Below are 50,668 nucleotides of genomic sequence, written 5' to 3' on the forward strand. Positions count from 1 at the left end.
GACCGTGAGGCCGTGAACGCCGCACTCACATTGCCGTACAGCAACGGCCTCACCGAGGGCGTCAACACCCAGACCAAGTGGATCGCGCGTCAGATGCACGAAGGAGCAGGCTTCCTCCTGTTCCGCCCCCGCAGCCTCTTCGGATAACAGCACTCTCCGGCACCACCGAAAGTGGGCCAGGCCCGCTCGTTTGACAGACCACGGGGAGCGGGTGCAGGGCCTTCCCAGTCTTTGACGGGCGTTTCCGAAGCAGACGGCCTCACGTCTCTTACCGCGGCCGGTGCGCATGCCACCCCGTTCGGCCCCCTTGGTCGTCCTCCCTCGGGGGGAGCCTTGCTGTGCGCCAGTTGCCGGTAGCCCAGAGAGGAAGCGCGGAAGGATCAGGATGAGCGAGTCGGACGACGGACGAGCAGAGGGTGTGACGATCGGGGTCGTGTTCGCCCGCTCGGGGCGGCTGGCGAACCTGGGGGGGGGTAACCCCCTGGACTCCGCCACGACTCTGCTGCGGCCCGCACTGGTCTCGAACCCGGCCGTCCGGCCCGGTATCCGGCTGGCGAGCAGGGTCAGCCGCTCGTGTGCCGAAGACGGCCAGCGCTCGCAGGCGGGCTGGCCAAGAGTCCCGCCGCGGCGTGGGTGAGGATGGTGCGGGGCAGTGCCTGGACATGCTGCCACGGTGTCACGCCGGTCGCCGCGTTGGCCGGCGGTCTCGCGGTGGGTGTGGTCAAGCACGGCGGCATGGCCGGCACGGTTGTCGTCGCCCTGGTGACGCTGGTTCTCGCCCTTGGTGTCGTCGTCATCTCCCGCCGCACCCCGGCAACGTCAACGACCACCATGAGGTCACCGTCCGCTTCCCCCCGGCTGGCGTAGGCCCGACCCCCGGGAGCTCGCCATGCACCCCGACTGGTCCGCTCTCGCCCGGGCGCCGCGGTCAGTCTCGGCGTCACCGTCGCCGTGGTCGTCGTCTTCACCCTCGGCGTCTGCGGCCTTACGGGCCCCGGCGCCATCCCGGCCGGCGCCTGGGCGGGGTTGTGCTTCCTGGCCTGCGCGGTGGTGGTGGGCTACGGCATTCGTCTGATCGTGCCGCAGCTGCACTGACCGCACGGATACGTCGACGATCAAGACTCACTGCTGACGTGTCAGTGCTTGCCGTGTACTTCGAACGCGGAGAGGGCCGCCCCGCTCCAGGCCGTGTTGTGCGTGATCACCAGACGTACGAACCGTGCTGTGCGGTCGATCCGGAGAACGACCTCGTTGGAGAGGTCGGGGGTGAAGTGGCAGGACGCGGGGGGAAGGACGGGCGTGAGGCCGGCTTGTGTGCGGCCGGCCTCGACCGCCACGGTCTCGGTACGCGGGTGCCAGGTCTCGGGTGTCCGCAGCACGATGTGCGTCAGGGGCACCAGCTCCTCCAGGTCCACTTGTAGCCACTGCGGGAACCCCAGACCGTCGCTCTGCCACCAGGTCGTGGGGGTGCCGTCGACGGCGGCTTCGGGCGGGAAGCCACCCATGGCCGTGCTTGCCCGCACAGGCCGCCCCAGTGCCCTGTCTCCGGCAGGGTCGAACCCGACGCCGGACAGATCGACGTGGACCGGGCCAGGGGAAGCGTCCGTGTGCACGGTCAGCACGCCGATGCGGCGGCCGGTGACGGTCGGGGAGAACACCGCACCGAAGGAGGCGGTCGCTCCGGGCGGGATGACCCGCGGCTGTGCCGGCTGGGGGGTGAAGTCACCGGTGGCCTCGATCTCATGCACCCGGACCGGCCGGGGCCCGGGGTTCTCGATCTGGATGCTCCTGGGCCCGGCGGTGGCCTGGGGCAGCGTGGCAGGGAAGTTCAGGCGCGTAGCCGAGACGCGCAGGGAACCGTCGGGGGGAAGGTCACGGCGCTCGTCGGCCCAGCCTTCGTTGCCCGGGCCGAGCCGGAGTTCGAACTCTTCCGCCGGACGGTGCACCCCGGTGATGCCCAGACGCGAGGCACTGACCCCAGCGCAGTGCGCAGAGCCGCTCGACTGCAGTTGGAGCGCGCAGGTGCCCGCGCCGTCGATATCCATGCCGTCGAGGCGCACGCCGTCGATCCGTGAGCCGCTCAACTGCACGGCCGCGTGGGCACTGTCCTGGAGAACGTTGGACCGGACCGTGATCTCCGCGGTCATGGGCGCATCGTCGGCGAGCAGCCACAGGGCACCGACGCCGGTCCGGTACTGCGGGTGGCGGGAGCCGGTCCGGGTCAGGCGATTGCCCTCGATCAGGATCTCTCCGGCCAGGTGCGCCGCACCGTAGCGGTTGGCCACGTGGATGCCGCCGCCTTCGGCGACCGAGTCGGTCAGGTGGTTCCGCGTGACGCGTTGGTCGTGCCCGCCGTACACCGCGATGTGATTGCCCAGCAGCGGCAACAGGACGGTGTTGGAATCGACGGTGATGTCGTGGTTCGGCAGTTCGTCGGACCACAGGGCGATGCCGTCGTCGCCGGTGTTGTGGACACGGCAGCCGGCCACGGTGACGTGCGAGACGCCGCGGTGCAGGTTGATGCCGTCGGCCGCGGTGTTCATGATGCGTACGGCACGGATGGTCAGGCCCTCGAAGGGACCGTCGAGCCAGATGCCGCATTTGGTGTGGGCGATCCACAGATCCTCGAGCACCGAACCACCACCCAGCGCGCCTCCGATCCCGTTGTGCTGGGCCGAGTCGTCCCGCCCTGTGACGTCACCGAAGATCGCGAGCCCGGAGACGTGCACCCGGCTGCTCGGGTGGGGCGCACGGCGGCCGTAGAGGCCGACGCCCGCGCCGCGCAGCGCGGTGTACCAGGGACCGGCGCCGCGCACGGCGACCCGGTCGAGGATGACCTGACCGGTCACCGTGTAATCGCCCGGTGGCAGCCAGACGGTGCGCCCCGCGGTGCTGCCGGCGTCGACGGCGGACTGCAGAGACGAGGTCGAGTCGTGCACGCCGGTGGGGTCGGCACCGAAGTCCAGGGCGGACAGGGCGTTCTCGGGCGGCGTCGCGGGACCGCCGGTCTCCTCGAAGCACACGACGTCGACGACGACGGGAACGTCCGTTCCTGCGGCGGGCCGCAGGCGCACGCGTGTCCCGGGCGCACAGGTGCGACCGAGAAGGAGGTGTGCGTCGTCGTAGAAGTGGTGTGCCCGGCCGGCCGCCGGGTCGTTCGTGAACGGATAGGCCCCGTAGTACCAGGAGTAGCGAGACGTCAGCGTCAGCCGATGGCGTCGCGTCCGGTCGACCTCGGCCAGGAGGACCGCGGTGCGGCCACCGCCGTCCGCGGCGTCCGGCAGCGAGTAGCGCACGGTCAGCGCGTCCGCGGGCTCCGTGAGCACGAACTCCACGTACTCGCCGTGACCGGACAGTTCCACCACCGTGCGGGCCATCGACTCCGCGACCAGCCGGCTGCGCTTTCCGCCGGCGTGGACGAGGGTCCCGTTGGTACGGGCGTCCGCGGCGCGGTGCACGGCTGGCCCAGCCGCGGCGGGCAAGGGCTTTCGATCGGTCATGCGTGCAAGCTCCTCTCCATCTGTCGGCCGGCCAGCAGCAAGCCCGCCGCGGACAGGACGAGCAGATAGGCACAGGGAACGGCCGTGGCCCAGAGGCCCGTCCCGAGAGAGAGACGGCGGACCAGCTCGACGGCCTGGGCCAGGGGCGTGCACTCGGCGAGCACTTCGAGCCCCGCGGGGTAGTCCTCGGTCGGCACGAACGTGCCGGAGAACACGAACATCGTGAACGTCACCAGGTTCACGCGGTCGAACTGGTGGGTGCCCCGCAGGAAGACCGCCAAGGCGAGACCGAGGGCCGAGAAGGCCGCGCTCACCAGGAGCGAGGCCATGAACAACCAGGGGGCGCGCCCGGGTTCGACCAGGCCCAGAGCGCACAGGAAGGCGAGGAAGGACAGAGCGTGCACGGCACCCTTGGCCACCGACCACAGCGCCTCGCCGCACACGGTCTCGGTGGAGGTCACCGGTGTGCAGGCGGTGGCGTCGTGCACCTTCGTCATCCGCAGCCGGGTGAAGAACGTGAACGTCGACTCCGACACCGCGCCGTTCATCAGCGAGGCGGCGAGCATGGCCGGAGCGACGAACGCGGCGTAGTCGACGGTCCGTCCGCCGACGGTCAGATCGCCGATCAGGGTGCCGACTCCCAGGCCGACCGCGCCCAGGTAGAGGACGGGCTCGAACAGGCCCGACAACAGCACCCAGATCGAGGAGGCATGGCGGGCCGCCTCGACGTTGCGTAGGAACACGGCGTTGACGTGGGCGGGGCGGATCGTCCTCCCCGGCCGTCGAGTCGGGCCGGTGAGTGCGGGGGATGCGGTCACGGTTCCTCCTAGTCCGCCAGGCGTCGGTCGAAGGCCCGGCGGGCGAGGGCGATGCCGGCGACCGTCCAGGTGGCGAGGCACAGCAGATGCACGACCGCTTCTCTGGCCGTCCCCGTGCCGAGCAGCAGCATCCGGGACAGGCCGGCGGCGTGCACCAGAGGCAGCGTCTGGGCCAGGGCGCGGGGCAGCGCCGGGAGCACGCCGAGCGGGAAGTAGATGCCGCTGAACATCGCCATGGGCACGATGCCGAGACGGAACAGCACGTCGAACATGCCGGCGTGGCGAATGGTGGCGCTGAACGTCATCACCGGGGCGGCGATCGAGACGGCGAACAACGGCAGCAGGGGGAGGATCCCGAGAGCGGTCCATCTGTGCCCGACGCCGAACGCCTCGATGACCAGAAGGAAGCCGACTCCGCCGAGCGTCGCACGGGCGACGACGGCTGCCAGATGACCGGTCAGGATGTCGGCCGGGCGGGCCGGGGTGAGCCGCATGGCGTGGTAGACGCGGCTCCATTCGAATCCGCCGAACACCGCCCAGGCCGACTCGGCCGCTCCGATCTGAACGACCGACGCGGCCAGCAGTCCGGCACCGACGTAGGAGAAGTAGGGCACCCCCGGATCGCGGCCGGGGTCCACATGCCTGCCGACCGACCAGCCGATGCCGACCAGCAGACACAGCGGCAGAAGGAAGGAGTTGAACACCGAGTCGCGCCAGGTGTGCCGGTAGCTGGTGAGCAGGTGCGCGCCGACGGCCACCGCCCGGGACTCCTTCAGGGACGTCACGAGTCCACCAGCGTCCGGCCGGTCAGGTGCAGGAAGACGTCCTCGAGGCCGCTTCGGCGCACCAGGACGCTGCGCACGTCGATGCCCCGGCGGTGCACCGCCGCCGCCGCCGCGTCCCCGTCGTCGGCGTAGAGCAGCGCCCGGTCGGCGAGCAGCTCCAGCCGCAGACCGAGGCCGGACAGCTCGGCCTCGGGGAACTCGTCCTGGCGCACGCGCAGTTCGACGACCTCTTTGGTGCAGTGCTGGGCGATCAGCCCGCCCGGTGTGCCGGTGGCGACGACACGGCCGCCGTCCACGACGACCAGCCAGTCGCACAGCTGCTCCGCCTCGTCCATGTAGTGCGTGGTGAGGATCTGTGTCACGCCCCGCCGGCGCAGCTGGTCGAGCCTCTCCCACAGCAGATGGCGTGCCTGGGGGTCGAGCCCGGTGGTGGGCTCGTCAAGGAGCATCAGTTCCGGTTCGTTGATCATGGCGCGAGCGATGCTCAGACGCCGCTTCATCCCACCGGAGAGGGAGTCGACGCGGTCGTCGGCCCGGTCCGCGAGCCGGACGAAGTCGAGGAGTTCGCCGGCGCGAGCGGCGGCGGTGGCTCGCGGGATGCGGAAATAGCGCGCGAACACCGTGAGGTTCTGGCGGAGCGTCAGTTCGTGGTCGAGTGTGTCCTGCTGGGGACAGACCCCGATCCGCGCACGGATCGCCGGACCGTGGGTGGCTGTGTCCAGGCCGAACAGGCGCAGCGAACCCGCCGTCGGCTTGGACACACAGCTGATCATCCGCATCGTGGAGGACTTGCCGGCCCCGTTGGGCCCGAGCAGTCCGAAGACCTGGCCCGGCCGGACCTCGAATGCGACACCGTCCACCGCCGTGTGGTCGCCGTAGCGTTTCACCAGCGCTTCGGCCCTCACGAGCGGTTCTTGCTCCGGCATGTCTCGGGTTCCTCTCCGCGTTCGGTCGCTGTGCGCAGTCCTGGATGCCGACCCGGTCGGTACGGGGCACCGTAAGGCTCAGGTGTGGTAGTGCTGCAGCAGGCTGGTGCCGGGCGGGACGATCCGGTCGATCTCCTCCTCGCATCCCGGCGGCAGGGGAGTGCCGATGCCCTCAACGTAGGTGGCGAGCTGGTCGCTGGTCCGCGCGCCGATCAGGACGGTGCTCACCAGCGGTCGCGACGCCAGCCAGCCGAGGGCGAGCTGCGGCAGTGTCAGGCCATGGGCGTCCGCCACCGCGCCGAGCCGGGACGCGGCGCCGATCCCGGAGTGCAGCCGCTGACGGTGCTCGTCTCCCCAACGCAACAGTCGTCCCTCGGCCCGCGGGTGTGCGTACTTGCCCGTGAGCAGCCCTTCGCCGAGCGGACTCCACGCGGTCAGCCGCATGTCCCAGGAGCGCAGCGAGTCCGCTGCCACCCGTTCCACCGTGCGTTCCAGCAGGGAATAGGGCGCCTGGTCCAGCACTGCGGGAGGCAAGGACCGGGCCCGCAAGGCGCGTTGCATTCGATCGATCTGAGGGCCGCGGAAGGTGCTGGTCGCCACCTGGCAGATCTTGCCGGCGCTGATGAGGTCGCCGAGCGCGGCGGCGGTCTCCTCCTCGGCCACCGACGGATCGGGACGGTGCAGGTGGAGCAGGTCGATACAGTCGGTGCCGAGCCTGCGCAGGCAGCCGTCGACCGCGCGGTGCACGGCTCGGGCGGACAGTCCGCGGTCCTTTTCGTCCGGCCCGAAGGGCGCGAACACCTTGGTGCCGACCAGGACTTCCTCGCGGATTCCCTTCACGAACGCTCCGACGATCCGCTCGGATTCGCCGGACCCGTAGTTGTTGGCGGTGTCGAAATAGGTGATGCCGTGGTCCAGTGCCCGCTTCATCAGGGTCCGTGCCTCGTCGGCGGGGGTCTCCCACCCGAAGAGCCAGGTCCCCAGCCCGAGGCGGCCCAGGTCCGGGGCCGGCGGGTGCGCCTGCGCCGTGTCCGGTGCGGCCCGGCCGTTCACGGGCCCACCGCCGGGACCACGGGGCCGATGTCGACGGGGGTGCCGCGGCCGCGTCCGGACCGCTCGGCGGCGACACCCGCGAGGGAGATGTTGAGGGACAGTTCGAGGCCGACGTCCGGTTGTCCGTACGCCACCTCGCGGGCGAAGCGGCGCAGCATGAGCCGCTCCGGTTCGAATCCCATGCCCCACAGGTCGTCGTAGACGGTGGCGGGGTCCACCGGCTCGCTGCGCCATCCGGCCCGGGCGTGCTCGCCGCCGGCACCGTCGAAGACACGCAGCGGCCCTTCCCAGGTGCCCTCCGGATCGCTCTCCACGGCCCAGTCCTCGGCCACGATCGTCCAGCGCGTCAGCGGACGCGGCGCCAAGCCGCTGTTGGCGGTGAAGAACACCGCACCGCGGTCGGTCTCGACCAGGGCGCTGGGCATCAGCGCACCCTGCGCCCTGCTCGCCCGGCCCAGTGGGTCGAGGGCGATCACGCGCCTGGCGCGCTGGCCGGTCGCGTACAGCAACGGTCCGAGGCCGTGCGTGATGTACCGCGCCATGGCGTAGTCGTCGCGCCAGCCGCCCGGGGCGAGCCCGGTGTCCCACTCCAGGTAGTGCCCCTCACCGCCGAGGACGAGGGGCGAACCCCCCTCCGGCCCGGGCTTCAGGCCGATGAGTCGCTTCATCGACTGCACGGCCGGCAGATAGCAGAACGACTCAGCCATCGCCGCGGGCCGCCCGGAACGGGCAGCGGCCTCGGCGACCGCCTCCGCCTGGTCCCGGCTCTCGACCATCGGGCACTCCACCAGCACCGCGAAACCGTGATCCAGTACGGCCACCGCGTCCCGTGCGTGGCGCTGCGGCGGCGTCGCGACCACGGCGAAGTCCGCCGTCACGGTGCTGAGCGCCTCTGCCATTTCGGTGTGCACGGGAACCTGCGGGAACTCCGTGCGGAAGGCGGCGGCCGCGACGGGCGACGGCTCCACCACACCCACCAGGGACACATCGGGGTGGCCGGCCACGGCACGCGCCAGCATGGTGCCGCGTGGGCCCGCGCCGATGACGAGGCAGGTCTGTTTCCTGGTACTCATAGCGTGTCCCCCTTCCGGGACGGTGCGTCGGTCACTGCGAGATGCCGTTCGAGCATGTCCTTGAACGAACGCCGCCAGTTGGTCCGGAAGTCGTGCTCGTCGCGGGCCCGGGTCCAGGCTGCGCGGCTCATCACTTCCCTGTCGCCACACGGCAGTTCCAGGACGGCCGCCAGCAGCGCGGCGGCGTCGGCCGTGTCGCGGCCGCCCGCCACGAGACCGTTCACGCCGTGCTCGACGAGTTCCGGGTAGACCCCGGTGGGCAGCACCGCCAGCACGAGGCCGCGACCGTTGTTCATCAGCGCGGCCTCGACGGGCGTGACCGACGCGGCTTCGCGTTCCGAAAGGAACGCGGCGCACAGCGTCCTGGGCCACTGGCACAGCGCGGTGAGGACCTCGTCGTCCTGACCGTGGAGCAGGACGGCCGGGGACCCCGAGCGGCGCACGTGATCCTCCAGATCCGGATACGGGCGCGGGTTCAGGATCACCGGAACCAGGCGGTCCCCGGTCAGGCGCGCCGCGTCGACCAGCTTGTGGAACCCCTTCTCCGCCACTCCGCGCCCCCAGCTGACCACCAGATCCCGGTCGGTGGGGATGCCCAGCCGCTCCAGAAGCGCGCCGCGCGGCGGTCCGGGCCGGAATTTGGCCGCGTCGGTGGGCACTCCGGCGCGCGCGTACAGGGTCTTGTCGTCCGGTATGCCGTAGACCCGCTGGTACTGGCGGCGCATCCAGTGCGACTCCCAGCCGATGGAGACACGCGGATCGGAACGGGCCAGGTTGCCCATGACGGAGTCGGCGTACGTCTCGGGGAGTTCGGCGTCTCCGTCGGGCCGCAGCACGGGGTTGTGCGTCATGTGGACGTAGCTGGCGGCGAGCCCGAACTGGTCGGCCGCCCGTACGACGAAGCGCGCGGCCATGGCGAACATGCTCATTCCGGAGACGACCAGAAGGGAGTCGGCCCCGCCCGCCACGGTGAGCGCCGCCTGACCCGCGGCCGCACCGAGCGCGACGCAGTGTTCGAAGTGGTCCACCTCCCAGCTGTGGGCGCGGGGGTCGGCCAGGGGGTGGTAGCGGACAGCGCCCTGGTGGACGTAGCGCTCGAGCGCCTGCGCGAAACGCTGTTCGTCCAGACCCGCGCAGTTCGCGCGTTCGGCGACATGCCACTCCACCTGGACCCCGTGCTCGCCCGCGAGCGCGGTGGCATCGTCACGGGCGTCGAGGATGTTGTGGACGTACCGGGCGACTCCACCGTCCACCTGGCGGAAGCCCTCGTTGGTGAGGAGCAGGACGGCCAGGCGGTGCTCAGGCATCGAGCTCCTTGGAGGCCGCGTCGAAGCCGTGCCGGTACAGGAAGGCCACCACGAGCCGGTTCATGCCGATGCCGCAGCAGCCGCTCCACAGCTCGTGGCCGTCGGCCGTGATGCGGAAGCTCTCGGTCTGGTGGGTGCCCTCGGCCGAACAGCCGGAGATCTCCCGGAGGTCGAACCGCTCGTCGAAGTGGTCGGCCCAGCCCGGCCGGGCACGGTCGGGCCGGTGGCTGCTGAGCGGCACTTCTATGTCCTGCACAGGCACTTCGTCGGCGGTCCGCGCATCGTCCTGGGCCTGGACGAGGGAGGGAATCTCCATGCAGCCCTCGGCGGCCACCACCTGCCAGCTAAGCCCCCAGCCCGTGAGCAGATCGGTGAGCGTGCGGCGCACTTCACCGCGGGTGGCACGGACCTGCTCCCGGGTGCCGAAGAAGACGTGCTCGACCCGCAGGAACTCCCGGGCCTTGATGGGGCCGTCCAGTTCGGCGCTGAACTCGTTGCGCCACGTCCAGCCGCCGAGGGTCTCCACGATGCGCAAGGGCAGCTGGTCCGGGAACAGCCGGCGCCCGCGCATCAGGTGGTAGAGGCTGATGCACTGGACCGGGTCGAGGACCTGGTCACCGGACGAGCCCGCAGGCACCAGGAGTTCGGGCGCGTACTGGCTCAGCCGGAAGTTGTCCAGGGCCTCGCGCGGGATCAGGCGGGGGAAGAGCCACTCCTCGAAGCCGTTGGCGTAGGCACGGTCGAGTATCTCGCTCTGCAGGCGCCGCAACACGCGCACCCAGGGGGCGCGGTAGACGTACTGGCCCTCTGCGAACTCCTCGATCCACTTGCGGTCCAGCGCCTCCGCCACGACGTCACCGCCGTGGAGGCCACCGAATTCGGACTGGTCGAGAATGGTGCCGAGCTTCATCGTGGGGTCTCCTTGGCCGTAGGTGGACAGTGCCCGTGCCGATCCGCGGTGCGGTGATGTCTCAGCACGGTGCCGGCGGCGTCGACGAGGTCCGTGGCGTAGTGCAGTCCGGGGATGAGACTGGGGCGTGGCGGGACACGAGGGGTGAGCAGTACCGCCGTGCAGCCGGCGCCGATGCCGGCCTGGGCGTCCGTGGGGCGATCGCCGACCATGTAGCTGTCGGAGAGGTCGACGGACAGCTCTTCGGCCGCCTGGCGCAGGAGCCCGCCGGCGGGTTTGCGGCAGGCGCAGCGCCGGCAGGCCGTGTGCGGGCACACGAAGACGCCGTCCAGCGGCCCGAGCCGGTGATGCATCCGGTCCAGTGCGGTGCGGTCGGACAGTCCGCGGGACAGGTCGGGCTGGTTGGTGACGAGGCCGATCAGCGCACCGGCCGCGCGCAGCCGCCCGAAGCATTCCTGTATGCCGGGCAGGGCCGTCCACTCCTGTTCGTGGCGCGCGGAGGTACGCCGGCCGGCCCGCCATACGTGCGCGTTCAGGGTGCCGTCCCGGTCGAAGAACACGCACCAGCGTCGTCGCGGCTCGGGCGGGCTCAGTCGCTCCACGGGTCCACCGACCTCCAGCCCGGGGGAGTCGGTACGCGACTGCGCCGCTCGGTGCCGGTCAGCCGCATGAGCAGCGGGCGTCGCGGCCGGACCCCCTCGAAAAGGGCCGGCTCGGTGAACGCCGGGTGCTCCACCATCAGCACGGTGCAGTGCGCTGCGGCCACGGCTTCGGCGAGTGTCGTGACCCGGTGGATCTCGCCGAGGTCCGCCGGCTCGGCGATCGGGTCGTACGCGGTCACCGACGCGCCCTGAGCGGTCAGCTCCCGGCCCAGCCGCAGCGCCGGGGAGTCGCGCAGGGTGGACACACCGGGCTTGTAGGTCAGTCCCAGCAGGCAGACGGTCCGGCCGCCCACACCCTCGAGTTCCCGGTCCAGCCGGGCCAGGGGCGCCAGGGCATGGACCGCGTTGGAGCGCGCGATCGCCCGGAACAGACCGTCGCGGCCGATCGGCCGGCCCTGCTCCATGAGTGCCCGGACATCGCGGTGCAGGGTCGCGCCGGCATAGGCCTCCCCGGGCCGCAGCGGGGCCGTGTCGGCGACCCGGTCGTCCGCGCGCAGGCCGTCGAGGACGGTGACCGGGTCGGCACCGAGACTTGCGGCGATGGTCCCCAGATCGTTGGCGAGCGTGATGCAGAGGGCGAGATAGGCGTTGGTGCCGTGTTTGACCAGTTCGGCTTCGGCCAGGGTCATGCTCAGCTCGTTGACGGGCGCGATCAGGTCGAGCAAGTCACGCACCGCCCTGGGTGGTTCGGGGGCGTTGCAGCCCACGACGGTTCGGGCGGGCCGCAGGAAATCGCCCAGGGCGCGACCCAGGCGGAGGTTCTCCGGCAGGTGGACGAGGTCGGCGCTCTCGGCCGGCAGGCCCGTGTCGCGCAGAGCGGTGTCGCAGGTGCCCGCGCGCAGCTGGCTCAGGGCGACCACCGGCCCGCCGCGGTCGGGGTGGGCGAGCAGCTCGCGCAGCGCGGCCGGCGGCCGGGGATCGGTCAGGGTCCCGTCGGCGGCGGTCGCGGTGTCGTGAGCGACGAGACTCAACACCGCCCTGCGCAGGATCTCGGCCATCCCCTCCTCGTCCAGGACGGGGCGCAGGGCACCCGCACCGCGTGCGGCGGTGAGGCACTGGGCGACCCCGGGCTCACCGGCGCAGCGCTCCCCGCGAGCGAAGGCGTCGAAGGCCTCGTCGGCCGCTGCGTCCAAGGCGTCGGGCCGTACATGGACGGTGTGGCCGAGCCGGAGGAGACCGGCGGCGGTGACGGACGCCAGATGCCAGTCGCCGACGAGCAGGACGTCAGGCACGCTCGGCTTCTCCGATCTGGCGTCGTACCGCCTCACGGATCGCGTCCTCGGATGCGCAGGAACTGTGCCAGCCCAGTGCGTGCGCCTTGGACAGGTCGAACTCCACGACGGGTACATCGCCCGGCCAGCCTCTTTCGCCGCCGCCGTACACGATCTCCGCGTCGAGACCCAGTTCCTCGAGGACGATCTCGGCGATCCGGGTGACGGTGACGGTCTCGGCCGAGCCGAGGTTGGCGACAAGGACGTCGGTCTTGGCGGCGGCGGGCAGTTCGACGATCCCGCGGGCGCAGTCCTCGGCGAGGAAGTAGTTCTTGCGCTGTCGGCCGTCGCCCAGAACGTGCAGGCGGCGCGGATTCTCGCGCAGCTTGCCGAGGAAGTCGTAGATGACGCCATGGTTCATCCGGCCGCCAACCACGTTGCCGAAGCGGAAGATGCCGGCGCGGAAGCCGTAGAGGTGGCAGTACGAGGAGATGAGTGCCTCGGCGCCGAGCTTCGCCGCGCCGTACACCGAGATCGGCAGCATCGGGCCGTGGTGCTCGGCGGTCGGACGTCGGGTGACCTCGCCGTAGACCGTCGAGGAGGAGGAGAAGACGATCTCCCGCACCCCGGTCCTGCGCATGGCCTCCAGCACGGAGCGGGTGGCGAGGACCGACTGCTCGACGTCGACCCAGTTGTCCTCCAGGCCGACGCGCATGTCGACGCTGGCCGCCAGGTGGATGACCCGCTCCACCCCGTCCGACAGGACCTCCGCCAGGCGATCGGTGTCCAGGACGTCGAGTTCGTGCACGAGCGCGGCGCCGCTGCGCTCGTGGTCCTGAACCCAGCGGCGCGTGGTGTTGGAGAAGTTGTCGACCACGGTAACGGGAGCGTCGCTCGTCGTGATCAGATGGTCGACCACGTGGCTGCCGATGAAGCCGGCGCCGCCGGTCACCAGGGTGCGGGACGCGGTCATCGGCTTCCTCCGTCGGTCAGGGCCAGGCACAGAGCGTGCGCCACCAGCAGATGGACCGATTCGATGCCGGGAGTGGCGAGCGGTTCGCGGCGCAGCGGGACGTTGATGTGGACATCCGCCAGGTCGGACGTGGCCCCGCCGTCGAAGCCGGTCACGGCGATCACCATGGCGCCTTGCTTGTGGGCGTACGCGGCCAGTTCGACCAGGCCGCGCGAGACGGAGCCGTCGCGGGCGCCGCCGTGCACGGAGAACAGGACGACGGCGTCCTGCGCGTCGGGGTGGCTGGGCAGCCAGGGCTCGGCCAGGTGGGCGAGGGCCAGCCCCGGGTCGTCGTCGTTGGTCCAGGCGGTGTGGCAGGCGATGTTGTCCAGGAGGGCGACGGACCGCAGGTGCGGCTGTCGGGGGGAGCGGGTGAACTTGGTCAGGTCTGCCGCGAAGTGGGATGCGGTCGAACTGGACCCGCCGAGCCCGGCGGACAGCACCACGCCACCGGTGGCGCGGCATGCGGCGAGCACCCGGACGGCGGCGTCCAGGGCGGCCGTGTCGAGGTCCGCCGTGACGGCTGCGACCGCGTCGCGCAGCGCCGTAATGCTGGCCATACTCATCGGTTCTCCTTGCTGACGGGGGTCCAGCGACCCGTTTCGACGGAGCGGTAGGCGGCCTCCACGACGCTGAGAGCACGCCGGCCGGACGGATCGGGGTCAGGCACGGGGTGCTGCGCGACCAGTTCGCGGAAACGGGCCCACTCGGCGGCCCAGGACCGGTCGGGGCCGCGGAAACGCGTGATCTGCGCACCGAAGGGCCCGTCGCCGCGCTTCTCGACCGTCAGGGTCTGCTCGCCGTACGACCCGGTGAGTCCGTCGATGCGAACGGTCGCGTGCTCGAAGGTGACTTCGAACAGGAAGCGGTTGTGCCACTGGCTCAGGCTGCTGCGCAGCATCGCCACCTGACCCGCGGCCGAGCGGAGCATCACATGGGCGTCGTCCTCGATGCCCGGCGGCAGCCCGAACGAGTGCTGCGTGTGGGCGATCACGTCATGGACCGGCCACAGCAGAGCGTCCACCAGGTCCACCAGATGAATGCCCTGCTCCATCAGCTGCCCGCCCGAGACGACGGCCGGGTCGGCGCGCCATTCGTCGCCGTATCCCGGGCGGAAGCCGTATCCGTACACGCCCAGGGCGGACAGCGGCCTACCGTGTTCGCCGTCCGAGACGCTGCGTGCAAGAGCGCGGACAGCGGGATGGAAGCGGTGGTTGAACCCGCAGTGCAGGACCCTGCCGCAGGTCCGTGCCGCGGCCTCCATGCGTGCGGCCTCGTCACTGGTGCGGGCCAGCGGCTTCTCGCACAGCACATGCTTGCCGGCGGTCACTGCGGCGACCGTCGCGGCCAGGTGGGTGTCGGGAGGTGTGGCGACGATGACCGCGTCCAGTTCGGTGTGGGCGAGCAGTTCCTCCCAGTGGGTGAAGACCTCGGCCCCCACCCGCTGCGCGTGGGCCCGGGCCCGGTCGAGGTCGGGTGCGGCGATGGCGACCAGGACGTCGTCCGGGCCCAGCGCCGGGATGCGCCGGCCGCACTGCAGGCCTGCTCCGATCATGCCGACGCGCATGGCTTGTCCTCCCGCCGGCTGCGCTCACCGGCGTCTGTCGTGGAGGAGAGGCCCTCCTGGGACAGGCGCAAGGTGACGCGGACGAGCCCGAGGCGATGCAGAAAGGCCTCGGTCCGGTCGAGGGCCGTGGGGTCGGCGGCGATCAGCAGGTGCCCGCCGCCGCCGGCGCCGATGAGCTTGAAGCCGGAAATGCCGGCGGCTGCGGAGCCCTCCTGGAGACGGCGGCACACGGGATGGTCCGCTGCCGGATTGGCGGCGGTCTTCCTGGCCCAGTGCGCGCGCAGGACCGCACCCACCGTGTGGATGTCGCCGCTGAGGAAGGCCTGTTCGGTGCGAGCGGCGGCATCCAGGGCCTGGCGGTGCTGCTCGGGGGTGACGCTCGGTGCTTCGGCCAGGACGCGGGACGCGTCGCGGGCGCCGGGAACCCGGTACAGCAGCAGCCCGCCGTCGATGAGCTGCGTCAATGCGGTGGACAGGCCGGGGCTGGGGGACGCGGTGGCTGATCCGTCTGCCGCGAAACGCATGCGCTGCACGCCGCCCAGGGCAGCCGCCCAGGCGTCCTGCTGGCCGATGGTGCGGCCGAGGACCTCGCGCTCGAGCCGGAACGCGAGAACCGCGATCTCCCGTGGGTGCAGACGACGACCGCTCCACTGCAGGAGTGCGTCGATGAGCGCCACGCAGTAGGCCCCGGAGCCGCCGAGCCCTGAACCGGGCGGCACGGGCGAGCCCACGGCGATGGAGGGGAGACGACTCAGACGGAGGGTGGTCGCTGCGGCGGCGTGGTACGGGTGGTGCGCGGACCCGGCCGGGGGGAGCCGGTAACTCCAGTCGGTGCCCTGCGCCTCGAGCACGGCCACCGCGTCATCCGGCTCGTCGGCCACACAGACGTGCACCCGATGGGTGAGCGCCGCAGCCACCACGACGGTGGGTCCCAGGCGGTAGAACTCGGGCAGGTCGCTGCCCCCGCCGGCGATGCTGATGCGCATCGGCGCGGAGCTGTGCACCGTGGTCATCAAGAGGGCCTCTCGACTCGGCCGGGCAGGGGAGCCTGCGGCACCGGTGGGCCGGCGAGTGCGGCGCAGGCGGCTCGCCAGCGCTCAGGCGTGCCGATCTCGACGATGGGCTCGTCACAGCTCCACTGCGCGAGCTCTCCCCGCTCGGCGAGGGATCCGAAGAAGGGGCCGTCGAGATCACCGGGGTGACGGGCGAGGGCGTCACGCCGCAGGAACCGGATCCCGCGGTCGATGTAGGGAGCGGCGGCCGTCTTGTCGTAGCGGGTGACCCAGGGGCCCCGGACGGTGACGTTGCCCTGGTCGCGGGAGCGTGCCTCGGTGGCGACACCCATCACGGCCGCGGCGCCCGTCTCGTGCAGCGCACGGGACAAGTGAAGCCACAACCCCGCCCGGTCGGGCGGCAGTACGTCGCCCAGGACGAGGAGGAACTCGTCGTCCAAGTGATCGGCGGCCTGACGCAGCGCCCCGATGGGGCCCGCCGGTGCGGATTCGACGAAGACCGTGGTGCGGGGTGCGGCCCACGAGGCGCGCGTCCCGTTGCGCGACGGGGGCCGGGGCCGGCACCAGGTCCCGGCGAACTCCTGCACCGCTGCGGCCGCGTGGCCGGCGAGGAGGAGGATGTCGTCGACCGGCGGGTCGGCCACCCGGTCCAGGACATGGCCCAGGAAGGGACGGCCCGCGACGGGGACCATGCACTTCTGCCCGGGTCCGCTGACCGACGTCATACGGGTGCCGAGTCCTCCACAGAGGACGACCACCTGACTCATCGCCGGACCTCCAACCGTGAGAGTTCTGCCGTCAGGGCCGCGATGACGGCCTTCACGTCCTCGTCGGACATCGCGGGGAAGACCGGCAGGGACAGCAGCCGCGGGTACGCGGCGTCGGCGACGGGGAACGCCGCACGGGCGGAGGGGAGCTCGTCGCGGTAGTAGCTGAATCGGTGCAGCGGTCTGAAGTGGACGCTGGTACCGATGCCGCGTGCGCGCAGCCGGGCCGCCAGCGCGTCGCGGTCGGTGCCTTCGGGCAACTGGACCACGAACAGGTACCAGGAAGAGGAGTCCTGCGGGGTGTCCACCGGGGGCAGGACCAGCCCGGGCAGGCCGGCCAGCTCCGCGACGTACCGTGCGGCGATCGTCCTTCGGCGCTCCCACAGGGCATCGGAGCGTTCGAGCTGACAGCGGAGCATGGCCGCGGCGATGTCCGGCATGTTGTACTTCAGGCCGGGTGCGACCACGTCGTAGTGGGGTGAGCGTTCTCCGCGATGCCGGGCGAAGGCGTCGCGGTCGATGCCGTGCGCACTGAGAATCCGGGCCCGGTCGGCCAGGTCCGCGCGATGACACACCAGGAGGCCGCCCTCGGCGCTGGTGAGCGGCTTGGTGACGAAGAACGAGAACGCGGCGGCGTCGGCGAGCCCACCGGGCGTCACTCCGTCACGCCGGGCGGGCAGTGCGTGGGCGGAGTCCTCGATCAGCGCCAGGCCGTGCTCGTCGCAGAGCCGGCGCAGCGTTCCGACGTCTGCCATACGACCGGCGAAGTGCACGGCCATCACCGCTCGGGTGCGGGGCGTGAGATGCCGTCGTACCTGTTCAACATCGATGGTGAGCCGGTGCGGCTCGACATCGACCAGGACGGGTGTGGCGTGCGCGTGCACGACGGCAGCCGCGGAGGCCGTGAAGGTGTTCGTGGGCACGATCACCTCGTCGCCGTGGCCCACCCCGAGAACGAGGAGCGCCAGGTGCAGTGCGGCTGTACCGGAGTTGAGCAGCAGGGCGTGCTCCACGCCGAGGTACCGGGCTAAGCGGCTCTCGGTCTCTCGCGCCACCGCGCCGGTACCGATCCAGCCGCTGCGCAGCACCTCGGTGACCGCGGCGATCTCCTCGCCGTTCAGGAACGGGGCGGCGAAGGGCACCTGAACCGGCTGCTCGCTCACGCGTCCAGCCCGGCGGCGTCCATGGCGAACTGACGGGCCATTTCTACGCTCCGTGGACTGACGAGCCACTTGTCGAGGACGGCCGGGGGCACGGTCACGATGTCACAGGGGGAGTCGAGTGCCGCGGTGACGTCGGCGGGCTCCCGGATGCTCCCGATGACCAGCTTCGTCGCGGAGCCGGTCAGACTCCTGCGGGTCGCGATGGCCCGCACCACCGCGGCCGGTTCCTCCCCGGCGTCACGGGTGCGGCACCAGAGGATGCTGAGGTACTCGGGTGCGAGCGACAAGGCCGCGTAGAGTTCCGCGCGCGAGGTGCAGACCGTGACGTTGACCCGCACCCCGGCTTCCCGCACACGCCGGATGAGTGCTGCCCGGCTCCGTCCCTGCGAGGTGACGAAGGGGATCTTGACCCGGATCCGTGGGTCGAGGGCGGCCAGCGCGGTGGCCTGGAGGAAGGCCTGCTCATCGGCTTCGGAGAGGATCTGGGCGTGCACCTCGTCCGGCCCGCAGGCCAGGATCTGCCGAAGCGCGGCGGTCAGCGAGGTGGCTCCGGACCTGGCCAGGATGGTCGAGTTGGTGGTGACGCCGGAGACGATCCCTGTTCCCCGCCAGTCGGCGCAGTCCGTGGCTGTAGCTGAGTCCAAGTAGAGCAAATTCCCCACCCTGTCAGATCGAATATGCTGACTGGACGAGCAAAATAGCGACAGAAAATTGAAAGAACAAGACCTTCTGCGCTGAGGGTCCGATGACCGGGGCTCTCCGTATACGTTTGAATATGTATCGACCGTATTGGCATGGTGAGCCGCAACTCGCCCGTTTCAAAGGGATGTGAAGACGGGCGCCTGTAGGTCTCCCTGTCCGGTCGGGGCGGTGCGCCCGGCGCGCCGAGAGACCTGGGGCATCCAGTCAAGATCTTGCGCATATAGGTAAGTTATTTGCGAAAGACTCGGAACTTCAGTGGGGTGGCTTCGATGGACATCGCGGATCTCTTCGACGTGCTGGACGCTCTGCACTCCGCCGAGACGCCGTGCTGGGTCGCTGGAGGGTGGGGGGTCGATGTGCTGGTGGGACGGCACACGCGTGAACACCGGGACGTCGACCTGGCCCTGGACGCGACCCGTGAGGAAGCGGCCCTCCAGGCCCTGGCCTCGCTCGGCTACCGGATGGAGACGGACCAGCGGCCGGCGCGCGCCGAACTCGCCGCCGACGGAAGCCGCTGGGTGGACCTGCATCCGGTCGTCTTCGACGCGGAGGGAGCAGGGCGGCAGGCCGACCTCCAGGGCGGGTACTACCTCTATCCGCGAGGCGCGTTCACTGTCGGCCGCTTGGGGGGACGCGCCATCCCGTGCCTGTCGGCTTCCCAGCAACTCGCCTTCCGCGAGGGTTACGTCCTGCGGGATGTGGATCACCACGACATCGCGCTGCTCCAGGGCCTGGACGAGCCCCGATGACTCGCTGAAGGCCGAGCCGCCAGCCGTGCTCCCACGGGTGAGGCTCGTTCCACGAGCCCCTGCTCCAGGCGGAAGCTGGCCGAAACGCCGAGCCCCGAGCAGAACCGCATCTGGAGGCCCCAGTGCCCCGGGCCTGGGACCTACGGGGCGAGTCGTGCGCTGTCGACTCCGGGGGCAGGCTGGTGATCAGTTGGAGCCGCTCGCTGGTGAGCCTGTTGATGCGCTTCTCTCCTGAGCAGGCGCAGACGGATCGTATCCACGTGGGGCGGGCCGGGCCTTTACCCAGCGGGTGCTGCTTCGGCCGGTGCCGCTGACCGCGGGACCGCTGCAGGCCGCTGCCTCCTGTCCCGCCGCCGTCGCGGAGGCACGCGTCGGCGGGGAGCTGTACACACCGGCGTACTCCCTGCCGTTGTGGCTCGGCGTGCATGAAGGTGAGGCACCGAAGCCTTACCGTGTCCCCTCCACCCGTCCGAAAGACGGAGATGAACAACACGCAGCACTCTCCTCGACGGGCACCGCCCACCGGGTTGCGGCGCTTCACCGCCCGACCGCCCCTCCTCGTTTTCCGCATGGGCCTGGGAGGACTCTTCCGTGAGCGGCTGCACCTGCTGCGGGACACCGGCCGTGTCAGCGGACGCGACCGTCGAGTGGTCCTGGAAGTGGTGGGACAGTCCCGCACCAGACGGCTCTGCATCCATGCGGGTGCCACGGCCGGGCAGGACGGGCTTCTCGGTACCGGCCAAAGTGGCCCTGTCTTCCGGCCACTGAGGTTCGAGGGGCGCGCGGTGGATTCGAGCGGGCGCCGGGGCCGCAAGGAGATCCCGGCCGTAACGTAAGCCCGCGTCGGCGAGGCGGTGGCCGGCCGTCTCCCGGTGGAAGCTCTCCCAGCGGCACCCGCCGCACGGTCTCCCCGCCCGCGCAGGCTCACACCGCCGGCTCATGCGTCGCCCGGCCATCCCCTCGACGCAGTAGTCACAGCTCTTGCCGACCGGGGCGAAGGGTATGGGCTCCGCGCGGCGCCCGTGGAGGGCGCAGGGGTGCAGAAGAGCGCTTCGAACAGTGTGTCGGGCCTCTGCGTCGTGCACACGAGTACGGCGGCCGTCGCGGGCGCGCATGGCCGCCTTCACGATCAGGCATCGGGAACGTGCACGGAGTTGACGTCCAGACAACCGAGGCGGGCGTCGGGCGCGGCCTCAGCCTTCCTCATGCGGCCGCTCGGCGGCCCACCTCATCCGCCGCTGGCCGGCTGCCGGTTGGAGTAGTAGTAGAGGGCGACGTCGTCCGGGTGGTGGACGCGTTCCTCGGTGCCGCCGATTTCCTTGAGGACGAGGTGGGTCTTGTCGAGCGGGTGCTGGGTGATGAGCCAGGGGTTGTTGTCGCTCTCCTGCCAGACCCGCGCCCACACCTTGTCTCCGACGCGGACTTCGCCGCCGTCCTTCGTGCGGAATTTGGATGCCATGCACCGTACATACCCGCATTCCACGCACCCGGACCGCCAGGCGAGGAGCAGCTCTTCGCGACCACCCCGCCGCCTGATCCTTGAACATTCTCAGCGCCAACGGCGGCCCGAGCTGACCCGCTGGTACCTCCGGGCCGCCGGATGGTCCGGCGGCACCCGAGGAGGTGAGCCGCGCCCGGCACTGGCACGCACCGGGGCGCGGTCGCGTTTCCGCGCGCGGCGCCTTGAGCTGCTCCTGGTCGTACTGCTTGCTCACTGTCCCCGTCTCCCTGACTCGCTCGGTGGCTCATGCCGCCGACCCAGCGGCGGAGTACGGGCCGCTCCCTTCGCTGTGCCGAGCTACAGCACTTCTACGGGTGGTACCCACCGGCAGCCGGACCGGGCGTTGGGCGGCAGGCGCGGCCTGTCAGGCACGGCCGAGCGCTTTGCGCAGCCCGTGGGCGGCGGCGCCCGCCGCGATCAACGCGGCGCCGGCCAGCACGGAGGAGACGGGCAGGGCGAAGGCGAGCAGCAGGCATCCGACCACGCCGAGGAGCGGCACGACGCGGGCCGGGCGGCCCTCGGCGGGGGTGAGGGTCCAGGCAGCGGCGTTGGCGATGGCGTAGTAGGCCAGTACCCCGAAGGAGGAGAAACCGATCGCACCGCGCACGTCCGCGGTCGCGGCCAGGACCGCGGCCACCGCGCCGACGGCCAACTCGGCGCGGTGCGGCACCTGGAGCCGGGGATGGACGGCGGCCAGCGCGTGGGGCAGATGCCGGTCGCGGGCCATGGCCAGTGTGGTGCGTGAGACCCCGAGGAGCAGCGAGAGGAGCGAGCCGAGCGCCGCGACCGCCGCGCCGACGCGCACGAGCGGAGCGAGCCCCGGCACGCCGGCCGCGCGTACGGTCTCGACGAGAGGAGCGGCGGTGTGAGCGAGGCGGCCGGGGCCCAGCATCAGCAGGACGCAGACGGCGACGGCCGCGTAGAGGGCCAGGGCGGTGCCGAGCGCGAGCGGGACAGCGCGCGGGATCGTCTTCCGCGGGTCACGGACCTCCTCGCCGAGGGTGGCGATGCGCGCGTACCCGGCGAATGCGAAGAACAGCAGCCCCGAGGCCTGGACAACCCCGCCGAAGGATGCGTCCGCGCCGGGCTCCAGGCGGGCCGCGTCCGCCGCATCCGAGGTGAGACAGGCGGTGACCACGGCGGCGAGCACCGCCAGCACCACGGCGACGATGGTCCGGGTCAGCAGCGCGGACTTGTGCACCCCGGCGTAGTTCACCGCGGTCAGCGCGACCACCGCCGCCACCGCGACCGCGTGCGCCTGGCCCGGCCACACGTACGAGCCGACGGTGAGGGCCATCGCCGCGCAGGATGCCGTCTTGCCGACCACGAAGCCCCAGCCGGCCAGGTAGCCCCAGAACTCGCCGAGCCGCTCCCGCCCGTAGACATAGGTCCCGCCGGACTGCGGGTACCGGGCGGCCAGCCGGGCGGAGGAGGTCGCGTTGCAGTAGGCGACCACCGCCGCGAGCGCGAGGCCGAGCAGGAGCCCCGACCCGGCTGCCGAAGCGGCCGGGGCAAGAGCGGCGAAGATCCCGGCCCCGACCATCGAGCCGAGACCGATTACCACGGCGTCGAACACCCCCAGACGCCGCGACAGCTCCCCGCTGCTCCCGGCGGTCTGCGACGTCTCCATGGCTCACTCCCGAGTACGGACCGCCGGCCGCCGGCAAGAACTGGCTCCTGATGTCGGCGCACGATATAGGACCAGGGTGTACGGCCCCCCACCCGCCAGGACAGCTGAGCGGAACAACCGCCACACACCCGCGCGCGGGTCCGGTGTCGTTGCTGGGGTAGCCGCCGAGTGGCACGGCCAACGCGGCGCTCACGAACGGAGCGAGCACTGAGGCGGCCTGCCGGCTCCGCCAGGAGTCGGACAAGGAAGCCGATCTGTTCGCACTGCCGGCACGTGCGCGCCGACCGCCGCGCTCACCGCGCCACGACCAACGCGTCCCGCCTTGCCTCACCTCACTCGATGCCTCGGCTGGTGAACTGGGTGGCTCACGGCGCCGGCAGCGAGGCGCGGGGCGTGGGGCCGCGTCGGGCTCTCCGTTCCCATCCCGGCCCCACGCTCGGGGGTGTCGACGTCGGTCACGAGCCACAACACCCGCCAGCCGACGCTTCCTCGGGGGGCCTCAGCGGGGGGCGCGCCAGCGCCGAGCTGTACGAGGGCGGGCTCTTGAGTGCAGCCCCCGCCTCGTCGGCCCGGCCCGTGTCGGGGGCGTCGAACAGGCCGGCGCCGCCGCACACCCCGGTTGCTGCGGCCGGTGCCTCGGCTGCGTCACACACCGGGCACAGCACTGTCCGTGGCTGCGTGCTGCGGGGGTGAACTTCTTGCGCCAGGCCAGGGCGACGTACACGAGTCCGATCAGCACCGGGACTTCGATGAGCGGGCCGACGACGCCGGACAGGGCCTGGCCGGAGGTGGCGATGGCGACCGCGATGGCCAGCTCGAAGTCGTTGCCCGCCGCCGTGAAGGCGAGGGTCGCGGTGCGGTCGTAGGCCAGGCCCAGGCCCTTGCCGAGGAGGAAGGTGCCGAAGAACATGAGCGCCAAGTAGACCAGCAGCGGCAGCGCGATCCGGGCGACGTCCAGAGGCTGGGAGGTGAGGGTCTTTCCCTGCAGGGCGAAGAGGATGACGATCGTGAAGAGCAGTCCGTACAGCGCCCAGGGGCCAATCTTCGGCAGGAGCTTCGCCTCGTAGTCGGCGCGGCCCTTCTTCTGCTCGCCGATGCGGCGGGTGAGGAAGCCGGCGAGCAGTGGGATGCCGAGGAAGATGATGACGTTCAGCGCGATGTGCCACACGGACACGTCCAAGCCCTGGCCGTCGCCGAGGTTCAGCCAGCGCGGCAGCAGGTCGAGGTACAACCAGCCCAGCAGGCCGAACGCGACGACCTGGAACACCGAGTTCAGCGCGACGAGGACGGCCGCGGCCTCGCGGTCGCCGCAGGCGAGGTCGTTCCAGATGATGACCACGGCGATGCAGCGGGCCAGACCGACTATGATCAGACCGGTGCGGTACTCGGGCAGGCCCGGCAGGAAGATCCAGGCCAGCGCGAACATGACCGCCGGGCCGACGATCCAGTTGATGACCAGCGAGGACGCCATCAGCTTGCGGTCGCCGGTGACGGTGTCGAACTTGTCGTAGCGGACCTTCGCCAGGACCGGGTACATCATGACCAGCAGGCCGAGCGCGATCGGCAGGGAGACCCCGCCGATCTCGATCTTCGCGAGCGCGTAGTTCATCCCGGGGATGAGACGCCCCAGGCCCAGACCGAAAGCCATGGCCAGCACAATCCACACCGCTAGGTAGCGGTCGAGGGTGGAGAGCTTCTCTGCGATCGAGTCGTCCCCGCCCGGGCCGGCGCCATGGGTGGAGGCAGTGGCGGGATCGGTGGAGGTCACGGGCAGGCGGCGGACCGCAACGTTCAGCACGCGAGCGCCCCCGTCGTACTGCACGCTCCACAACAGGGCGAGCGGCAGTGCCGCGGGGTTGGCTGCCTCCAGCGTCGACAACGGCTGAACTCCTCGGGGACGACGGATGCGCACTACGCCGGGGACGCCGTACGCGCCCGGTGCAGCGCCTCACCGCAAGGTCACAGCCCCTGGACCGACCGGGCCCGGGAGCTGTACCCGGCGCCCGGGCCGCCCCCGTGCCGGGCATGCCGAGTGCCGTCAGATGCCCGCCGCGGACCGGGCCGCCAAGTCCAGCGCCACGTCGGTGATCATGTCCTCCTGACCGCCGACCATGCCGCGCCTGCCGACCTCCACCAGGATGGTGCGGGTGTCCAGGCCGTGGAGGGCGGCGGTCTCCGCGTGGCGCAGAAGCTGGAGTAGACATCCGCGTAGCCGAGGCTGAGGGTTTCCCGGGCGACGCGGACCTCGCGGTCCGGGAGGGGACGCACCAGGTCGTCGGCGGCGTCCATGAGCGGGAACAGGTCGCAGCCGTGCCGCCAGGGCACGCCAGGGCAGGAGGTCGGCGACCGCCACGAACGCCTCCAGCGGGCAGTTTCCGGCCCCCGCGCCCTGGCCAGCGAGTGAGGCGTCGACCCGGGTGACGCCGTTCTCCACGGCGACGACCGAGTTGGCCACACCGAGGGTGAGGTTGTGGTGGGCGTGTATGCCGAGCGCGGTGCCGGCGCCGAGGACCTCGCGGTAGGCGCGCAGGCGGTCGCGTACCCCGTCCATCGTCAGCCGGCCGCTGGAGTCGGTGACGTACAGGCAGTGGGCGCCGTAGGACTCCATCAGCCTGGCCTGACGCGCCAGTTCGGCCGGTTCTGCCATGTGCGACATCATCAGGAACCCGGCGACGTCCATGCCCATCTCGCGGGCGGCCGCGATGTGCTGGGCGGAGATGTCGGCCTCCGTGCAGTGCGTGGTCACCCGTACCGAGCGGATGCCGAGGGCGTGGGCCTGCTTCAGGTCGCGCAGCGTGCCGATGCCCGGGAGCAGCAGCGTGGTGGGCACGGCCCGGCGGGCGGCGTCCACGACCGCTTCGATTTCCACTCCCAGTCGGTGTGGGCGCCGATGCCGTAGTTGATGCTGGAGCCGGCCAGGCCGTCGCCGTGTGCGATCTCGATGGCGGCGACGCCTGCGGCGTCCAGCGCGGTGGCGATGGCCCGGGCCTGCTCGACGGGGTAGCGGTGCCGCACGGCGTGCATGCCGTCGCGCAGGGTGACGTCCTGGATGTACAGGTCGGGCGGCGCCGTCCGGTCGGCGGGGGCGGCCCCGGTGGTGTGGTCGGTGCTCATCGTGCGGTCCTCCCGGTGGCGCGGTGTGCGGCCATGCGCTCGGCGGTGCGCAGGGCGGCCGAGGTCATGATGTCGAGGTTTCCGGCGCACGCGGGCAGGTAGTGCGCGGCGCCCTCGACCTCCAGGAAGACGGAGACGCGCAGGGCGTCCTGCACGTCACCCGCGGGCAGCAGCCCGCGCAGCGGATCGTCCGCGTGCACCTGGGCGCGGCGTGCGGCGGTGGCCAGAAAGCTGAGGGTGCCCGGACGCGGGCCGTCCGCATGGCACGGCTCAGCGGGCTGCTGAACACGGCGACCAGACGGCGACTTTCAGCCTCGGTGCCATAGCCCGTTCCAGCCTGTGTCACCGCTGCCCGCCCCGCATGTCTCCGGCTACCGAATCACCGAACGAGACGGGCTCTCAGCCGCCACAGGGCCAACGCGGAGACGGCGAGGACCCCCGGTGAGAGGAAGGGCTCCAAGGCCTCTCCGGAACACACCGGGGGTTCTCTTTCGCAGGCGGTCGTGCCAGGCGCAGGTCAGTCCGGCCCGTCAAGTCAGCATGCGTGCCCGCTTCTTGCCGGCCCGGTGGATGCCCAGACCGGTGAAGCCGACCCAGACGAGAGTGATCAGACCGACGAGGGCATCCGCACCCCACCCGTTGACGGCGTAGAAGTGGGTGGCGTCCATGCCGAAGTAGAGCGACGGGATGGCCAGCAGGTTGATGACTCCGACGACGATGGAACCGCGCACGGTCCACCGTGGCACCACCGACGACGCGGCTGCCGTGAACCGCTGCGCGGCACGGGCGAACCCGAGGAAGAACATCGCGATCCACAGGTGTGCGATCGGACCATGAGCCAGTGCCATGGCGGCCGCCAGAGGGCCGTCGGTGGTCGGGTCCATCCCCCGATCCGGGAAGGCCAGGGGAGTACCGGCCTCCAGCGAGGTGGCGAAGAGGATCACCGCGACGTAGGTGAGCAGCGACACGATGGTGAGCTGACCGACGATGGCGCGCCGGCCCGTGCCGTCCCTGGGGAGCAGACGCGCCAGAGCGACTCCGAACGCTGTCAGCACAGCCATGATCACCAGCGTCAGCAGGCTACGCGTCAGGACGTTCCACTCCGGAGGTGGTCCCGAGTAGACGAAGTACAAGGCCACCATCGGCACCGAGAGGGCACCCACTGCCATCCCCGCCCGGCCGGCGAAGGTGGTGGTGGACAGGTCCGATGCGTCGGCTGCGTGACGAGACGAGGCAGAGGGGTTCTGCGTAGACGATGGCGTGGTCACAGTGACTCCCGGGTGACGTCGTCGGTACGGAGGTGTCCGGTCTGGAGGCGGTGCGATGAACCGGTGCGTAGCCACTGGTCGCGGACGTGGTCCACGGACAGCAGTGCAGCGTTGATGAGAAGGGCGCTGCCGGGCGTCCACAGCCACCACGGACCGTCGAGGTCAGTGCGGAAGATGCCCATCAGCAACCAAACGATGATCTGGACGGCGGTCGCGAAGGCGGCCACCGTGGTGACGGCGAAGCGGATCCGGGTCGTGGAGCGCTGATCGGTCGGGTCGAGCCCGAGCAGCGTCATCAGGTGTCGGCGAGGACGTGTGGTGTTCATGCCCTCAACCATGTCGGCCGGCCGATGTGCCGGACGTCTGCCGATCGGACCGGCCCCGTCCACGAACGGCCGACAGTTTCTACGACTTTCGTTGACTGCCTCGTCGAGGCCGCCGGTCTAGGGTGGTTCGGTGATGTCTCCTCCCCTCGCCGTCGTCGGCGGTCGCAACGACGAGATACCGGTGCGTCGAGGGCCGTGGATCGAGCGCGGCCGGTCGGCGTTGCTTGTTCTCTCCTCGTTCGCCGGTGGACTCGCCATGCTGTTCCTGGTCCTCGAGCAACGTCCGGGAGGCGGGTGGCGCGTCCTCGACATCTCCGTGGGCGCCGTCGCGAGTCTCGTCCTGCTGGTCCGTTACCGTGCTCCGGTCGTGGTCGGCCTGGTGCTGGCGGTCGCTGGGGCGTTCTGCGCCACCGCCGGCGTGGCCAACTACGTGGCCCTGTTCGCCGTGGCACGCAGCCGGGGCATCGAGCAGGCGTTCGTGGTGGCGTTGGCCGATATCGCCGGCGCCCTGGTCTTCTGGCTGCTGTATCCGGCCAACTCCGCGCTGAGCCTCACCGTGGTGGTCAACACCGCGATCGCACTCGCCGTCGTGGCCTGGGGCGCACTGCAGCAGAAGCAGCAGGACCTGGTCGCGGTCTACCGGGACAGAGCGGCCCGTATCGAGCGCGAGCGGGAGCAGCGTGCGGAACAGATCCAGATGGCCGAGCGCGCCAGAATCGCCCGGGACATGCACGACTCGGTCGCGCACTACATCTCGCTGATCGCGCTGTATGCCGGCGGGCTCGCGGTCGCCGGGGACAACGCCAAGAATGTCGGCACGACAGCCGCGACGATTCGCACGACCGCGATCAGTGCGCTCGACGAGTTGCGCACGGTGATCGGGATGCTCCGCGACGGCACCGTCGTGACACCGCAAACTGCCGAGCACGAGCACACCGTTGCGGGACTGATCGACGAAGCCAGACAAGCCGGTCAGTTGATCGTCGCGCACCTTGATCCGCCCGACAACAGCGACAGCACCGGCAGCACAGCCACGCGGCGGGAACTTCCGAGCGCAGAGCACGTGTACCGCGTCGTGCAAGAGGGGCTGACCAACGCGCGCAAGCACGCCCCCGGCGCACTGGTGACGGTGAATGTCCGCCGCGAGGGCAGCGACGCCCTCGTCACGATCACCAACCCGATCGAAGAAACCGAGTCAGCGTTGCCCGGAACCGGCGCCGGCCTGAGCGGTCTCGTCGAACGGATCGCCACCGTGGGAGGCGTAGTCGACCACGAGGTCGTCGACCGCGGTGAGAACACCCACGAGTTCCGACTGACTGCGCGAGTGCCCCTGCGATGACCAGCTCTCCACGTTCCAGCAGCGCCCCCGGCGCACCCACGTCGGTGCTCATCGTCGACGACGACGCGATGGTCCGCGCCGGGCTGTCGATGGTCCTGTCGGTGGACCCCACCATCACGATCGTCGCCGAGGCACCCGGCGGAGCCGAGGCCGTCGTCGCGGCCACGCGGCACCGCCCCGATGTCGTGCTGATGGACCTGCAGATGCCGGAGATGAACGGCGTCGAGGCCACCCGCCGTGTCCGAGCGGCGGTGCCGTCGGTCGCGGTGCTGATGCTGACCACCTTCCACCTGGACACACACGTCCTCGACGCGTTGCAGGCCGGCGCGAGCGGATATCTGCTCAAGGATGTCGCGCCACAAGAGCTCTGCCACGCGATTCACCTTGCCGCATCAGGCGAATCCGCGTTCTCGGCAACGATCACCCGCCAACTCGTGGCACGCCACACTCGCACAGCCGAGGACTCCACCAGCGCCAAAGCTCAGCAGGCACTGCAGGCGCTCACCGATCGGGAGCGCGCCGTCGCCGAGGCTGTCGCTGAAGGCGCTTCCAACGCGACCATCGCGAAGGCACTCTTCATGAGCGAAGGCACAGTCAAGACGCACATCTCCCGCGCACTCACCAAGACCGGCTTGGACAACCGCGTCCAGCTGGCACTCATGGTCTTCCGAGCGCAGCAGAACTCCTGAGAGGGCTTTTTCGCCCGATTTTTTATCCCGGAAGCGGCTATTTGGTATGTGCTATCGGGTGGCGCCAGAGATGGTGCTCTCGCCGGTGAGCCGGCGAGCCATGAGGTCGGTCATGGCGAGGTGGATCATGGCTTCGGACCGGGTGGGCAGGATTTCGTAGTCGCGGGCGAGGCGGCGGTGGAGCATGAGCCAGCCGTGGGTCCGTTTGACCGCCCAGCGCTTCGGGATGGGAGTGAAACCTCTGGTCCCGGGCTTGCGAGCGGTGATTTCCATGTCGATGCCGAGAACGGCGGCATGTTCGACGAGGTGCCGGCGGTAGCCACCGTCGACCCACACCTTGCGGATGCCGGGATGGTCGGCGGCGGCCTGGTCAAGGAGCCGGGCTCCGGCGGCGGAGTCCTGCACGCTTGCCGCGGTGACCGGCACGGCAAGCAAAAGTCCGAGGGTGTCGGTGCCGATGTTCCGCTTCCTGCCCGCGATTTTCTTCCCGGCGTCGATGCCCTGGCCGGCGGCGTGGACGCTGGTGGAGGTCTTGACGCTCTGCGCGTCGATCACACAGGCCGACGGCTCGGCGTCCCGTCCTTCCTTCTCCCGTAGCAGCTGCCGGAGCAGGCCGTTGAGCTGGGCGAACACACCCTCGTCCGCCCACTTGGCGAGGTAGCCATAGACGGTGTTCCAATGCGGGAAGTCGTGCGGAAGGTAGCGCCACTGGACCCCGGTGCGGTCCACATACAAGATCGCGTCCATGATGTCGCGCAGGTCGTGTTCCGGCGGCCGGCCGAAGTCCAGGGCCCTGCCGCGGCGCTCGAGCCGCCAGGCAGAGAGCACTGGCTCGATCAACTCCCAGCGGGCATCGGACAGATCACTCGGATACGGACGTCGCGTCGGCATGCTTCCGGCGTACCGCTCCGGACCGAGTGCGCCCAGGCGCACAGCGACACCAACAGAAGCACGCTTCCGCGAATGCCGGGCGTCCTGGGATGAGACAGGCACAAGTCACTTCCTGCCTCACCTGTCACCCCACCCGACCAGCAAAAATCAATCCGCATCTACAGCAGCACGAGCACCACAACCCGACAGCCTGAAAATCGCCTAATACACGGATAGTCCAGATGAAAACGACCTCTCAGCGCGGCGGCAGCAGCCCTCGGCCTCAACACCTTCACTCTCGTCGCACAGATCAACCGGATCGAACGAGAACTCGGTGGACCGCTCCTGGTCCGCGCGGAACGCGGCAGGCCCATGACACTCACTCCCCTGGGGAAGAAGGTGCTCAAGGCCATTCGAAAGTTGCAGGACAACACGATGCCCTGAAGCACAGCGTGATCACTCCGGGTCGGCAATGCGCCAGCGGCATGCCCCACGAGAAGGTCGCCCGATTTCGAGAACTGTGTTGTACCGGCCCAGGACGACGGAGTATTCGCTTTCGTTATCCGGGTATCGCTTCGACTCCGGCAGACTGTGGAAGCGGACCCAGACATTCCTGTAGGGCTCGCGGAGCTTGTAACCGACCGGCGGGCAGCTGGGCCAGCGTTGCTGCCACAGATCCGTCAGAAGCACCCGCACATCTCCAGTCAGTGGAGCCGCGACTGGCTCCCCAAGCAGGGGGAGGCCGCCGAGTAGGCGGGAGAGAGCGCGGTCAGTGGATTGCTGCTTTTCTACGCTGGTGCCCACGTTCACTCGTTGGGGGACTCCGTTGCCAGCGGGATACCGCACCGCCAGCAGTCGTTCGCGTGGTCGTCCCGGCAGACGTAGCCGATGGCACCATCCACGCACCATTCGGCGGCCTCCTCGGACAGCAGGTCGGGCCCGGCATGGAGCAGCCGACGAAGTTCCGTGGTGTCCGCAATGTCGGCCGGGCGGTTGGTGAACCAGTCGTCGAACCAAGGCTCGTCTCGGTGCATGCGCCAGTGCGCATTCTCCCGGTCGTCGACAGCCGTAAGGAACCGATCGACGATGCGCCCCCAACTCGGTGTTCCGAACCAGTCGTTGTCGGACGCGCAGAAGAATTCGATCAGGGTTCGCAGGCCGAACTCCTTCTCGCGAAGGCAGTACGTTCGCCCCCAAGCGATCGCGTCCTGCGCCATCTCCGCGAGTTCTTCGCGCGGATCAACCTCGTGCGCCGGGTCATCAGGGTTGTGGCAGGCCAGCCCGAGCTCGAGCACGGACTGCCCGGTCGGTAGAACCCGGGACGGGTTGACGATCGCGAGACCGAGACCGATCCAGTTGACATGGTCGAACGACAGCATCGAGCGCACGATTCGGTTCAGCAGCGGCGGCAGCATCTGCCGGTAGTACGAGCTGTACGACGAGCGCAGCGTGGTGCGGACCACGCCTTCTCGTTCGCCTTCGCCTCCGCGACCAGGTCGCGCAGCGTCTTCTCACCCACCACCGGGTACAGCACCGCACGTACGGTCCCCTCCGGCCGGCCCACCGCCGCATCTGCGAGACGGAAGAGGATGCCCTCCTTGCCCCGCACCTTCTTCAGCTCCGCCGTCAGCTGCCGTTCCACCCGCCGCTCGGCACGAGCGTTGATCTTGTGGACCAGGGCGACGAGCAGTTCCACCAGGGTGTCGGTGATCTCCGCCTGACGGGATGCACACAGCGCGGCCAACAGCGTCGTCCGTACGTCCTCGGCTGCGTCCCGCAAGTCCGAGGGGTACATCTTGATGGCCCGCGCCCGCCACGCGGCCACCAGCTTCTCCGAGCAGTCCGCGAACAGCCCCGCCGGCAAGCCAAGCTGCCGGACAGCGGTCAGCTTGGTGATCTCCGTCAGCAGCGAGTCCAGCCCCACCGCACCCGGGTCTCGCTTCAGCGAGGCCAGCAGCGCGGTCCCGTCCTCCTTCCCCTCCGCCACTAGCTCCAGCAGGCGGCCGGCGCACACCTCGCCCAGACGCGCGACGGTCTGCGCGCAGAAGACCCGGTCCGCCCCAGCTCGCGCGGCGGCCACGATCCGCTCGATACGGCCCGGGGGCTCGATGCGGTCGCTGCGGCACTGCACGAGCAGGGCCTCGCGCAGCCGGTCCTCCACCAGCTCCACCGGACAGACCTCATCGGCGAGCCAGCCGGTCAGCCGTTCCTCATCGGCCCGGGTCGCCGGACGGAACCCGAGGGCCTCGCGGATCTGCGTACGGTGGCCCTTCGCGGAGCGGGACTACAGGTCGTACTTTGCCAAGTCCTCCGCCGGCACCTTGACTACGTCGGCCACGTAGTCGACCGCGACCTGCGAGAACTCCTCCACGAACTGGGGAAACCGGCCCTCCAGCTCGAAGAACTTCAGCATCAGCACGAACCCGAGCCGGGTCGGGCCGGACTTGTTCGCGACCAGCTCCCAGTCAGGACCTACCGGCGTCCAGCACGCCACCACGTCCTCGGGTGACCACTCCCGGCGCATGAACGTCCCCGCCCTCTCCGTCGACTACTCGTTCGGCCTAACGAAGAGGCCGGGCACGCAGCAACGGGGGACCGGAAGAGGCCGACGGCTACTTTGCACCGTGGGTCAGAGATAGGACACCGGGGCCGTTTCGATCGGATCACCCCGGGCCTCTGTCCGGGTTTCACCTCCGGCCGGTGACGCGGCTGCTGAACCCGACTCGTCTGAATCCTTTGCACCCGCCGCCGACTCTTATGAACGCATGGGTAAGCGGCCGTACGGCCGAAGAGTCGAGGAAGGTGGGAGGACCGTGGCCCAGTTCACCAGGAGCTCCTGGCCGGGTGACCAACTCGTCAGCGCCGCGCAGCGCGGCGACGAGTCGTCGATCGGGGTGTTGATATCCGGCGTGTACCCGCATGTCCGGCGGTTCGCGTTCTCGCTGTGTGCCAGCAGTCAGGACGCCGAGGACGCGGCACAGGAGGCGATGATCGTCCTGTTCCGCAGGATCGGGACACTGCGGGCCACCGCCGCGCTCGCGTCATGGATGTTCCGGATCGTGCGCAGCGAGTGCTCGCGGCGCGCGCGGAGCCTCGCTCACCGCTCGGAAACGGCCGTCGACACGACTGTGTCCTCGGCCGAGGACGACGTGCTGGGCCGGCTGGAGGTCGAGCGGCTGGTCGAAGTGATCGCCTCCCTGCCGGACGATCAGCGCCGCGTCCTCATCATGCGGGACATCCAGGGACTGCCGGGGAAGACCGTCGCCTCGGCGCTCAGGCTGAGTACGCCGGCGATGAAGTCCCGGCTGCACCGCGCCCGCCGTGCCGTACGTGAGGGGCTGGGTGAGCCGGAGTGAGCACGAACACCTTCCCGACCAGGCCCCGGGGCGTGCTCCTCGTGCACGGCGCCTGGCACACCGGAAGAGCGTGGAACGGCGTCGCCGCCGGGCTGCGCGCGCGGGGCGTTCCCGTGGCCGTCGCCGAGTTGCACCGAGGATCACTGGCGGGGGACATCGCCGCCGCCGAAGCCGCACTGGACGACATCGCCGAGTCCGGTCCCGTCGTCGCCTGCGGTCACTCCTACGGCGGCGCCGTCATCAGCGGTCTGCCGCCGCGGAAGGTGGCGCATCTCGTGTACCTGGCCGCGATGATGCCCGACGTGGGCGAGACCAGCTTCGGGCTGCTCGCCCAGGCACCACCAAGCGACTTGGGCGCGTCCATGATCGGTGACATCGCCGGCACCACCACGATCGATCCGGCCCGGGCAGGGGCGCTGTTCCACGGCCGGCTCGATGCGGACCGGCGACTCCGTCACGTCACCGAGCTGGTCCCACAGGTCATGGCGGCCGGCCACCAGGCGGCCGTGACCGCGGCCTGGCACTCACGGCCCAGCACCTACGTCCGCTGCACCGACGACCGGGTCATCCACCCGGAGCTGCAACGCCGCTTCGCGCGGCGCGCCACCCACACGGTCACCTGGCACAGCGACCACGGCGCCTTCGCTTCCCACGAGTCGGACACCGTCGCCCTGCTGGCCCTGCTCGCCGGGCCCTGAGCCACCGCGCTGACCACCACACCGCTCACCGGGCGAAGCGTCCAGCCGACCTGAGCTCGGCGTGACGCGTACGAAGGAGTTGCGTCCGGTGACCGGGTCCAGCACCGCGACCTTCAACGGAGACCGGGCGGCGGTCTGGATGAGGGAGAGCCAGCTCTGGTTCGGCACCAGGATCGTCAGCTCCGCCGGCCACGTGGCGAGCGCTCCGGGGTCCGGGCAGACCACTCCAGCCAGATTGAACCCGTCGCTCTCCCACCGCGGCCGGGCGTAGACGAGTAGCCCGTCGCCGTGAGCGGGGCTCAGGTCCCCCCACTTGATCGCCTTGCCCGAGGCGGAACGGACCATCTGTGTGAAGGTCTCCCACACTGCGGGGTTCAGGCCCGTCACCTCGAAGAACCTGGCCAAGCGCCGTATCTCGGCGGCCCGCTCCCGCGCCCGCTCCCGTGCCCGCCGCTCGGCATCCTGACGGCGTCGGGCGGCAGCGGCGGCCCGCTCCTCGGCGTCTTGAGACCGGCAATGACGTTCTCGATGATGTCGTTCATGGGCACGCCTCCTGGGCGTCGGGCGAGCAGTCCGGGCCTTCCTGCGCCGCCCCCGATTGCCTACCGGACTCATGGCCCGGTAACCCGACTCAGCGCCCACAACACGGCGTCGGCACGGCCACTTCAATGAGTGCTCTACCAGCAGTGATGCGTATGGAGAGTGATCCACATCACAAGTGCGCCTGGTGGCCGGGTCCGGCGTACGCCCCCGGCGCAGACCGCTCGGCGGCCCCCGCCCCGGCGCGAGCCGTCTCGTCTCGGTCCGTGTCGGACCAAATCGGTCCGTGCAGGCCCGGTACGGTCCTTGTCCGACCCCCGGGCGGCCCGGGGCGGGGCCCTGGCCCCGCGGAGGCCTCCCGTGCTTCTTGCTGTTATCCGAAGTCCGGCTTGGGCGGCGCCCGCGGGACTGACCAACGATTCTCGATTCCCGCGGACGCCTCACCCCTACAGACGGGGCAGGAGCGCAGGGTGTTACAGCTCGCAGGAGACCACAGCGCGCCCTGGGCCCACTCCCGACGCGCTGTCCAGACGGGCGATGTCCTGCGCCGCCTGGTTCGCGATCAGGTGCAGGTCGACGGTCAGAGCGTGCACGCGGCGGCCCCACGCAGGTTCCTCCCCGGGCGAGCAGGGCCCGGCAGCATGCGCGGCGGCGATGACGAGGCTGTAGTCCATGCCCCCATCAGGCCGCCGCCGCGCCCACCAGCCGCTGGGGCGGCGCGTCTAACCGTCACGCAATGCGCCCAAGGTAGGGGAAGACCCGCCCCGCCGGAGCCGGCAGGTACTCGTCGACGATGCTGACCGATCACGGTCATGGCTCGCCGGCTATTCGCCGGCCGCCATGATCGCGTTGATGAGGTCGCCGCCGGTCTCTTTCAAGGCCCTGACCGCCTTCGCCCTTGAACAACCAACCTGGGCCATGACCAATTCGATGTCCTTGGGGTCAACTCCGGTCTCGTCGACGGTGTCGTCGGTGGGGTGGTCGTCAGGCTCAGGGATGTCTTCGAAATCTTCTGGCATGAAGTCCTCCAAGGAGCGAAGAAGTACCGATCAGCCCTTCCACTGCTCAGGCACCGTGAAACAGGTGCCCCACGCTGGCACGGGCGGCGTTCGCTAGCCACTGTGCGTGAGAGCTCCCAGCCGACCGCCGTGGGGTGCTGGGCTCGGTCGTCTGATGAGGCCCGCCACACCAGGAGGCCGCCGCCGCGGCGGATGATCGGCTCCGGCTCGTACACGGCCAGGAGGACGGCTTCGGCCCGGTCGGGGCTCTTCATGCCGCGGGCGCGCATGGCCTTCTTCGACTCGATGACCGTGTGGCCGCCGCTGTTGTACTGCAGCTTCGGCGTGGTGAGCTGGATAGTAGCGTTGCGGTCGGTGCGCAGTCGGAGCCGGCCGACTCCGGTGCCCGGGTCGGGCTGCAGGAGCGCGCGGGTGGCGAGCCACATCTCGTCGCGCTTCTTGAAGGGGCGCATGACGGCGCCCGGGTCGTCGTGGCCAGGGGACTCGGAGACCATGACGCCGACGATGTCGGCGCGGTGCCGGCTGTTCTCCGCCCAGGTCTTGAGCATGCCGACGGCGCCGTGGCCCAGGCCGTTCTGGTCGATCTTGACGCGGACGGCGGCGGTGGAGCCGAGGGCCTCGGCCAGGCGCAGCGCCTGCTCGATCTCCTCCAAGATCCTGGCGGCGACCTTGACCTGGTTATCGTTCTCGCTGCCGCTGGAGTGGTGGCGGTGCTCGATCGCGTCGCCACCGGTAGATCGTGAACTCGTCGCCGCCGCCTGCGGCGACGTCGACGCCGAGGCGGACCCACGCGCCGCGCTTGACGGCGTGGGTGGCGGTCTCGTCCTTCAGGCCGAGGTCACACAGGCGGACGTAGCCGGGGCCGGTGGGATCCTCGACCTGCTGGGCGTACTCGACCCCACAGCGTCGGTATCGCCTTGCCACCGCCGCCCTTGGGGAACTCGGCGTGGACCTTGGCGATCACGTACGGGGGATCTTCGCCGTACTCGCGCAGGGTACGGTCCACCCAGTCCTGATCGGGGAGGTGGATGGCGAGGGAGTGCTTGGGGACCCCGTCGGGGCAGTCCCGGCAGTACGGGACACGTTCACCGGTGATGGCGGGGCTGTCGAAGGTCGCGATGGGGATGGTGATGGTGCTGGGCTCTTCGGGGTCTTCGCCTTCCTCGCACAGCAGCTCGAACCAGTTCCGCGGGTCGTCCATCGCCGGGTTGCCGATCGCCAACATCTTCGCGTCGCCGGTGAGCAAGTTGTTGGTGCCGTGGCCCATGGTGCGGGCGATACCGCCAGCTCGTCGACGGTCACCAACAGCTTGGGGTATTGCCGCACCAGAAGGGGACGCCGTTGCGGCGCACCATGAGGGTTTCGTTCGGGGTGATCACGCAGTAGACGGGACCCTTGCGCGGGATACGCCGGACGTTGGCCTTCTTCACGTTGGAGTCAGCCGGACGGCCGGCTTCGGTCACGCACCACACGTCGTGGTGGCGGGTGAACGTGCGCCCATTGAGGACGCCCTGGCTGCCCTTGGCGTGCATGAGCCGCATCTTCCGGGCCCTGCCCATCTTCACGAGGGGTTCGTGCAGGTCGTCCGCGAGGGCCTTCGATGACGTGATGTACCGGGCGCTCTCCGGGTGCGTATGCCGGGCCCCGTCTCCCTGGCGATTGGCCTCGAGGAAGTCCCGGATGACGGGCTGTGGGGCCTCCTTGATGATCTCCGGGACCCGCTTGTTGTGTGATCCGACCCCGCAGTTCTGCTGAAGCCACCGCGCGAGATTCTTCTGCCGGAACCGCAGGGAGTGCCCTGTTCGTACGTACTTCACGCCGATGCGGTCGAGCAGCATTGCTATGTGCTCGTACTTCTCCCCCTGCTTCTGGGCTATGCAGATGGTCTGCCGGACGCTGTTCCCCTCGGGATAGAGCTGGACATGCCCCTCGGCGACGTACCAGCCCGGGAAGGCTGCGAAGTCCTCGGGGGTGAAGTGTGCTGCGGCCGCTCCTGCTCGGCTACCGGGGAAGGTCATCGGTTCGAACGGGGTCCCCTCCCAGGTGTTGGTGCGGCAGACAAAGAATTCCTGCGGCAGGTCCATGTAGGAGCCGAGCTTCCACTGCCGCTGTGGCGGGGCAACGGGCTTCCACTCGGCGTCGGTCTTCTCGGCGCCAGCGCGCAGATGCTTCTTCGCGTGCTGCGCACGGCCCTTCGCTCCTACCTCGTGGCCGCAGTACGGGCAGAGGAGCCGGCGGGGTTCACGCACCCTGCCCACGCGCACAACCGGGCCGCGATCCACGTCTTGCCGACGCCGAAGACGGCGGGGACGGTGATGCGTTCGGCGTCGAGGACCGAGTCGACGATCTGCCGCTGCTTCGACCAGATCGTCTCGCCGAGAACGTCCTCGATGAAGCCGCTGGGGGTGTCGGCCCACAGGCCGAAGCGGGAGCCGACGGCCCGTTTGACCTCGCGTAGCAGGTGGGGCAGTTCGGCGACGACGACGTGCTGCTTGAGGGCCTGGCGGTGCAGGTCGCCGGGTGCGCAGAGGAGGTCGTCGGCGAGTCGGGCGGCGAGGTCGGACTTCACCCCGGGCCGCCCTCTGGTGGCGGCGGCCTCTGTCACGGCGGGTGGGCCGGGACGGCCGGCGGGGGGGGGGCGGTTCGCATGGGGCGCACCGTGCAGGCCGAAGGGGGTTTGTGTCCCGGCCTATGCCCATCCTGTCTTTTGACGTCATGCCAGGTGCGCCGGTGCCGGTATTCTGGCGATCTTCAATGGCGAACTGGTGTGCGATTGCGGTGACTTGATCTCGCTCCCTGTTCAGCTGACTTCAAGACGGAAGGGCACCTCGTTGCGTTTGGCACCGAGTATGTCCCCACACAGTCCGAGAGCGAGGGCCAGGACTGGAAGTCCGGCGTCCGCCGCGACCGGCCCTCCACTGCCCACGGCTTCGGCCAGCGCCCACGACCTCCGGCGTCATGCCGGCGGCCGGGTGAGTTTCGTGGCCACGGCATCGAGGACCCAGTCCAGGCCGGTCGTGAAGGATGCCTCGGCGTCCACGTCCGTGCCGTCGTACACGGCCTTGGCCAGCGCCGGGAAGCGACCGATGGCCAGCATCCTTGTCAGATACGGGCCGGAGGCGCGCTGCCAGTCGTGCTTCGACAGGCCCGTGGTGCGCTCGGCCCGCAGGTTCGCGATCTCGCGCCTGATCGCGCCGGTGGAGTAGGCACCGACGGTCTCCACTGCGCGCATGGCAGTGTCGATGTCGGTGAGGCTGTCCAGGGCGGCCAGCGTGGCCTCGCCCACGGCGAGGGCGTTCGGGCCCAGGGCGGGGCGGCCGCCCAGCAGATCGGCCAGCCATTCGTGCCGGAGAGCGGCCTGCCTGGTGCGGTGGGCGAGGGTGCGCAGCGCCTCCCGCCAGTCACCGGGCTGCTCCTGGGGGAGGATCTCGGCGTAGACCTCGTCCACCATGAGGTCGAACAGCTCCTGCTTGGTGGAGATGTATCCGTACAGCCGCATCGGGCCCGCGTTCAGCCGGGCGGCGACCTTGCGCAACGACACCGCCTCCAGTCCGGCCTCGTCGGCCAGCGCGATGGCGGCGGCCACGATCCGCTCCCGGTCGAGCGGTACCGGGCGAGTCGGCGGCTCCGGCCGGTCCCACACACTCATGGTTCACACCGTTCTGCTGCGATGCATCGTATGGAGCAATACAGTGTATTGCCATGAGACGTCGTATCGCTGTGGTCGGGAGCGGCCCCGGAGGCCTTACCTTCGCCCGTGTCCTGCACCGCCACGGCTACCCCGTCGCCGTCCTCGAACGCGATCCCGCCCCCCACGTCCGCCCCCCAGGCGGAACGCTGGACCTGCACGAGGGGCTAGGCCAGCTCGCCCTGGACAAGGCAGGGCTGCTGGAGGAGTTCCAGGCGCTGTCCCGCCCCGAGGGGCAGGCCATGCGCATCCTGGACGCGGACGGGACCGTCCTGCGCGACTGGCGACCCCGTCCGGATGACCGGGCCAATCCAGAGATCGACCGCGGGCAACTCCGTGACCTGCTGCTCGGCCCTCTCGACGTCCGGTGGGGGCGGAACGTGACGCAGGTAGTGCCGGGGACCCCGGAGGGTGCAGTAGTCCGTTTCGCGGACGGGCGACAGGAGACGTTCGACCTCGTGGTCGGCGCGGACGGCGCCTGGTCCCGGACACGCCCGGCAGTCTCCTCGGTGACGCCGCACTACACCGGCGTCACCTACGTCGAATCCTTCCTCGACGACGTCGACTCCCGCCATCCCGACCTCGCCCGGCTGATCGGCGACGGTTCCGTGGCCGCGTACGGGGTGAACCGAGCTCTCGTCGCCCAGCGCAACAGCGGCGGCCACGTCAAGGTGTACGCCCAGTTCCGCGCGCCGTTGGACTGGCACGCGAACCTGGACCTGGCCGACGCCGAGGCCGTGCGATCGAGCCTGCTGGCTCTGTTCGACGGCTGGGCCGCTCCCGTCCTCGACCTCCTCCGTCACGCCACCGCTTTCGTCCACCGCCCCCTCTACGTCCTGCCTGTGTCCCACACCTGGACCCACGTCCCCGGGGTGACGCTCCTGGGCGACGCCGCCCATCTGATGCCCCCATTGGGAGCGGGCGCGAACCTTGCGATGCTGGAGGGCGCCGAACTCGCCGAGTCCATCGCCACCGGCCCTGGAGATCTGGACGAGGCCGTCCGCGCCTTCGAGGAACAGATGTGGGCCCGGGCCGGCAGGTGGGCGGAGATCACGACGGCGGGTCTGGAACGCCTCGTGAGCCCGGACCCCGGCGAAGCTCTCGCCCTCTTCGACCAAGTGCAGCCATCCTGACTGACAAGCGCGTCGCGGACGAGCGCGGCGATCCGCACGGTGAGTCTGGTGGCGCGCCGGTCGAGGCCGGTGAGGAGCTGCTCGGCGAGGTGGAGTTCGTCGTCCGCGGTGGCGGGGTCGGTGAAGGCCACGACGAGGGCGCGCTGGGCCTGGCTGGATGGCGCGTTCCCCGGCGACGCCGTGCTGCTGGTCGCGGGCGGCGGTGTAGGCGGCGGCGCCTTCTGCACCGCGGCCTCCAGGCCGTCCCCCAACAGGTTCATCGCCGCTTCAGGGAGCACACGATGATCCGGGCGAAACGGACGAGGTCGGCGTGGTTCTCACGTCGGGCGGTGACGGCGGTGACGGCTTGTGTGGGTGCTCAGTGAAGGACGGTGAGCAGGCCCTCGACGCCGCGGCGGAACGCGGCGCCGACGCTGTCGACGCCGTCGAGGTGGGCGCCGCTCATGGCGCCGTCGCGCATCATGACGAAGTGCCGGGCGGCGTGTTCCGGTTTGCCGCGACGCGATGAGTTCCCGAAGACGTGCGCGAAGAGTTCTGTGAGCGTGGTCGTGTACCAGGCTCGGTGATCGAGGATCACCTGGCGCACCCGGTCTTCGGGGTCGGGATACTCGGCGGCGGCCTTGAGGAACGCGCAGCCGCGGAACTCCGGCGAGGCCAGGCTGTCGGCGACGGCGGTCCCGATCGCGCGCAGTGCGTCGGCCGGGGACGGTGCGGCCTCGATGGCGGCCTGCACGCCGGCCCGCGTGTCGGTGTCGACGCCGCGCAGGTAGGCGACCACGAGGTCTTCTTTCGAGGGGAAGTGCCGGTAGAACGTCGCCCGCGTGGCAGGAGCCTCGGCGATGATCCGCTCGACCCCGACCGCCCTGATGCCTTCGCGGTAGAACAACCCGCTGGCCGTGGACAGCAGCCGCTCTCGCGCGTCGGAACGGACCGGCTCTCCCGATGAGCTGCCGTTCGGGTTGTCGGGCGCGGGACGTGTCCGGGTAGCCATGACCCCACCCTAGCAGAAAGAACGATCGGTCTTGCAATCGCCGTGGAGTCGTGCCAGGCTCCACACTGCAAGAGAGAACGGTCTTTCTGCCAGGAGTCCGGCGGCCATGCCGTTGCCCGCTCCACGTCAGCAGACACCGGATCCAACGGCTTTCTTCGGAAAGGAACAGTCATGACCACGACTACTGTCTCTGCCCCTGCCTCTGCCCCTGCCACCGTCGCGTCAGCGCTTCGTCGGCTCTATCTCATTCGTTTCGGGTTCGCTCTGATCTGGGCGGTCGTGCTCTTCTTGACCGCGTCGAGCATCGGGCCGGTGAGCGCCACCCTGCTCGTGATCTACCCGCTATTCGACGTGGGCGCCGCCGTCGTCGATGCCCGCTCCTCCCGAGCGAGCCGGTCCGCTCTCGGTCTCTACGTCAACATCGCGATCAGTGTGTTCGCCGGCGTCGGACTGGTCTTCGCGGTCACCTCCGGCATTCCGGGGGTCCTGCGCGTGTGGGGGGCCTGGGCCGTCGTAGCGGGCCTCGTCCAGCTCATCGTCGCTCTGCGGCGACGCGACCTCGGAGGCCAGTGGGCGATGATTGCCAGCGGCAGCATCTCCGCGCTCGCTGGGATCTCGTTCTTCCGGCAGGCCGCTGCCCCTCACTCCTCGCTGAGCAATCTGGCCGGCTACGCCCTGCTCGGCGGCATCTTCTTCCTCGTCTCGGCACTGCGCCTCGGACACAACGCCAGCCGGAGCACCGGTGGGAGCAACTGACACGACCGACCACACCACCAGTGTCGACAGCGTGCTGGCCGTCATCGTCATCGGCCGGGAAGAACGTCGCCGGCCGAGTGGCCCACGCCGGGCTCAGCGCGGCCATGATCGAGCAGGGCCTCGTCGGTGGTGAACGCTCCTGTTGGGCCTGCATCCCCACCAAGGCGAACGCTGCGCAGCACGGCGGCCCTACGAGCGGCCCGCTGGCTGCCCGGCGCGCGAAGCGGTGACCGACGCCGTGGACTCGGCCGCGGTGTGGGCGCGGCCACGTCACATCGTGACTGCGACGGTGCCGGATGCGGAGCCGGCGGTGCGGGCGGCGATCGCCTCAGCCAGGTCGGTGAACGGGTAGGTGGTGGTGTTCAGCTCCAACCGTCCGTCGCCAAGGTCCTGCAACAGCTTGTGGAAGACATCGTCGGGCACCTGGCGACGGATCATGTTCATCGGTAGCAAGGTGATGTCCTGGGCCATCAGGGTGGGCAGGTCGACACCCAAGGTCTTGCCTGCCGTATAGCCGATGAGGACAGCGCGGCCGCCGGGTCGCATGGCTGGCAAGAAGGTCTGGACCGCGGTGCCGCCCACGGTGTCCAGTAGAACGTCGACGCCGCCGTCGGCAGCCGCCGTCGCGAGGGTGTCCGGGCCCTGGCCGATGAGGATGTCGTGCGCGGCATCGGGTACCGCGGCGGCTTTGGCGGGGGTGCGGACGGCGGCGAGGACGGTAGCGCCTGCTCGCGCGGCCAGTTGAACAGCCATGGACCCCACGCCCCCGGAGGCCCCCGTGATCAGCACACGGTCACCGCGGTCGATGCGGCCGATCGGATCGACCGCGGCCCAGCCGGTTGTCATGGGTGAATAGCACGTGGCCGCCAGAGAGCATCGATGCGTTCAGGGACCGTGCGCACCGCGGCGACGGGAACGGTCACCTGTTCGGCCCACGTACCGGGCCGTTCCAGACCGGTGCCGACACCGCGGACCAGAACCCGACGCCCGACAAGTCCGGCCTCCCCTCCGGTCACCCTGCCGATTCCGGCCGTGCCGGGGATGAAGGGCATCGGCGAACACCTCAACTACTTCACCCTCGACGACGTCATCCACTTACGTGGGCGGCGGCGCACCGGCCGCCTGACCTGCGGTAACGCCACCTCGACAAGGCTCGGGAACCGGCCGGGAGGCACAATGGTGATCATGACAACGACGTCGTCCGCCACTTTTCTGCCGGTCCTGGAGCGCATAGCCGAGGAGATCGACCACACGCCCGGGCGCGGCCGTCCCGCCGACTACATCCCGGCCCTTGCCGCCCGCGACGCGCGCAGCTTCGGCATGGCCGTCGCCGAGCCGGACGGCACGGTGTACGGGGTGGGGGACTGGCGGGAGCCGTTCTCCGCCCAGTCGATCACCAAGGTCTTCACCCTTGCCCTGGACCTGGCCAGGGAAGGCGACGAACTCTGGGAACACGTGGGCCGCGAGCCCTCCGGCAGCCCGTTCAACTCGCTGGTCCAGCTGGAGTACGAGAACGGCATCCCGCGCAACCCGTTCATCAACGCGGGGGCCCTTGTCGTCACCGACCGGCTGCAGACCCGCACCGGGGACGCGGCCGGCGAACTGCTGGACTTCCTGCGCGCCGAGAGCGGCAACTCCGCCCTGGACTTCGACACGGAGGTGGCCGCCTCCGAGGCCGCGCACGGCGACCGCAACGCCGCCCTCGCGCACTTCATGGCGTCCTACGGCAACATCGACAACGACATACCGGTCCTCCTCGACCAGTACTTCCGGCAGTGCTCCATCGCCGCCTCCTGCGCCGACCTGGCCCTCGCCACCGGTTTCCTCACCCGGCACGGCATCCGCGCCGACGGCAGCCGGCTGCTCAGCCGCAGCCAGGCCAAGCAGGTCAACGCGATCATGCTCACCTGCGGCACCTACGACGCGGCCGGCAACTTCGCCTACCGGGTGGGCCTGCCCGGCAAGAGCGGGGTCGGCGGCGGCATCATCGCCGTCGTACCCGGCCGGTGCACGCTGTGCGTGTGGAGCCCGGGCCTGGACGAACGCGGCAATTCGGTCGCCGGGGTAGCGGCCCTGGACCGCTTCACCACACTCACCGGCCTGTCGATCTTCTGAACCGGGGAACACATCCGGCACCCCGCGGACCCATACGTCACCGACCGCCCCGTCCCCCAGCAGCACCGGCAGCGGGACCGGGTGCAGCAGCAGGGGACCAGGTGGTACGGCGGCAGCGGGGCCCGCGGCGCCAGCAGGGCGTGACGGAGGCAGGACGACCGGACCGGCCGGCGGCGGCGTGAGCCGGACGCGGCGGGCCCTGGGGCGGCTGCGCCGAGCCGGTCGAGGCTGCGGCGGGCGAAGGCAGCCATGTGCGCGTCCCGCTCCACGCCGGTGGCGAGCCGGGGGCCGGTGAGGGCGGCGGCGAGCGCAAGGGAGACGCCGGGGCCGGACCCGAGCTCCAGGTGGCGCGGGCCCGGCGCGAGTCCGAGGGACTGGAGGGCTTCGACGGTGGCGGGGGTGTAGGTGGACATGGAGGTCATGTGGGTGCCGGTCACCTGCCCGCGGCCGAGTGCGTCGAGGGGTTCACCGTCGCGCTGGAGCAGGACCGACTCGTCGCTGTGGATCAGCTCGAGCCATTCCTGACGGTCCTCGGGATGGGCACCGTCGAGGAGGCGCCAGTCGACCGGATCCGCCCCCGGGCCGCTGACCCGCACGTACGCGTGGGGCAGCAGCACCTCGCGGGGCACGCGGAGCAGGGCCTCACGCACCAGGGGGTCGGTCAGAACACCGGCGGTGGCGAGGCGGGCGGCCATAGCGGCACGCAGGTCAGTCGTGGCGGCGGCTGGAAGTTCAACAGACATGCGGGTGTCCTTCGCGGGTGAGGGAGCGGTCGCAGGACTGGGGTGAAGCGGCGGACCGGTGAAACCCGCCAAGGTTCTGCCGGGTCGCGGTGGACACGGTTCCGGCGAGCAGCGCGGCCACGGGGCGGGCCCCGCAGCACGAGTTCCGGGTCTGCCGGCCGGGGCCCGCCACCGGTGGGTGTGCTCACTCCGCTCACCACCCCAGCTGGGAATAGGGACGGCCTTCGGCGATCGCGGTGATGGCCGTGCGGGTGTAGGAGACGATCCGGTCCGGAAGCTCGTGCGGCGGCCACCACTGCCAGGTCAGGCACTTGTCGGGCTCGCGGACCTCGGGGGTGCCCTCCCACTTGCGGGCCCGGAAGACGAGCTGCATCAAGGGCTGACCGCCCGGGGTGTCCACGACGTGTACAACGTGCGCGAGCTCCACGTCCGCGGGGTCGATGACGAGCCCCGCTTCCTCCCGCGCCTCGCGGATCAGGCAGTCGATGGCGGACTCTTGCTCGCAGCGTCCGGCCAGGTAGTGCCAGGTGTCACCCGCGTAGCGGGATTCTGGGTGGCGCAGTCCGAGGAGGACCCTGCCCTCGTCGTCCTGGATGTGGAGGTGGACGCCGACGCCGACCAGCACCGTCCGGCTGCCCCCGTCCCACGTGGCAGGAGCCGCAGCCGGCTCGTCGCCCGGCGGGCTCTCGGCCTCGTGCCGGTGGATGAGGTCTCGGGTCGCGGGGCTCATGCGCAGCCGGTCCAGCTGGTCAGGGGTGAACCAGCGCAGCAGCACCCCCTCGTTCAGGCGAAGCCGGTCGGGGTTACCGCGCCAGCGGCCGGTGAAGACCTGGACCGGGACGCTGAGCCTGTCGACGCTGGTGGCCTCCTCCACCGCGTACGGCGCCAGGTCCTCCAGGCGGAGGCCGGGGACCTCTTCGGACAGTTCGCGCAGCAAGGTGCCTTCCAGGCTCTGGTCGTCGTGGGTGCAGCCACCGCCGAGAAGGGCGAACGCCCCCGATTCCCAGATGAGGCCGGGCTTGTGGTCGCGCAGGTGGAGCAGGTAGCGGCCGCGCCCGTCGTGGATCAACGCGGACGCGTTCACCGGCTCAGGCCGGCCGTCCAGCCGCGCGGCGAGCAGTTTCGCGCGCAGTGTCGGTGAGGTGACCTCCGGCTGTGGGAGCCACTGGGCGCCGGACACCTCCTCGTCCTGCAGCACGAGCGCGGGCGGCCCCTCGCCGACGAGGTAGAAGACGTAGCGGACGTCGTAGTGGCGGTGGGCCGGTTCCCCCTTGGACGGGTTGGCGTCCATGTCGTGAACGTCGATGTCGATCGGAGAACCGAGCAGCTGCCGGGTCAGGCACAGGGCGCCCGGCGCGATGCCGGCCTCCTCCGACACCTCGCGCAGCGCCGCGGCCAGCAGCGTGCGGTCCCCGGGCTCAATGTGGCCGCCAGGAGCGAGCTTGAGGCCGCCGGTGGCCCGGTGCCGGATGTGCAGAACCCGGCCCTGCCGGTCGATGACGACGGCGCTGCAGGTGACGTGCCCGGGCAGCGTCGTCCGGGCGGTCGCGTCGACGGGCCGGCCCAGCGCGGAAAGGAGCCCAGCCAGGGCGTCGCGCTCGCCGGGGTGCCGGCCGAGGTACGCCTCGACGGTCCTGCGGATCGCGGTGGAAGTGGGTGGCATGGGTGGTGTCTCGCCTTCGATGCAGTGGGGGCGGGTGGCGGGCCGGGCTGGGCGGGAAGCCGCTCCGGTGGATCAGTTCGCCGTCTCGTGGCCGGGCTGGGTGCCACGGGGCCGGGGAACCGGGCCGGCCACGGGCGTGAGCCCGTACTGCGCGGCCTGGGCGGTGAACATCCCTTGGTACAAGCCGTCCTTGCGGGACATCAGATCCTCGTGGGTGCCGTCCTCGACAACGCGGCCCTGATCGAGGACGTAGATGTGGTCGGCGTGCATGGTCGCGGCCAGCCGGTGGGTGACGAGCACGACCGCGTGCCCCTCCTCGGCCAGGGACCACAGCCCTGCGAACGCGGCGATCTCCGCATGAGGGTCGAGGGCACTGGTCGGCTCATCGACCAGTAGGAACGGAGCCTGTCGATACCTTGTTCGAGCGGATCCCAGCTTCTGCCACTGGCCTCCCGAGAGCTGGACACCGCGCTCATAGCCCTTGAACACGATCGAGTCCCAGCCATGCGGCAGGCCGTCGACCAGCTTGAGGACGTCTGCCTCGCCGGCGGCCTTGCGGACGCGGACCATGTCCCTGGGGCGGTCGCCGATCCCGATGGCCACGTTCGCGGCCGCCGTCATCTCCCAGCGCGGGAAGTCCTGTGCCAGCAGACCGACTTGGGCGAAGACCTGGGCGCGGTCCACCTCACGCAGCGCGACCCGTTCGCCCGACTCACCCAGCCACCACACGTCTCCCTCGGAGGGGAGCAGCAGTCCGGCCAGCACCTTCGTGAGCGTGGTCTTCCCCGAGCCGTTCGCAGTGCCCGAACTTCAGCCGGGTCAGCGGGCCTTCATGGCGGACGTAGGACTGGTCGTAGCGCAGTCGGCCACCGTACAGCTCCCGCTCGGCGTCCGAGATGTTGTCCGTGGCTCCGGCCTTCGAGCCGCTCGTGATCTTGTCGCTGCCTGGTTCGACTGACATCGATGTGTTTCCCCCTTGTGGACGTGGTGGCGGCGTCGCCGTGTTCAACGACGCCGCGCGATTTCGAGCACCTGTTCCTTTCGGACGGGTTGTGCACCCTGTGATTCAGCGGTATTCCGAGGGTGCGCAGTGCACCGACCCTTGCCGCGCAAGGGTCCGCGGCGCGAGGGCGATTGGCCGAAACGCCGACGTTCGAGCGCTGCAGCGGTTGGTGGTCAGCCGAAGCTCGCAGCCGGAGCTTCACCCTGTTCGCCTCGGGTGGACGGCAGTCCCAGGCGCAGCGTCATGACCGCGTGGTCGGTCAGCCCCGCTTCGCGGGCTCCGTGGTGGTGGTCGCAGGCGAGGACCCGGTCGGCATGAGGGGTGGAGATGAAGAGGTGGTCGAAGCGGAAGCCGTTGCCGATGCGCCCGAACCAGGAATGGTCGGCCTTGTCGGGGGGAGGAGGGAGGGGGGAGGCGGTGGAAGGCGTCGATGAGGCCGGCGGCCTGGAAGAAGTCGTAGAAGGCGTACTCCAACGCGCCGAACCCCTTGTGCGGGGGCTGGTGGCCGCGTTCGATGACGTTGAGGTCCCCGACCATGATGACGGGCATGTCCGGAAAAGCGGCATGGAGTTTCCGCAGGGCCTCGGTGACCGCGTCCTGGAATGCGCGCTTGGCGACGTTGCGGCGCTCCCTGCGCCGCGGGATGGGACCTACAGGCCGAGGACGCCGATGGCGTGGCCACCGACAGTGACGTGGGCGGCCGGGGCGCGGCGGGGCATGACGGCGACCGGGCTTTCCACCGGATGTGTCGGCGGTGCGGCAGGCGATGACCGTGCGGTAGTCGGGGCCCGCCGGCTGCGGGGAGATCACGGTGGCGTACCCGCGCTCGCCAAGCGCGGAGACGAGAGCTTCACCGCTCTGGGTGGAGGACACTCGGTGGAGACGGCGATGTCCGCGTTCTCCTGGCCGGCGACCCATTCGGCCTGACGGCGGGAGCGGTCCGGTGAAGCGTGCTGGGCGTTGAAATAAAAGGGCGGCCGGTCCGGGTAGTACTTGCCGGTGAGCAGGCCCCGGGCCAGCGGCTTGTTGAGCAGGTGGAGCGCCGATCGCGCCATCGGGTGCCTGGTGTGGACGAGTGCCTGGCTCAGCGGCTCGACGGCCGTCTCTTTCCCAGCCGGATCGCCCGATACGCGAAATCCGACAAGACCCGCGCCCTGATCCCGGTCTCGGGCGGTGTGAGCGTTCGAGAGCGCCGCGTTCCACAGCTTGCCGGCCGCGTAGTGCTGACCCTGGTCGAATCGGTACCAGCCGCAGGTGCTGGCCAGCCACGAAGCTGTCATGCAGTCGATGTGGCTTGTTCTGCCGTATGCCGGGGCTGGTTGGTGGCCGGAGCCCGGAGCGGGCTGGGGAAAGCCCGCCCGCCTCAGCTCTCCAGCAACGACCGTGGCACGAACCCGGCGTCGGCCAGCCGCCGCCACAGCTCGTCCGGGACGGGGAAGCGTGCCGCCGCCGCGTTCGCGCTCACCTCGGCCGCGGAGCGGCAGCCGACGACCACCGAGCCGACCGCCGGGTGCAGGAACGGGAACTGGACCGCGGCCGCGGCCGCGGACAAGGGCACCCCGAACCCGTCGCACAGCGCCCGGCACTCCTGCGCCCGGGCCAGTTCCCGCCGGGGAACCGGACGGTAGTCGAACATCGCGTCGGGCGACGGGTCCGCAAGCAGACCGGTGTTGAAGACGCCGCCCACGACCACCGCCGTCCCGGTCCGCGCGCACAGCGGCAGCAACGTCGACAGTGCCTCGTGGTCGAGCAGCGAGAACCGGCCCGCGATCAAAACCACGTCCACCTCGAACGCGGCCACGTACGCGGCCAGGGGCGCGCTGTGGTTCATGCCGAACCCGATCGCGCGCACCAGCCCCTCGTCACGCAGCCTGCGCACCGTCGGATAGGCCGTGCACCTGACCTCCTCCGGGTAGTCGTCCGGGTCGTGCAGATACAGGACGTCGACCGAGGACCGGCCCAGCCGGGCCAGGCTCGACTCCAGGGACCGGCGGATCCCGGCCTCCGTCCAGTCCGTGACGACCTCGCCCGGCGCACCGCCGGGACCGGGGCGCAACAGCCACCCGGCCTTCGTGGAGATGACCGGCTCGGTGATCCCGGCCGGCGCCAGCAGCCGGCCGAGGCGCTCCTCGGCTTGGCCGTGTCCGTAGCGCGGCGCGGTGTCGAAGTCGCTGATCCCTGCCTCGACAGCGGCGCGCAGTGTGGCGGCGGCGTCCTGTTCGGACACTCCTCGAACAGCCCGCCCAGCGGCGCGGTCCCGATGCCGATGGGCGGGAGGGCGAAGGGCGTCCGGGAAGCGGCCCGGCCGGTGGTGGACGCGGTCATCGCCCCTCCTGCCAGGGGGAGTTGTACGCGGGTCGGCCAGCCCGCAGAGGCACGGTCAGCGTCAGCCGCACCCGCGTGCGGCCGGGCAGCTCCACACGGCAGTACGGGCCGTCCACCTGGTGCGCGGGTCCGTCGTCGGCGCAGACGGTGTGCACGACGTGTTCGGCGAAGGAACCCGCCTGCACGACCACCGAGCGTGCTGCGTCGCCCAGGTTGACCAGCTCCGCGACCGCGTGGTCCGGACGGATGTCCGTGACGAGCGCGGCGACGTCCGGCGGCAGCCCCGGGCGCCGTTCCCCGGCGTCGTGGTAGCGCAGATGAAGATGGGCGAGTCCGCCGTTGTAGAGGACTTGCGCAGAGCCGGTGGTCAGCTGCAGCAGCGCCTCGGTCAGCACCGGATTGAGTTGCTGCCGGTGGTGGATGCCGAGGGCGTCCGGCCCGACGGCCACGGCCGCAGTTGGGCGAGGCCCGGCGTGTGCGCAGGCCGGGCTTGTGCGGCTGGCGTTGTCCGTGCTCAGCGGACCGTGTCCGTGGGAACGGTCCGCTGGGCCTCGACGACGTGTCTGTGGCGACCGAGGCCGTTCGTGGCGACCGAGGCCGTCTGTGGCGACCGAGGCCGTTCGTGGCGACCGAGGCCGTCCGTCGCGGCTGGAGGCCCGCCCGCCCTGGTCGAAGGCGCGCCT

General features: G+C 70.4%; 50 protein-coding genes and 7 pseudogenes (1 of these 57 running past the window's edge). 14 read left to right on the forward strand and 43 right to left on the reverse strand.

All coding sequences use genetic code 11. The annotated features are described in order from the left end of the window. Window positions 1-147: pseudogene (locus tag IG64_RS42045) on the forward strand (transposase); its annotated part reaches 317 nt to the left of the window's first position; the annotation flags it as partial. A gap of 742 nt (window positions 148-889) precedes the next feature. Next, a pseudogene (locus tag IG64_RS08405) lies at window positions 890-1,095 on the forward strand (hypothetical protein). A gap of 41 nt (window positions 1,096-1,136) precedes the next feature. On the opposite strand, the gene IG64_RS08410 reads toward IG64_RS08405, so the two are convergent. The 17 genes from IG64_RS08410 to IG64_RS08490 form a co-directional block, all read right to left on the reverse strand. Continuing rightward, window positions 1,137-3,500, reverse strand: a complete 2,364-nt coding sequence (locus IG64_RS08410) for a glycosyl hydrolase family 28-related protein (protein WP_078883872.1) — start codon at window positions 3,498-3,500, stop codon at window positions 1,137-1,139. Further along, window positions 3,497-4,318: an ABC transporter permease gene (locus tag IG64_RS08415; RefSeq protein WP_158771508.1), complete on the reverse strand. Its 822-nt coding sequence runs from the start codon at window positions 4,316-4,318 to the stop codon at window positions 3,497-3,499. The genes IG64_RS08410 and IG64_RS08415 overlap by 4 nt, the downstream gene beginning before the upstream one ends. An 8-nt stretch (window positions 4,319-4,326) precedes the next feature. Continuing rightward, window positions 4,327-5,103, reverse strand: a complete 777-nt coding sequence (locus IG64_RS08420; RefSeq protein WP_051812517.1) for an ABC transporter permease — start codon at window positions 5,101-5,103, stop codon at window positions 4,327-4,329. Continuing rightward, window positions 5,100-6,029, reverse strand: a complete 930-nt coding sequence (locus IG64_RS08425; RefSeq protein ID WP_037853658.1) for an ABC transporter ATP-binding protein — start codon at window positions 6,027-6,029, stop codon at window positions 5,100-5,102. The genes IG64_RS08420 and IG64_RS08425 overlap by 4 nt, the downstream gene beginning before the upstream one ends. 78 nt (window positions 6,030-6,107) lie before the next feature. Then, a complete protein-coding gene (locus IG64_RS08430) occupies window positions 6,108-7,082 on the reverse strand; it encodes an aldo/keto reductase (RefSeq protein WP_051812519.1) in 975 nt (324 codons plus the stop codon). Beyond that, window positions 7,079-8,155 carry a Gfo/Idh/MocA family protein gene (locus tag IG64_RS08435; RefSeq protein WP_037853660.1) on the reverse strand — a complete coding sequence of 359 codons (1,077 nt, stop codon included), beginning with the start codon at window positions 8,153-8,155 and terminating at the stop codon, window positions 7,079-7,081. The genes IG64_RS08430 and IG64_RS08435 overlap by 4 nt, the downstream gene beginning before the upstream one ends. After that, entirely contained in the window at window positions 8,152-9,462 is a 1,311-nt protein-coding gene (locus IG64_RS08440) for a glycosyltransferase (RefSeq protein WP_037853662.1), read from the reverse strand. The genes IG64_RS08435 and IG64_RS08440 overlap by 4 nt, the downstream gene beginning before the upstream one ends. Then, window positions 9,455-10,372, reverse strand: coding sequence for an aminoacyl--tRNA ligase-related protein (locus IG64_RS08445; protein WP_037853665.1), 918 nt, complete (start codon window positions 10,370-10,372; stop codon window positions 9,455-9,457). Before IG64_RS08445 ends, IG64_RS08440 begins: the two co-directional genes overlap by 8 nt. Continuing rightward, window positions 10,369-10,974: a D-glycero-alpha-D-manno-heptose-1,7-bisphosphate 7-phosphatase gene (locus tag IG64_RS08450; protein WP_158771510.1), complete on the reverse strand. Its 606-nt coding sequence runs from the start codon at window positions 10,972-10,974 to the stop codon at window positions 10,369-10,371. The genes IG64_RS08445 and IG64_RS08450 overlap by 4 nt, the downstream gene beginning before the upstream one ends. Further along, window positions 10,962-12,266: a UDP binding domain-containing protein gene (locus tag IG64_RS08455; RefSeq protein WP_037853668.1), complete on the reverse strand. Its 1,305-nt coding sequence runs from the start codon at window positions 12,264-12,266 to the stop codon at window positions 10,962-10,964. The genes IG64_RS08450 and IG64_RS08455 overlap by 13 nt, the downstream gene beginning before the upstream one ends. Then, window positions 12,259-13,218, reverse strand: a complete 960-nt coding sequence (locus tag IG64_RS08460) for an NAD-dependent epimerase/dehydratase family protein (protein WP_037853670.1) — start codon at window positions 13,216-13,218, stop codon at window positions 12,259-12,261. Before IG64_RS08460 ends, IG64_RS08455 begins: the two co-directional genes overlap by 8 nt. Next, window positions 13,215-13,817, reverse strand: coding sequence for an SIS domain-containing protein (locus tag IG64_RS08465; protein ID WP_037853672.1), 603 nt, complete (start codon window positions 13,815-13,817; stop codon window positions 13,215-13,217). Before IG64_RS08465 ends, IG64_RS08460 begins: the two co-directional genes overlap by 4 nt. A gap of 2 nt (window positions 13,818-13,819) precedes the next feature. After that, window positions 13,820-14,824, reverse strand: a complete 1,005-nt coding sequence (locus tag IG64_RS08470; RefSeq protein WP_051812522.1) for a Gfo/Idh/MocA family protein — start codon at window positions 14,822-14,824, stop codon at window positions 13,820-13,822. Further along, entirely contained in the window at window positions 14,809-15,837 is a 1,029-nt protein-coding gene (locus IG64_RS08475; RefSeq protein WP_037853674.1) for a hypothetical protein, read from the reverse strand. Before IG64_RS08475 ends, IG64_RS08470 begins: the two co-directional genes overlap by 16 nt. After that, a complete protein-coding gene (locus tag IG64_RS08480) occupies window positions 15,837-16,604 on the reverse strand; it encodes an NTP transferase domain-containing protein (protein WP_078883878.1) in 768 nt (255 codons plus the stop codon). The genes IG64_RS08475 and IG64_RS08480 overlap by 1 nt, the downstream gene beginning before the upstream one ends. Then, window positions 16,601-17,767 carry a DegT/DnrJ/EryC1/StrS family aminotransferase gene (locus tag IG64_RS08485; protein WP_037853678.1) on the reverse strand — a complete coding sequence of 389 codons (1,167 nt, stop codon included), beginning with the start codon at window positions 17,765-17,767 and terminating at the stop codon, window positions 16,601-16,603. Before IG64_RS08485 ends, IG64_RS08480 begins: the two co-directional genes overlap by 4 nt. After that, window positions 17,764-18,411, reverse strand: a complete 648-nt coding sequence (locus IG64_RS08490) for a transaldolase family protein (protein WP_037853680.1) — start codon at window positions 18,409-18,411, stop codon at window positions 17,764-17,766. The genes IG64_RS08485 and IG64_RS08490 overlap by 4 nt, the downstream gene beginning before the upstream one ends. Window positions 18,412-18,738: 327 nt before the next feature. Here IG64_RS08490 and IG64_RS08495 point away from each other — a divergent pair, with 327 nt between their 5' ends. Then, the gene (locus tag IG64_RS08495) at window positions 18,739-19,218 is read left to right on the forward strand and encodes a nucleotidyltransferase domain-containing protein (protein WP_037853818.1); all 480 of its coding nucleotides are present in this window, start codon (window positions 18,739-18,741) and stop codon (window positions 19,216-19,218) included. A 1,228-nt stretch (window positions 19,219-20,446) separates the two neighbouring features. Here IG64_RS08495 and IG64_RS08500 read toward each other — a convergent pair. From IG64_RS08500 to IG64_RS08530, 7 genes and pseudogenes are all read right to left on the reverse strand, one after another. Continuing rightward, on the reverse strand, window positions 20,447-20,677 hold the full coding sequence (locus IG64_RS08500; RefSeq protein ID WP_037853682.1) for a hypothetical protein: 231 nt from the start codon (window positions 20,675-20,677) through the stop codon (window positions 20,447-20,449). Between the two features lie 406 nt (window positions 20,678-21,083). Next, window positions 21,084-22,349, reverse strand: coding sequence for an APC family permease (locus IG64_RS08505; RefSeq protein ID WP_037853684.1), 1,266 nt, complete (start codon window positions 22,347-22,349; stop codon window positions 21,084-21,086). Between the two features lie 679 nt (window positions 22,350-23,028). Then, window positions 23,029-24,117 (reverse strand): annotated as a pseudogene (gene arsB / locus IG64_RS08510) (ACR3 family arsenite efflux transporter); the annotation flags it as partial. A gap of 270 nt (window positions 24,118-24,387) precedes the next feature. Continuing rightward, a pseudogene (gene dmpG, locus IG64_RS08515) lies at window positions 24,388-25,463 on the reverse strand (4-hydroxy-2-oxovalerate aldolase). Beyond that, window positions 25,460-25,666: pseudogene (locus IG64_RS08520) on the reverse strand (acetaldehyde dehydrogenase (acetylating)); the annotation flags it as partial. The pseudogenes IG64_RS08520 and dmpG, both read right to left, overlap by 4 nt. Before the next feature lie 327 nt (window positions 25,667-25,993). Beyond that, window positions 25,994-26,524: a hypothetical protein gene (locus IG64_RS08525; RefSeq protein ID WP_234438438.1), complete on the reverse strand. Its 531-nt coding sequence runs from the start codon at window positions 26,522-26,524 to the stop codon at window positions 25,994-25,996. A gap of 203 nt (window positions 26,525-26,727) precedes the next feature. Next, window positions 26,728-27,057: a hypothetical protein gene (locus tag IG64_RS08530; RefSeq protein WP_234438439.1), complete on the reverse strand. Its 330-nt coding sequence runs from the start codon at window positions 27,055-27,057 to the stop codon at window positions 26,728-26,730. A 133-nt stretch (window positions 27,058-27,190) separates the two neighbouring features. Here IG64_RS08530 and IG64_RS08535 point away from each other — a divergent pair, with 133 nt between their 5' ends. Both IG64_RS08535 and IG64_RS08540 read left to right on the forward strand, forming a co-directional pair. Beyond that, complete coding sequence (locus tag IG64_RS08535) at window positions 27,191-28,396, forward strand: sensor histidine kinase (protein ID WP_234438440.1); 1,206 nt, start codon at window positions 27,191-27,193, stop codon at window positions 28,394-28,396. Beyond that, a complete protein-coding gene (locus IG64_RS08540; RefSeq protein ID WP_051812526.1) occupies window positions 28,393-29,085 on the forward strand; it encodes a response regulator in 693 nt (230 codons plus the stop codon). Before IG64_RS08535 ends, IG64_RS08540 begins: the two co-directional genes overlap by 4 nt. Before the next feature lie 51 nt (window positions 29,086-29,136). On the opposite strand, the gene IG64_RS08545 is transcribed toward IG64_RS08540, so the two are convergent. Beyond that, complete coding sequence (locus IG64_RS08545) at window positions 29,137-29,976, reverse strand: IS5 family transposase (protein ID WP_037853690.1); 840 nt, start codon at window positions 29,974-29,976, stop codon at window positions 29,137-29,139. Window positions 29,977-30,222: 246 nt separating this feature from the next. Here IG64_RS08545 and IG64_RS38540 point away from each other — a divergent pair. Continuing rightward, a pseudogene (locus IG64_RS38540) lies at window positions 30,223-30,399 on the forward strand (LysR family transcriptional regulator); the annotation flags it as partial. Between the two features lie 12 nt (window positions 30,400-30,411). On the opposite strand, the gene IG64_RS43220 reads toward IG64_RS38540, so the two are convergent. From IG64_RS43220 to IG64_RS41510, 4 genes and pseudogenes are all read right to left on the reverse strand, one after another. Then, a complete protein-coding gene (locus IG64_RS43220; protein WP_420709896.1) occupies window positions 30,412-30,864 on the reverse strand; it encodes a DUF3885 domain-containing protein in 453 nt (150 codons plus the stop codon). Continuing rightward, window positions 30,762-31,349, reverse strand: a pseudogene (locus IG64_RS08550) (hypothetical protein); the annotation flags it as partial. The pseudogene IG64_RS08550 and the gene IG64_RS43220, both read right to left, overlap by 103 nt. A 2-nt stretch (window positions 31,350-31,351) precedes the next feature. Further along, window positions 31,352-32,125 (reverse strand): hypothetical protein, encoded by a 774-nt coding sequence (locus tag IG64_RS08555; RefSeq protein WP_037853692.1) that lies wholly within the window; start codon window positions 32,123-32,125, stop codon window positions 31,352-31,354. A gap of 114 nt (window positions 32,126-32,239) precedes the next feature. Beyond that, complete coding sequence (locus IG64_RS41510) at window positions 32,240-32,479, reverse strand: DUF4158 domain-containing protein (RefSeq protein ID WP_037853693.1); 240 nt, start codon at window positions 32,477-32,479, stop codon at window positions 32,240-32,242. Between the two features lie 289 nt (window positions 32,480-32,768). On the opposite strand from IG64_RS41510, the gene IG64_RS08565 reads away from it, so the two are divergent. The 3 genes from IG64_RS08565 (at window position 32,769) to IG64_RS41065 (ending at window position 34,280) form a co-directional block, all read left to right on the forward strand. Next, window positions 32,769-33,311, forward strand: a complete 543-nt coding sequence (locus IG64_RS08565) for an RNA polymerase sigma factor (RefSeq protein ID WP_037853695.1) — start codon at window positions 32,769-32,771, stop codon at window positions 33,309-33,311. Then, window positions 33,308-34,009, forward strand: coding sequence for an alpha/beta hydrolase (locus tag IG64_RS08570; protein WP_051812528.1), 702 nt, complete (start codon window positions 33,308-33,310; stop codon window positions 34,007-34,009). Before IG64_RS08565 ends, IG64_RS08570 begins: the two co-directional genes overlap by 4 nt. An 88-nt stretch (window positions 34,010-34,097) precedes the next feature. After that, on the forward strand, window positions 34,098-34,280 hold the full coding sequence (locus IG64_RS41065; RefSeq protein ID WP_037853697.1) for a hypothetical protein: 183 nt from the start codon (window positions 34,098-34,100) through the stop codon (window positions 34,278-34,280). 742 nt (window positions 34,281-35,022) lie between these two features. Here the strand turns inward: IG64_RS41065 and IG64_RS08580 are convergent. Both IG64_RS08580 and IG64_RS41515 read right to left on the reverse strand, forming a co-directional pair. Then, window positions 35,023-35,223 carry a hypothetical protein gene (locus tag IG64_RS08580; RefSeq protein WP_037853698.1) on the reverse strand — a complete coding sequence of 67 codons (201 nt, stop codon included), beginning with the start codon at window positions 35,221-35,223 and terminating at the stop codon, window positions 35,023-35,025. A gap of 150 nt (window positions 35,224-35,373) precedes the next feature. Continuing rightward, on the reverse strand, window positions 35,374-35,568 hold the full coding sequence (locus tag IG64_RS41515) for a ubiquitin-like domain-containing protein (RefSeq protein ID WP_199811541.1): 195 nt from the start codon (window positions 35,566-35,568) through the stop codon (window positions 35,374-35,376). 293 nt (window positions 35,569-35,861) lie between these two features. Between IG64_RS41515 and IG64_RS40250 the strand changes: the two genes are divergently transcribed. Further along, entirely contained in the window at window positions 35,862-36,311 is a 450-nt protein-coding gene (locus IG64_RS40250) for a hypothetical protein (protein ID WP_051812532.1), read from the forward strand. 95 nt (window positions 36,312-36,406) lie between these two features. Here IG64_RS40250 and IG64_RS40255 read toward each other — a convergent pair whose 3' ends face one another. The 4 genes from IG64_RS40255 to IG64_RS08600 form a co-directional block, all read right to left on the reverse strand. Continuing rightward, window positions 36,407-36,835, reverse strand: coding sequence for a hypothetical protein (locus tag IG64_RS40255; RefSeq protein WP_051812534.1), 429 nt, complete (start codon window positions 36,833-36,835; stop codon window positions 36,407-36,409). Between the two features lie 31 nt (window positions 36,836-36,866). Beyond that, window positions 36,867-37,817: a hypothetical protein gene (locus tag IG64_RS08590; protein WP_158771512.1), complete on the reverse strand. Its 951-nt coding sequence runs from the start codon at window positions 37,815-37,817 to the stop codon at window positions 36,867-36,869. After that, on the reverse strand, window positions 37,769-38,137 hold the full coding sequence (locus tag IG64_RS08595) for a hypothetical protein (protein ID WP_037853701.1): 369 nt from the start codon (window positions 38,135-38,137) through the stop codon (window positions 37,769-37,771). Before IG64_RS08595 ends, IG64_RS08590 begins: the two co-directional genes overlap by 49 nt. A 387-nt stretch (window positions 38,138-38,524) precedes the next feature. Continuing rightward, a complete protein-coding gene (locus IG64_RS08600; RefSeq protein WP_037853702.1) occupies window positions 38,525-39,217 on the reverse strand; it encodes a TetR/AcrR family transcriptional regulator in 693 nt (230 codons plus the stop codon). Between the two features lie 53 nt (window positions 39,218-39,270). Between IG64_RS08600 and IG64_RS08605 the strand changes: the two genes are divergently transcribed. Then, complete coding sequence (locus tag IG64_RS08605; RefSeq protein WP_037853704.1) at window positions 39,271-40,389, forward strand: FAD-dependent oxidoreductase; 1,119 nt, start codon at window positions 39,271-39,273, stop codon at window positions 40,387-40,389. Window positions 40,390-40,747: 358 nt separating this feature from the next. Here IG64_RS08605 and IG64_RS08610 read toward each other — a convergent pair whose 3' ends face one another. Further along, on the reverse strand, window positions 40,748-41,380 hold the full coding sequence (locus IG64_RS08610; protein WP_037853705.1) for a TetR/AcrR family transcriptional regulator: 633 nt from the start codon (window positions 41,378-41,380) through the stop codon (window positions 40,748-40,750). Window positions 41,381-41,551: 171 nt separating this feature from the next. Between IG64_RS08610 and IG64_RS08615 the strand changes: the two genes are divergently transcribed. Next, complete coding sequence (locus tag IG64_RS08615) at window positions 41,552-42,136, forward strand: hypothetical protein (RefSeq protein ID WP_037853706.1); 585 nt, start codon at window positions 41,552-41,554, stop codon at window positions 42,134-42,136. A 270-nt stretch (window positions 42,137-42,406) separates the two neighbouring features. On the opposite strand, the gene IG64_RS08620 is transcribed toward IG64_RS08615, so the two are convergent. Continuing rightward, complete coding sequence (locus IG64_RS08620) at window positions 42,407-42,982, reverse strand: quinone oxidoreductase family protein (RefSeq protein WP_051812536.1); 576 nt, start codon at window positions 42,980-42,982, stop codon at window positions 42,407-42,409. A 330-nt stretch (window positions 42,983-43,312) separates the two neighbouring features. Between IG64_RS08620 and IG64_RS08625 the strand changes: the two genes are divergently transcribed. Further along, entirely contained in the window at window positions 43,313-44,251 is a 939-nt protein-coding gene (locus tag IG64_RS08625; protein ID WP_037853707.1) for a glutaminase, read from the forward strand. A 422-nt stretch (window positions 44,252-44,673) separates the two neighbouring features. Continuing rightward, window positions 44,674-45,015: a hypothetical protein gene (locus IG64_RS41070; RefSeq protein WP_037853708.1), complete on the forward strand. Its 342-nt coding sequence runs from the start codon at window positions 44,674-44,676 to the stop codon at window positions 45,013-45,015. A gap of 172 nt (window positions 45,016-45,187) precedes the next feature. Here the strand turns inward: IG64_RS41070 and IG64_RS08635 are convergent, their stop codons facing one another. The 6 genes from IG64_RS08635 to IG64_RS08655 form a co-directional block, all read right to left on the reverse strand. Then, on the reverse strand, window positions 45,188-46,657 hold the full coding sequence (locus IG64_RS08635; protein ID WP_037853710.1) for an NUDIX hydrolase: 1,470 nt from the start codon (window positions 46,655-46,657) through the stop codon (window positions 45,188-45,190). A gap of 72 nt (window positions 46,658-46,729) precedes the next feature. Beyond that, window positions 46,730-47,422, reverse strand: a complete 693-nt coding sequence (locus IG64_RS08640; protein ID WP_420709897.1) for an ATP-binding cassette domain-containing protein — start codon at window positions 47,420-47,422, stop codon at window positions 46,730-46,732. Further along, a complete protein-coding gene (locus tag IG64_RS41075; RefSeq protein ID WP_158771514.1) occupies window positions 47,370-47,618 on the reverse strand; it encodes a hypothetical protein in 249 nt (82 codons plus the stop codon). Before IG64_RS41075 ends, IG64_RS08640 begins: the two co-directional genes overlap by 53 nt. 848 nt (window positions 47,619-48,466) lie before the next feature. Continuing rightward, complete coding sequence (locus IG64_RS42055; protein ID WP_234438442.1) at window positions 48,467-48,940, reverse strand: hypothetical protein; 474 nt, start codon at window positions 48,938-48,940, stop codon at window positions 48,467-48,469. A gap of 83 nt (window positions 48,941-49,023) precedes the next feature. Next, window positions 49,024-49,887: an aldo/keto reductase gene (locus tag IG64_RS08650; RefSeq protein ID WP_234438443.1), complete on the reverse strand. Its 864-nt coding sequence runs from the start codon at window positions 49,885-49,887 to the stop codon at window positions 49,024-49,026. Between the two features lie 94 nt (window positions 49,888-49,981). Further along, window positions 49,982-50,434: a hypothetical protein gene (locus IG64_RS08655; RefSeq protein WP_037853713.1), complete on the reverse strand. Its 453-nt coding sequence runs from the start codon at window positions 50,432-50,434 to the stop codon at window positions 49,982-49,984. Between the last annotated feature and the right edge of the window lie 234 nt (window positions 50,435-50,668).

Origin of the sequence: Streptomyces sp. NRRL S-340 (assembly GCF_000720185.1) — a bacterium.
Lineage (GTDB): Bacteria > Actinomycetota > Actinomycetes > Streptomycetales > Streptomycetaceae > Streptomyces.

Excerpts from the sequence above, each read along its gene's own strand:
- IG64_RS08410 (WP_078883872.1), bottom strand. The coding sequence starts at position 3,500 with ATGACCGATCGAAAGCCCTTGCCCGCCGCGGCTGGGCCAGCCGTGCAC.
- IG64_RS08425 (WP_037853658.1), bottom strand. The coding sequence starts at position 6,029 with ATGCCGGAGCAAGAACCGCTCGTGAGGGCCGAAGCGCTGGTGAAACGC.
- IG64_RS08435 (WP_037853660.1), bottom strand. The coding sequence starts at position 8,155 with ATGAGTACCAGGAAACAGACCTGCCTCGTCATCGGCGCGGGCCCACGC.
- IG64_RS08440 (WP_037853662.1), bottom strand. The coding sequence starts at position 9,462 with ATGCCTGAGCACCGCCTGGCCGTCCTGCTCCTCACCAACGAGGGCTTC.
- IG64_RS08445 (WP_037853665.1), bottom strand. The coding sequence starts at position 10,372 with ATGAAGCTCGGCACCATTCTCGACCAGTCCGAATTCGGTGGCCTCCAC.
- IG64_RS08460 (WP_037853670.1), bottom strand. The coding sequence starts at position 13,218 with ATGACCGCGTCCCGCACCCTGGTGACCGGCGGCGCCGGCTTCATCGGC.
- IG64_RS08465 (WP_037853672.1), bottom strand. The coding sequence starts at position 13,817 with ATGGCCAGCATTACGGCGCTGCGCGACGCGGTCGCAGCCGTCACGGCG.
- IG64_RS08470 (WP_051812522.1), bottom strand. The coding sequence starts at position 14,824 with ATGCGCGTCGGCATGATCGGAGCAGGCCTGCAGTGCGGCCGGCGCATC.
- IG64_RS08475 (WP_037853674.1), bottom strand. The coding sequence starts at position 15,837 with ATGACCACGGTGCACAGCTCCGCGCCGATGCGCATCAGCATCGCCGGC.
- IG64_RS08480 (WP_078883878.1), bottom strand. The coding sequence starts at position 16,604 with ATGAGTCAGGTGGTCGTCCTCTGTGGAGGACTCGGCACCCGTATGACG.
- IG64_RS08495 (WP_037853818.1), top strand. The coding sequence starts at position 18,739 with ATGGACATCGCGGATCTCTTCGACGTGCTGGACGCTCTGCACTCCGCC.
- IG64_RS08500 (WP_037853682.1), bottom strand. The coding sequence starts at position 20,677 with ATGGCATCCAAATTCCGCACGAAGGACGGCGGCGAAGTCCGCGTCGGA.
- IG64_RS08505 (WP_037853684.1), bottom strand. The coding sequence starts at position 22,349 with ATGGAGACGTCGCAGACCGCCGGGAGCAGCGGGGAGCTGTCGCGGCGT.
- IG64_RS08525 (WP_234438438.1), bottom strand. The coding sequence starts at position 26,524 with ATGGCTGTGCTGACAGCGTTCGGAGTCGCTCTGGCGCGTCTGCTCCCC.
- IG64_RS08530 (WP_234438439.1), bottom strand. The coding sequence starts at position 27,057 with ATGAACACCACACGTCCTCGCCGACACCTGATGACGCTGCTCGGGCTC.
- IG64_RS08535 (WP_234438440.1), top strand. The coding sequence starts at position 27,191 with ATGTCTCCTCCCCTCGCCGTCGTCGGCGGTCGCAACGACGAGATACCG.
- IG64_RS08540 (WP_051812526.1), top strand. The coding sequence starts at position 28,393 with ATGACCAGCTCTCCACGTTCCAGCAGCGCCCCCGGCGCACCCACGTCG.
- IG64_RS08545 (WP_037853690.1), bottom strand. The coding sequence starts at position 29,976 with ATGCCGACGCGACGTCCGTATCCGAGTGATCTGTCCGATGCCCGCTGG.
- IG64_RS43220 (WP_420709896.1), bottom strand. The coding sequence starts at position 30,864 with ATGGTGCGTGGATGGTGCCATCGGCTACGTCTGCCGGGACGACCACGC.
- IG64_RS41510 (WP_037853693.1), bottom strand. The coding sequence starts at position 32,479 with ATGCGCCGGGAGTGGTCACCCGAGGACGTGGTGGCGTGCTGGACGCCG.
- IG64_RS08580 (WP_037853698.1), bottom strand. The coding sequence starts at position 35,223 with ATGGACTACAGCCTCGTCATCGCCGCCGCGCATGCTGCCGGGCCCTGC.
- IG64_RS41515 (WP_199811541.1), bottom strand. The coding sequence starts at position 35,568 with ATGCCAGAAGATTTCGAAGACATCCCTGAGCCTGACGACCACCCCACC.
- IG64_RS40255 (WP_051812534.1), bottom strand. The coding sequence starts at position 36,835 with ATGGGCCACGGCACCAACAACTTGCTCACCGGCGACGCGAAGATGTTG.
- IG64_RS08600 (WP_037853702.1), bottom strand. The coding sequence starts at position 39,217 with ATGAGTGTGTGGGACCGGCCGGAGCCGCCGACTCGCCCGGTACCGCTC.
- IG64_RS08605 (WP_037853704.1), top strand. The coding sequence starts at position 39,271 with ATGAGACGTCGTATCGCTGTGGTCGGGAGCGGCCCCGGAGGCCTTACC.
- IG64_RS08610 (WP_037853705.1), bottom strand. The coding sequence starts at position 41,380 with ATGGCTACCCGGACACGTCCCGCGCCCGACAACCCGAACGGCAGCTCA.
- IG64_RS08615 (WP_037853706.1), top strand. The coding sequence starts at position 41,552 with ATGACCACGACTACTGTCTCTGCCCCTGCCTCTGCCCCTGCCACCGTC.
- IG64_RS08620 (WP_051812536.1), bottom strand. The coding sequence starts at position 42,982 with ATGACAACCGGCTGGGCCGCGGTCGATCCGATCGGCCGCATCGACCGC.
- IG64_RS08625 (WP_037853707.1), top strand. The coding sequence starts at position 43,313 with ATGGTGATCATGACAACGACGTCGTCCGCCACTTTTCTGCCGGTCCTG.
- IG64_RS08635 (WP_037853710.1), bottom strand. The coding sequence starts at position 46,657 with ATGCCACCCACTTCCACCGCGATCCGCAGGACCGTCGAGGCGTACCTC.
- IG64_RS41075 (WP_158771514.1), bottom strand. The coding sequence starts at position 47,618 with ATGTCAGTCGAACCAGGCAGCGACAAGATCACGAGCGGCTCGAAGGCC.
- IG64_RS42055 (WP_234438442.1), bottom strand. The coding sequence starts at position 48,940 with ATGACAGCTTCGTGGCTGGCCAGCACCTGCGGCTGGTACCGATTCGAC.